This is a genomic window from Stenotrophomonas sp. YJH_SMC_14-1, from assembly GCF_059372275.1.
This window is the reverse complement of sequence record NZ_JCAFVK010000004.1, coordinates 223,218-278,743: the sequence shown is the minus strand read 5'-3', so window position 1 is coordinate 278,743 and position 55,526 is coordinate 223,218. Positions and strand designations below refer to the sequence as shown.

The 55,526-nt window shown below is 66.7% G+C and carries 51 protein-coding genes and 2 pseudogenes (2 of these 53 cut by a window edge); 26 read left to right on the top strand and 27 right to left on the bottom strand.

The features are described 5' to 3' along the window. Nucleotides 1–639, bottom strand: the 5' portion of a protein-coding gene (gene dkgB, locus AC5P9P_RS12950) for a 2,5-didehydrogluconate reductase DkgB (protein WP_495232839.1). It extends 165 nt beyond the left edge of the window; 639 of the gene's 804 nt are visible here — the first part of the coding sequence; it begins with the start codon at nt 637–639; its stop codon lies off the left edge, out of view. Nucleotides 640–757: 118 nt separating this feature from the next. On the opposite strand from dkgB, the gene AC5P9P_RS12945 reads away from it, so the two are divergent. Beyond that, nucleotides 758–1,660, top strand: coding sequence for a LysR family transcriptional regulator (locus tag AC5P9P_RS12945; RefSeq protein WP_005413602.1), 903 nt, complete (start codon nt 758–760; stop codon nt 1,658–1,660). Between the two features lie 153 nt (nt 1,661–1,813). On the opposite strand, the gene AC5P9P_RS12940 is transcribed toward AC5P9P_RS12945, so the two are convergent. Further along, nucleotides 1,814–2,287, bottom strand: a complete 474-nt coding sequence (locus tag AC5P9P_RS12940; RefSeq protein ID WP_049403354.1) for a MerC domain-containing protein — start codon at nt 2,285–2,287, stop codon at nt 1,814–1,816. A gap of 31 nt (nt 2,288–2,318) precedes the next feature. On the opposite strand from AC5P9P_RS12940, the gene AC5P9P_RS12935 reads away from it, so the two are divergent. The 8 genes from AC5P9P_RS12935 to AC5P9P_RS12900 all read left to right on the top strand — a co-directional run bounded on the left by AC5P9P_RS12935 (nt 2,319) and on the right by AC5P9P_RS12900 (nt 8,942). Continuing rightward, on the top strand, nt 2,319–2,852 hold the full coding sequence (locus AC5P9P_RS12935) for a ZrgA family zinc uptake protein (protein WP_495232838.1): 534 nt from the start codon (nt 2,319–2,321) through the stop codon (nt 2,850–2,852). Continuing rightward, nucleotides 2,849–3,544: an ATP-binding cassette domain-containing protein gene (locus AC5P9P_RS12930; RefSeq protein ID WP_111187958.1), complete on the top strand. Its 696-nt coding sequence runs from the start codon at nt 2,849–2,851 to the stop codon at nt 3,542–3,544. The genes AC5P9P_RS12935 and AC5P9P_RS12930 overlap by 4 nt, the downstream gene beginning before the upstream one ends. Continuing rightward, a complete protein-coding gene (locus tag AC5P9P_RS12925) occupies nt 3,537–4,790 on the top strand; it encodes an ABC transporter permease (protein ID WP_495232837.1) in 1,254 nt (417 codons plus the stop codon). The genes AC5P9P_RS12930 and AC5P9P_RS12925 overlap by 8 nt, the downstream gene beginning before the upstream one ends. 2 nt (nt 4,791–4,792) lie before the next feature. Continuing rightward, nucleotides 4,793–5,344: a DUF3299 domain-containing protein gene (locus AC5P9P_RS12920; RefSeq protein ID WP_033835026.1), complete on the top strand. Its 552-nt coding sequence runs from the start codon at nt 4,793–4,795 to the stop codon at nt 5,342–5,344. Then, nucleotides 5,334–5,954: a DUF3299 domain-containing protein gene (locus tag AC5P9P_RS12915; protein WP_049403350.1), complete on the top strand. Its 621-nt coding sequence runs from the start codon at nt 5,334–5,336 to the stop codon at nt 5,952–5,954. Before AC5P9P_RS12920 ends, AC5P9P_RS12915 begins: the two co-directional genes overlap by 11 nt. Further along, nucleotides 5,954–6,697 carry a hypothetical protein gene (locus AC5P9P_RS12910; protein WP_111187959.1) on the top strand — a complete coding sequence of 248 codons (744 nt, stop codon included), beginning with the start codon at nt 5,954–5,956 and terminating at the stop codon, nt 6,695–6,697. The genes AC5P9P_RS12915 and AC5P9P_RS12910 overlap by 1 nt, the downstream gene beginning before the upstream one ends. Nucleotides 6,698–6,847: 150 nt before the next feature. Next, nucleotides 6,848–8,380 carry an MFS transporter gene (locus AC5P9P_RS12905; protein ID WP_111187960.1) on the top strand — a complete coding sequence of 511 codons (1,533 nt, stop codon included), beginning with the start codon at nt 6,848–6,850 and terminating at the stop codon, nt 8,378–8,380. A 4-nt stretch (nt 8,381–8,384) separates the two neighbouring features. Next, entirely contained in the window at nt 8,385–8,942 is a 558-nt protein-coding gene (locus AC5P9P_RS12900; protein ID WP_005409827.1) for a TetR/AcrR family transcriptional regulator, read from the top strand. 367 nt (nt 8,943–9,309) lie between these two features. On the opposite strand, the gene AC5P9P_RS12895 is transcribed toward AC5P9P_RS12900, so the two are convergent. After that, a complete protein-coding gene (locus AC5P9P_RS12895) occupies nt 9,310–10,206 on the bottom strand; it encodes an AraC family transcriptional regulator (RefSeq protein WP_033835022.1) in 897 nt (298 codons plus the stop codon). 106 nt (nt 10,207–10,312) lie between these two features. Between AC5P9P_RS12895 and AC5P9P_RS12890 the strand changes: the two genes are divergently transcribed. Beyond that, a complete protein-coding gene (locus AC5P9P_RS12890) occupies nt 10,313–10,849 on the top strand; it encodes a carboxymuconolactone decarboxylase family protein (RefSeq protein WP_033835021.1) in 537 nt (178 codons plus the stop codon). Nucleotides 10,850–11,021: 172 nt separating this feature from the next. Here the strand turns inward: AC5P9P_RS12890 and fdhD are convergent, their stop codons facing one another. Further along, entirely contained in the window at nt 11,022–11,861 is an 840-nt protein-coding gene (gene fdhD, locus AC5P9P_RS12885) for a formate dehydrogenase accessory sulfurtransferase FdhD (protein ID WP_049403346.1), read from the bottom strand. Between the two features lie 244 nt (nt 11,862–12,105). Between fdhD and AC5P9P_RS12880 the strand changes: the two genes are divergently transcribed. Continuing rightward, nucleotides 12,106–14,388 carry an FdhF/YdeP family oxidoreductase gene (locus AC5P9P_RS12880; RefSeq protein WP_049403345.1) on the top strand — a complete coding sequence of 761 codons (2,283 nt, stop codon included), beginning with the start codon at nt 12,106–12,108 and terminating at the stop codon, nt 14,386–14,388. A gap of 18 nt (nt 14,389–14,406) precedes the next feature. On the opposite strand, the gene AC5P9P_RS12875 is transcribed toward AC5P9P_RS12880, so the two are convergent. Further along, nucleotides 14,407–15,408: a DUF4034 domain-containing protein gene (locus tag AC5P9P_RS12875; protein ID WP_239524968.1), complete on the bottom strand. Its 1,002-nt coding sequence runs from the start codon at nt 15,406–15,408 to the stop codon at nt 14,407–14,409. A gap of 655 nt (nt 15,409–16,063) precedes the next feature. Here AC5P9P_RS12875 and AC5P9P_RS12870 point away from each other — a divergent pair. Continuing rightward, complete coding sequence (locus AC5P9P_RS12870; protein ID WP_080356450.1) at nt 16,064–16,600, top strand: DUF411 domain-containing protein; 537 nt, start codon at nt 16,064–16,066, stop codon at nt 16,598–16,600. A 122-nt stretch (nt 16,601–16,722) separates the two neighbouring features. Here the strand turns inward: AC5P9P_RS12870 and blaL1 are convergent, their stop codons facing one another. The 4 genes from blaL1 to AC5P9P_RS12850 all read right to left on the bottom strand — a co-directional run bounded on the left by blaL1 (nt 16,723) and on the right by AC5P9P_RS12850 (nt 21,564). Further along, a complete protein-coding gene (gene blaL1, locus AC5P9P_RS12865) occupies nt 16,723–17,595 on the bottom strand; it encodes a L1 family subclass B3 metallo-beta-lactamase (RefSeq protein WP_049454169.1) in 873 nt (290 codons plus the stop codon). Nucleotides 17,596–17,690: 95 nt separating this feature from the next. Next, complete coding sequence (locus tag AC5P9P_RS12860; RefSeq protein ID WP_495232836.1) at nt 17,691–20,120, bottom strand: TonB-dependent receptor; 2,430 nt, start codon at nt 20,118–20,120, stop codon at nt 17,691–17,693. 71 nt (nt 20,121–20,191) lie between these two features. Beyond that, on the bottom strand, nt 20,192–21,043 hold the full coding sequence (locus AC5P9P_RS12855) for a FecR family protein (RefSeq protein ID WP_049454161.1): 852 nt from the start codon (nt 21,041–21,043) through the stop codon (nt 20,192–20,194). After that, a complete protein-coding gene (locus tag AC5P9P_RS12850; RefSeq protein ID WP_049403342.1) occupies nt 21,040–21,564 on the bottom strand; it encodes an RNA polymerase sigma factor in 525 nt (174 codons plus the stop codon). The genes AC5P9P_RS12855 and AC5P9P_RS12850 overlap by 4 nt, the downstream gene beginning before the upstream one ends. A gap of 202 nt (nt 21,565–21,766) precedes the next feature. Between AC5P9P_RS12850 and AC5P9P_RS12845 the strand changes: the two genes are divergently transcribed. Together AC5P9P_RS12845 and AC5P9P_RS12840 are read left to right on the top strand one after the other, a co-directional pair. Next, complete coding sequence (locus tag AC5P9P_RS12845) at nt 21,767–22,033, top strand: hypothetical protein (RefSeq protein WP_033835014.1); 267 nt, start codon at nt 21,767–21,769, stop codon at nt 22,031–22,033. Between the two features lie 9 nt (nt 22,034–22,042). Continuing rightward, nucleotides 22,043–23,215, top strand: coding sequence for a low temperature requirement protein A (locus tag AC5P9P_RS12840; RefSeq protein ID WP_495232835.1), 1,173 nt, complete (start codon nt 22,043–22,045; stop codon nt 23,213–23,215). Between the two features lie 101 nt (nt 23,216–23,316). Here the strand turns inward: AC5P9P_RS12840 and AC5P9P_RS12835 are convergent, their stop codons facing one another. From AC5P9P_RS12835 to AC5P9P_RS12805, 7 genes are all read right to left on the bottom strand, one after another. Next, nucleotides 23,317–23,832, bottom strand: a complete 516-nt coding sequence (locus tag AC5P9P_RS12835; protein WP_049454158.1) for a DUF1697 domain-containing protein — start codon at nt 23,830–23,832, stop codon at nt 23,317–23,319. Then, on the bottom strand, nt 23,829–24,470 hold the full coding sequence (locus AC5P9P_RS12830; protein ID WP_495232834.1) for a response regulator transcription factor: 642 nt from the start codon (nt 24,468–24,470) through the stop codon (nt 23,829–23,831). The genes AC5P9P_RS12835 and AC5P9P_RS12830 overlap by 4 nt, the downstream gene beginning before the upstream one ends. Beyond that, nucleotides 24,463–25,518: a sensor histidine kinase gene (locus tag AC5P9P_RS12825; protein WP_231522271.1), complete on the bottom strand. Its 1,056-nt coding sequence runs from the start codon at nt 25,516–25,518 to the stop codon at nt 24,463–24,465. Before AC5P9P_RS12825 ends, AC5P9P_RS12830 begins: the two co-directional genes overlap by 8 nt. 197 nt (nt 25,519–25,715) lie before the next feature. Beyond that, nucleotides 25,716–26,453: an MgtC/SapB family protein gene (locus AC5P9P_RS12820; protein WP_033835009.1), complete on the bottom strand. Its 738-nt coding sequence runs from the start codon at nt 26,451–26,453 to the stop codon at nt 25,716–25,718. A gap of 31 nt (nt 26,454–26,484) precedes the next feature. Then, complete coding sequence (gene mgtA / locus AC5P9P_RS12815) at nt 26,485–29,244, bottom strand: magnesium-translocating P-type ATPase (RefSeq protein WP_495232833.1); 2,760 nt, start codon at nt 29,242–29,244, stop codon at nt 26,485–26,487. A gap of 63 nt (nt 29,245–29,307) precedes the next feature. Further along, nucleotides 29,308–29,607, bottom strand: a complete 300-nt coding sequence (locus AC5P9P_RS12810) for a hypothetical protein (protein ID WP_033834298.1) — start codon at nt 29,605–29,607, stop codon at nt 29,308–29,310. A gap of 292 nt (nt 29,608–29,899) precedes the next feature. After that, complete coding sequence (locus tag AC5P9P_RS12805) at nt 29,900–30,199, bottom strand: EF-hand domain-containing protein (RefSeq protein WP_049433538.1); 300 nt, start codon at nt 30,197–30,199, stop codon at nt 29,900–29,902. A 266-nt stretch (nt 30,200–30,465) separates the two neighbouring features. Here AC5P9P_RS12805 and AC5P9P_RS12800 point away from each other — a divergent pair, with 266 nt between their 5' ends. The 4 genes from AC5P9P_RS12800 to AC5P9P_RS12785 all read left to right on the top strand — a co-directional run bounded on the left by AC5P9P_RS12800 (nt 30,466) and on the right by AC5P9P_RS12785 (nt 35,682). After that, nucleotides 30,466–31,200 (top strand): CS1 fimbrial subunit B flags: Precursor, encoded by a 735-nt coding sequence (locus AC5P9P_RS12800; protein WP_495232832.1) that lies wholly within the window; start codon nt 30,466–30,468, stop codon nt 31,198–31,200. Between the two features lie 110 nt (nt 31,201–31,310). After that, entirely contained in the window at nt 31,311–31,805 is a 495-nt protein-coding gene (locus tag AC5P9P_RS12795) for a CS1 type fimbrial major subunit (RefSeq protein WP_033834294.1), read from the top strand. 67 nt (nt 31,806–31,872) lie between these two features. After that, the gene (locus tag AC5P9P_RS12790; RefSeq protein WP_495232831.1) at nt 31,873–34,377 is read left to right on the top strand and encodes a TcfC E-set like domain-containing protein; all 2,505 of its coding nucleotides are present in this window, start codon (nt 31,873–31,875) and stop codon (nt 34,375–34,377) included. A gap of 39 nt (nt 34,378–34,416) precedes the next feature. Further along, nucleotides 34,417–35,682, top strand: a complete 1,266-nt coding sequence (locus AC5P9P_RS12785; RefSeq protein WP_146257099.1) for an H-NS histone family protein — start codon at nt 34,417–34,419, stop codon at nt 35,680–35,682. Nucleotides 35,683–35,804: 122 nt separating this feature from the next. Here the strand turns inward: AC5P9P_RS12785 and pip are convergent, their stop codons facing one another. Then, nucleotides 35,805–36,752, bottom strand: coding sequence for a prolyl aminopeptidase (gene pip / locus AC5P9P_RS12780; RefSeq protein ID WP_088470419.1), 948 nt, complete (start codon nt 36,750–36,752; stop codon nt 35,805–35,807). 114 nt (nt 36,753–36,866) lie between these two features. Here pip and AC5P9P_RS12775 point away from each other — a divergent pair, with 114 nt between their 5' ends. Next, nucleotides 36,867–37,532 (top strand): TraX family protein, encoded by a 666-nt coding sequence (locus tag AC5P9P_RS12775; protein ID WP_111108907.1) that lies wholly within the window; start codon nt 36,867–36,869, stop codon nt 37,530–37,532. 77 nt (nt 37,533–37,609) lie between these two features. Here AC5P9P_RS12775 and AC5P9P_RS12770 read toward each other — a convergent pair whose 3' ends face one another. Continuing rightward, entirely contained in the window at nt 37,610–39,802 is a 2,193-nt protein-coding gene (locus AC5P9P_RS12770) for a TonB-dependent receptor (protein WP_033834289.1), read from the bottom strand. Nucleotides 39,803–40,061: 259 nt separating this feature from the next. On the opposite strand from AC5P9P_RS12770, the gene AC5P9P_RS12765 reads away from it, so the two are divergent. Together AC5P9P_RS12765 and AC5P9P_RS12760 are read left to right on the top strand one after the other, a co-directional pair. Further along, nucleotides 40,062–40,646: a TetR/AcrR family transcriptional regulator gene (locus tag AC5P9P_RS12765; protein ID WP_049403771.1), complete on the top strand. Its 585-nt coding sequence runs from the start codon at nt 40,062–40,064 to the stop codon at nt 40,644–40,646. A 53-nt stretch (nt 40,647–40,699) separates the two neighbouring features. Then, on the top strand, nt 40,700–41,812 hold the full coding sequence (locus AC5P9P_RS12760) for a DNA glycosylase AlkZ-like family protein (protein WP_231522273.1): 1,113 nt from the start codon (nt 40,700–40,702) through the stop codon (nt 41,810–41,812). 96 nt (nt 41,813–41,908) lie between these two features. On the opposite strand, the gene AC5P9P_RS12755 is transcribed toward AC5P9P_RS12760, so the two are convergent. The 4 genes from AC5P9P_RS12755 to AC5P9P_RS12740 all read right to left on the bottom strand — a co-directional run bounded on the left by AC5P9P_RS12755 (nt 41,909) and on the right by AC5P9P_RS12740 (nt 45,346). Beyond that, nucleotides 41,909–42,835 (bottom strand): ABC transporter six-transmembrane domain-containing protein, encoded by a 927-nt coding sequence (locus tag AC5P9P_RS12755; RefSeq protein WP_049433532.1) that lies wholly within the window; start codon nt 42,833–42,835, stop codon nt 41,909–41,911. Nucleotides 42,836–43,036: 201 nt separating this feature from the next. After that, nucleotides 43,037–44,113: an ATP-binding protein gene (locus AC5P9P_RS12750; protein ID WP_495232830.1), complete on the bottom strand. Its 1,077-nt coding sequence runs from the start codon at nt 44,111–44,113 to the stop codon at nt 43,037–43,039. 4 nt (nt 44,114–44,117) lie between these two features. After that, nucleotides 44,118–44,834, bottom strand: coding sequence for a response regulator (locus tag AC5P9P_RS12745; RefSeq protein ID WP_032965890.1), 717 nt, complete (start codon nt 44,832–44,834; stop codon nt 44,118–44,120). Between the two features lie 47 nt (nt 44,835–44,881). After that, nucleotides 44,882–45,346, bottom strand: coding sequence for a hypothetical protein (locus AC5P9P_RS12740; RefSeq protein ID WP_049433531.1), 465 nt, complete (start codon nt 45,344–45,346; stop codon nt 44,882–44,884). Between the two features lie 329 nt (nt 45,347–45,675). On the opposite strand from AC5P9P_RS12740, the gene AC5P9P_RS12735 reads away from it, so the two are divergent. Then, nucleotides 45,676–46,857 carry an efflux RND transporter periplasmic adaptor subunit gene (locus tag AC5P9P_RS12735; protein WP_033834280.1) on the top strand — a complete coding sequence of 394 codons (1,182 nt, stop codon included), beginning with the start codon at nt 45,676–45,678 and terminating at the stop codon, nt 46,855–46,857. 2 nt (nt 46,858–46,859) lie between these two features. Further along, nucleotides 46,860–48,803, top strand: coding sequence for a MacB family efflux pump subunit (locus tag AC5P9P_RS12730; RefSeq protein ID WP_049433530.1), 1,944 nt, complete (start codon nt 46,860–46,862; stop codon nt 48,801–48,803). 117 nt (nt 48,804–48,920) lie between these two features. On the opposite strand, the gene AC5P9P_RS12725 is transcribed toward AC5P9P_RS12730, so the two are convergent. The 3 genes from AC5P9P_RS12725 to AC5P9P_RS12715 all read right to left on the bottom strand — a co-directional run bounded on the left by AC5P9P_RS12725 (nt 48,921) and on the right by AC5P9P_RS12715 (nt 50,869). Then, the gene (locus AC5P9P_RS12725; RefSeq protein ID WP_049403767.1) at nt 48,921–49,514 is read right to left on the bottom strand and encodes a mechanosensitive ion channel domain-containing protein; all 594 of its coding nucleotides are present in this window, start codon (nt 49,512–49,514) and stop codon (nt 48,921–48,923) included. A 5-nt stretch (nt 49,515–49,519) separates the two neighbouring features. Continuing rightward, the gene (locus AC5P9P_RS12720; RefSeq protein WP_049433529.1) at nt 49,520–50,386 is read right to left on the bottom strand and encodes a glucose 1-dehydrogenase; all 867 of its coding nucleotides are present in this window, start codon (nt 50,384–50,386) and stop codon (nt 49,520–49,522) included. Nucleotides 50,387–50,485: 99 nt separating this feature from the next. Further along, nucleotides 50,486–50,869, bottom strand: a complete 384-nt coding sequence (locus tag AC5P9P_RS12715) for a sensory rhodopsin transducer (RefSeq protein ID WP_049433528.1) — start codon at nt 50,867–50,869, stop codon at nt 50,486–50,488. 59 nt (nt 50,870–50,928) lie between these two features. Here AC5P9P_RS12715 and AC5P9P_RS12710 point away from each other — a divergent pair. Both AC5P9P_RS12710 and AC5P9P_RS12705 read left to right on the top strand, forming a co-directional pair. Beyond that, nucleotides 50,929–51,408 (top strand): annotated as a pseudogene (locus tag AC5P9P_RS12710) (LLM class flavin-dependent oxidoreductase); the annotation flags it as partial. A 100-nt stretch (nt 51,409–51,508) separates the two neighbouring features. Beyond that, nucleotides 51,509–51,916, top strand: coding sequence for a hypothetical protein (locus tag AC5P9P_RS12705; RefSeq protein WP_231522354.1), 408 nt, complete (start codon nt 51,509–51,511; stop codon nt 51,914–51,916). Here the strand turns inward: AC5P9P_RS12705 and AC5P9P_RS12700 are convergent. Then, nucleotides 51,886–53,472, bottom strand: coding sequence for an alpha-amylase family glycosyl hydrolase (locus tag AC5P9P_RS12700; RefSeq protein ID WP_049433527.1), 1,587 nt, complete (start codon nt 53,470–53,472; stop codon nt 51,886–51,888). The genes AC5P9P_RS12705 and AC5P9P_RS12700 overlap by 31 nt on opposite strands. Before the next feature lie 161 nt (nt 53,473–53,633). Here AC5P9P_RS12700 and xth point away from each other — a divergent pair, with 161 nt between their 5' ends. Beyond that, on the top strand, nt 53,634–54,425 hold the full coding sequence (xth, locus tag AC5P9P_RS12695; RefSeq protein ID WP_033834274.1) for an exodeoxyribonuclease III: 792 nt from the start codon (nt 53,634–53,636) through the stop codon (nt 54,423–54,425). On the opposite strand, the pseudogene AC5P9P_RS12690 reads toward xth, so the two are convergent. Beyond that, nucleotides 54,426–55,526: pseudogene (locus AC5P9P_RS12690) on the bottom strand (sensor domain-containing diguanylate cyclase) (it continues 618 nt past the right edge of the window). It lies immediately after the preceding gene.

Here is a 55,526-nt window from a genome sequence, read left to right as displayed (position 1 = left end):
CTGCAGCGCCCACGCCAGCGCGACCTGGGCCACGGTGGCCTGGTGCTTGTCGGCGATGGCGGCCAGCACCGGATCCTTCAGTACCTTGCCGTAGACCAGGGTCATGTAGGAGGTCACGGTGATGCCCTGGTCCTGCAGGAAGGCGGTCAGTGCCGGGTTCTGCAGGTAGGGGCTCAGTTCGATCTGGTTGGTGGCGATCTGGCCGGCACCGACCACCTCGATGGCCTGCCGGGTCAGCTCGATGTTGAAGTTGGACACACCGATCTGGCGGGTCAGGCCCAGCGTCCTGGCTTCGGCCAGCGCGGTCATGTACTCGCGCAGTTCAACGCCATTGCCCGGCGCCGGCCAGTGGATCAGCAGCAGGTCGACGTAGTCGGTGCGCAGCTTGGCCAGGCTGTCGCGCAGGCTCGGGATCAGCTTGTCGGCAGCGTAGTTGTCCACCCAGATCTTGGTGGTCAGGAACAGCTGGTCGCGCGGAACGCCGGATTCGGCGATGGCCTGGCCGACTTCGGCTTCGTTGCCATAGATCTGCGCGGTATCGACTGCACGGTAGCCAACGTCGAGGGCGTTGCGCACCGAGTCGATGACGGTCTGGCCGGTCAGGCGGAAGGTGCCGACGCCAAAGGAAGGAACGCTCATGATGGACTCCAGGGACTTCGTTGAGAGCCGGTGGGCTCGGGACAGGGCGAAGTGTGGGTGCTTTACATTTGTTGATTAAGCCGTGTATACGGGAAACGCTTTTGCGCCGAGGTAAAAAATGAAAACCACCCTGGATGAGCTGAAGGCCTTCGTGGCCGTGGTCGACAGCGGTTCGATCACGGCGGCGGCCGAGGCGCTGGAACTGACCATCTCGGCCACCAGCCGCACCCTGGCGCGGCTGGAGGACAAGCTGCAGACCACGCTGCTGCGACGGACCACGCGGCGGCTGGAACTGACCGAGGAAGGCGCGGCGTTCCTGGAGTACGCGCGTACGATCCTGGCCACGGTGGACGAGGCCGAGGAACAGATGGCCGCGCGGCGGCTGCAGCCGGTCGGACGCCTGCGCGTGGACGCCGCCACGCCGTTCATGCTGCACGTGATCGTGCCGCTGCTTGAGGGGTTCCGTGAGCGCTACCCGCAGGTGGAGCTGGAGCTGAATTCCAATGAAGGCATCACCGACCTGATCGAGAAGCGCACCGACGTAGCATTCCGAATTGGCGTGCTGCGCGACTCGACCCTGCATGCGCGGCCGATCGGCCACAGCCGCATCCGGGTGGTGGCCAGCCCCGAATACCTGCGCCGCCAGGGAACGCCCACGCGCGTGGAGCAGCTGCGTGAGCACGACCTGCTGGGTTTCACCCAGCCCAGTTCGTTGAACGAATGGCCGCTGCAGGATGCCGATGGCGGGCCTTTCGTGATCGAGCCGGCCATCGCTTCATCCAGTGGCGAGACACTGCGGCAGATGGCGGTAGCCGGGCTGGGCATCGCCTGCCTGTCTGATTTCCTGACCCGCCAGGACCGGCGTGATGGCCGCCTGGTGCAGCTGTTCGCCAGGCAGACGCAGGAAGTGCGGCAGCCGATCAACGCGGTGTACTACCGCAACACCGCGCTGGCCGCCCGCATCACCTGTTTCGTCGACCACGTGACGCAGACGCTCGGCCAGCGTCCGTTTGACGAATAAGGAGGGGTAGAGCCGGCCGCTGGCCGGCTTTCCCCACCTGCCGGATCACAGCAGCTGCCGGCCAGCGGCCGGCACTACCACTGGCTGCGTTGAACGCTTCGGTAGATCCACGCCATGCGTGGATGGCGTGTTTCAACCGACCCGCGGCCGGTGTCAGCGGGTGCGCAGCGCGCGCCGGTTGCCGATGTGCGCGCATGCCAGCAGCACGCCACCACTGGCTGTGGCCACGCCGTGCCAGAGCAGCGATTCCTTCAGCGGCAGGTACAGCGAGGCCGACAGCAGCAGGAGGGCGCCGATGCACGCCCACCACAGGGGCTGCCAGCGTCCATGCCGGTGCACCCCAGCGGTCGTACTGGCCAAGGCCAGCGACGAGGCCAGCAGCGCGAACAGCCATTCCCAGCGCGACATCGTCAACAGCAATGTCATCGCGCCATGGCCGGGATGCTGGAACGAGCGCAGCGCCATCATCGCGGCCGGCACGAAGGCCAGCAGCAGGGGCAGGGCGATGCAATGGGCGGCGCAGGCCAGGGACAGCCAGGCACCGGCGAGATCGAAGCGGGGGTGCCAGCGTGCCGAAGTTGGCGGCTGGGCCAGGGCCCTTGCGGGCGTCGTGGGGATGTGGTCCATAATGTTACATAGTAACAATTGGAGTCTCCCCATGAAGCGTTCTGCTGCTCTTTTCCTGTTGCTGGCTGCCGGTGCCGTGCAGGCCCATGACATCCGCCAGGACGCACCGCACGTGCACGGCCAGGCGACCGTCGATGTTGCGCTTGACCAGCACACGCTGGAATTCGCCCTTCATGCCCCCGGCATCGGCATCCTCGATTACGAGCGACCGCCGGCCAATGCAGCCGAGCAGGCCGCGCTGGCACGGGCTACGACAGTGCTGAAGGGCGGCAGCTGGGTCACCTTGCCCACCGCCGCGGGCTGCCGTCTGACCACCGGTAAAGCCGATGCAGAGGGCTTCGACGCGACGGCCGCCGCGCCGCCGCCGGGACAGCACCGGCACGCAGGTTTCAGCGCAACGCTGCAGTATCACTGTGCGAAACCTGCCGCGCTGCGCGCCATCGTCGTGCGCCTGCCCGTACTTTTCCCCGGCCTGCACGAAGTCATCGTCAACAGCGCAACCGCCAATGGCCAGAACCGCAGCGTGCTGACGCCCGACAACCTGCGCGTGGTGCTGGCACCGTGAGCGCGGCACCGGTGATCTCGCTGGAAGACGTGCAGTTCGGCTACGGCATGCAGCGGGTGCTGGACATCCCGCGGTTATGGGTCGAGCAGGGCAGCAGCGTGTTGCTGCGCGGAATCAGCGGTGGCGGCAAAAGTACCCTGCTGGGCCTGCTGGCGGGCGTGCTGCTGCCCGGCAAGGGCCGTGTCGAGGTGGCCGGCCAGGCGCTGCAGGACATGGGAGGCGCGGCGCGGGATCGTTTCCGCGCCGACCAGCTGGGCGTGATCTTCCAGCAGTTCAATCTGCTGCCGTTCCTCAGCGTGCGCGACAACATCGCGTTGGGCCTGCGCTTTTCGCGCCTGCGCAGCGCGCGCATCAGTGGGCCTTTGGATGCCGAGATCGCCCGCCTGCTGCAGGCCCTGCAGCTCAACCCTGAGCTTATGCAGCGGCCCGCGGGTAGGCTCAGTGTCGGCCAGCAACAACGCGTGGCGGCAGCACGCGCCCTGATCGGTCGTCCGGCATTGCTGCTGGCCGATGAGCCCACCTCGGCGCTTGACCGTGAAGCGGCAACCGCTTTCCTGAAGCTGATGTCCGCGCAGTGCCAGGCGGCCGGCACCACGGTGCTGGTGGTCAGCCATGACGACAGCCTGCAGCCCTTGTTCGACCGCACGATTTCACTGTCCGAGATCAACCAGGCAGGTGCCGGCCATGCTTGAGCTTGCCTGGGCCAGCCTGCGCAGCCGTGCGTTGAGTGTGGGACTGACCGTGCTGGTCATCACCCTCAGCGTGGTGCTGCTGCTGGGCGTCGAGCGTGTACGCACGCAGGCGCACGAGGGGTTCGCCAGCACCGTATCGGGCACCGACCTGATCGTCGGTGCGCGTTCGGGACCGGTGAACCTGCTGCTGTACTCGCTGTTCCATATCGGCGACCCGACCAACAACGTGTCCTGGCAGTCCTACCAGGAGCTGTCCGCCTTGCCGCAGGTGAAGTGGGCGGTGCCGCTCTCGTTGGGCGATTCGTGGCGCGGCTACCGCGTGGTCGGCACCAGCGATGGCTATTTCGAGCATTACCGCTACGGCGCCGGGCACGCGCTTGCGTTCGCGGACGGACGGCCGTTCGATGATCTGTATGACGTGGTGATCGGTGCCGAGGTGGCGCGCGCGCAGAAGGTCGGTCTGGGTGACCAGATCGTGCTGGCGCACGGCACCGGTGCGGTCACCCTGGCCACGCATTCCGACAAGCCGTTCCGTGTTGCCGGCATCCTGCAGCGCACCGGCACGCCGGTGGACTCGTCGCTACTGGTCTCGCTGCCGGCCATCGAGGCGATCCATGTCGACTGGCGATCGGGCGTGCAGCTGCGCAGCCAGCGCGTCAGCGCCGAGCAGGCGCGTCATCTGGATCTGACCCCGACCAGCATCACTGCCTTCATGCTCGGCCTGAACTCGCGCATTGCCACGTTTTCGGTGCAGCGCAGGATCAACGAGTATCCGGACGAGGCGATGCTGGCGATCCTGCCCGGCGTGACCCTGCAGCAGCTGTGGCAGTCGCTGGGCACCGCCGAGCGCGCACTGCAGCTGATCAGCGCGATGGTGGTGGCACTCGGCATGGTCTCGCTGGTGGCGCTGCTGGTCTCGACCCTGCAGGAGCGGCGGCGCGAGATGGCGATCCTGCGTGCCACCGGGGCACGGCCGGGTTACATCGCCGGCCTGCTGGTGGTGGAGGCGGTGGCGACCAGCGCGGCGGCCTGCGTGCTGGCGCTGGTGCTTCTGGTGGCCGCCAGCGTTGCCGGGCGCGGCTGGGCCCTGGCCACCTTCGGTCTGTCGATCACCCATGTCTGGCCGGACGGCCGTGAGCTGGCCTGGGTGGCAGGCGTGCTGGCGATCAGTGCGGTGGCTGGGCTGGTCCCGGCGTTGCTCGCTTACCGGCGCACCTTGGCCGATGGCCTTTCACCGGGAGGCTGAGCATGCGCTGGATGCTGTCGCTGCCGATGGTACTGGCCCTGGTTGCCTGCGAGCGGCCGGTGGATACCGGTGTGCAGGCCCTGCCACCCGCGCCGGTTGTCGACCGCGCTGACGCTGCGGATGCGGCAGAGCAGGAGCTGGACTGGCTGCAGATGATGCCCAAGGACGAGCTGGCCGCGCTGGAACGCGGCGAGGGCCCGGAGGTCGAGCACAACGGCAACCGGCGCATGCCGCAGTTCGGCACCTTCCGCACGGTGGACACGGTTCTGCAGCGGCCAGTGCGCCTGCCGGGCTACGTGGTACCGCTGGCCAACGCGCAGGACGGGCGGCTGACCGAATTCCTGTTCGTGCCGTACTACGGCGCCTGCATCCACGTGCCACCACCGCCGCCGAACCAGATCGTGCACGTGGTGCTGCCGCGCCCGATCGACATGCCTGACATGTACTCGCCGTTCTTCCTGGCCGGCACTCTGCGTGCCGAACGCTTGGACGACGATCTGGCCGGTTCGGCCTACACCATGCGTGACGCACAGTTGAGGCCCTATGAACCGTAGTCACCTGTTGCTGGCGTTGGGATGCCTGTGGTTGGCGGGCTGTACGGCGCCTGGCGGCGATGCGGTGGGGGTCACGCCGCAGGACAAACCGGCGCCCTCCGCCACGGCCGAAGCCCCCATCGACCGTTGGGACGCGTTGCGACCCGACGAAGTGACCTACCAGCGACCGCCGCCGCAGATCGGCCTGTCACGCAATGGCATGGACGGCGTGGGTGGCCTGATCGACGACACCGGCTCGGGCACGCCACCGGGGCTGGAGATCGACCATTCCAGCCCGGATCGCGCCAAACAGTTCGGCTCTTCGCGGGTGGTCGATGCTGTCAATGGTCGCGCGGTGGATCTGGATGGCTACGTGGTACCACTCGGCACCAACGATGCAGGATTGGTGGATGAACTGCTGTTCGTGCCGTTCTACGGCGCGTGCATCCACGTGCCGCCACCACCACCGAACCAGATCATCCACGTGACCCTGGCGACGCCGATCGCACTGGGCGATCTGTGGGATCCGTACCGGCTTGCCGGTCGTCTGCAGGTGAAGCGTTTCGATGCGGATATCGCCAGCGCGTCCTACGATGCCGCGGCGGCCACGCTGACGGCGATCCGCAACTGATGCGCAGGCGATGGATCATGGCTGCCGGGGTGCTGCTGGGCGCGGTGGTGCTGCTGTGGTGGCAGCGGCAGCGCGCACCCATCGCGCCGCCTGCGGTCGCGTTTCCGGCGCCGACGTCCAATGCCAGCCAGCGCATCGAACAGCGCCTGGGTGACGACCACGCATTCCGCAACGACGTGCTGTTCCTGCTCGCGGCAACATTGCGCGACCGCTGCCAGCCGGCGCAGGCGGGAGTGCTGGCGCGCATGGCCAATCGTGCATCGCTGCCGGTGCTGGCGGCAGTCAGCGCGGTGACCCAGCAGGATCCATCGCTGGACCGGCCGATCTACCAGTACATCCAGCATCGCGCCGACGCGACGCCGTGCGGGCAGACGCTGCAGATGCCGTTGGCCGGTGGACGCCGCATGGCCGTGGACATCGAACAGTACGCGCGCACGTTCCCGGACAGCTACTTCGACCCGCAACGCAGCAGCGAACCGCGGGATTTCGGCGGGCTGTCGTTGCAGCAGCGCGCCGGCAATGCCTGCAACAGCGTGGTGTACTCGGTGTTGCCTTTGGGCGGCACCGATTGGCGGTGCAGCAGCCTGCGCGCACAGGCCCGTGCGCGGGTGCGCGGGCTGTGCGAGGACGAACTGCGGCGCCAGCATGGCGGAACTAGCGGGGAACTGGACATGGCTGTGGGGAAGGGCATGCAGGCGGCGGTGGTATCGGCGGTTGCCGCGCTGCCGGAAGACTGTCGGTGATGATCCCTGACACCGGGCACGACCCGGCATGAGAGCACGACAACATGAACATTGCCTGGGCCCCAATCTGAATCGGCGGCGCTGTTTTCATAACTATACAGGACATCCTGTATAGTTATGGCCGTTTTCCGCTCCCCATCAGGTTTCCCCATGGCTTTGTCCCAGCCCCTGGCCGGTGCTCCGGCCCTGTCGCGTGCCCGTCGCTGGGCGCTGTTGTTTACCGTCGCCGCCGGCCTGCTGCTGGTCACGCTCGACAACTCCGTGCTCTACACCGCACTGCCTACGCTGACCGAGGAACTCTCGGCCAGTGCCGGCCAGGCGCTGTGGATCGTCAACGCCTATCCGCTGGTGATGGCCGGCCTGCTGCTGGGTGCGGGCACGCTGGGCGACCGCATCGGCCATCGCCGCATGTTCCTGATCGGCCTGGTGGTGTTCGGCGTCGCCTCGCTGGCCGCGGCGTTCGCCGACACCGCAGCTCAGCTGATTGCCGCACGAGCCCTCCTGGCAGTCGGTGCCGCAGCGATGATGCCGGCCACGTTGGCGCTGATCGGCCTGAGCTTCCACGAAGAGCGCGAACGCAACATCGCCATCGCGATCTGGGGTTCGGTGGCCATCGTCGGTGCGGCGCTCGGCCCGATCATTGGCGGTTGGTTGCTGCAGCACTTCTGGTGGGGCTCGGTGTTCCTGATCAACGTGCCGGTGGTGGTGGTCGCGTTCGTGGCCACGCTGCTGCTGGCGCCGGAAGGACAGCGTGACACCTCGCGGCCATGGGACCTTGTGTCCTCGGTGCTGGCATTGGCCGCACTGTCCGGCCTGGTGCTGGCGATCAAGTCGCTGATCGCTACGCCGCCGTCGTACGCGCTGGGCGCAGGCGCGCTGCTGTTGGCCGTCATCAGCGGTGCGGCGTTCGCGCGCCGCCAGCAACAGCTGCCGTACCCGCTGCTGGACTTTGCGATCTTCCGCAATCCTGCGTTCCTGGCCGGCACGCTGTCGGCGGTGTTCACCCTGTTCGCGATGGCCGGCCTGCAGCTGGTCACCACCCAGCGCTTCCAGCTGGTGGCAGGCTTCACGCCGCTGCAGGCGGGTCTGCTGGTCTCGGTGGCGGCAATGGGCAGCCTTCCGAGCGCGCTGCTGGGCGGCAGCATCCTGCACCGGGTGGGCCTGCGCCCGCTGATCTGTGGTGGCCTGGCCGCAGGTGCGCTGGGCGTCGGCATGGTGGCGTTCGGCTTCCCGCACGGCCTTGGCTGGGTGGTGGCTGGTATGGCCATCACCGGCTTCGGCATGGGCTCGGCCATCTCGGTGGCATCCACCGCCATCCTCAACAATGTGCCGGCACACCGCGCAGGCATGGCCTCGTCGGTCGAAGAGGTGTCCTACGAATTTGGTGGCCTGCTGGCGGTGGCGTTGCTGGGCAGCTTGAGCGCGGCGATGTACAGCGCGTTCCTGCCGGTCTCGGCCGATATGCCGGTGCTTGCCCGCGAGGGTTTCACCCAGGCGCTGCATGTCGCGCGCGAGAGCGGGCAGGGTGAGTGGTTCGCACTGGCTGCGGCCGCGTATGACCGTGGCTACCAGATCGTGCTGCTGGTGATCACGACGGTATTGGCAGTGGGCGCGGCGATCATCGCGCGCCTGCTGCGCGGCCGCGTCGGCGGCCGCGAGGGCGCGGCCGATCGCGTAAAATGAAACGATGAGAACCAGCAAGCGCGACCGCATCCTCGACGCCGCCGTCAACGTGATCAATCGTGATGGCGTGCGAGCGGTGACCTTCGAGTCGGTGGCGGCCGAGGCCAAGCTGACCCGCGGCGGCCTGCTGTACCACTTCCCGTCGCGCGAGGCACTGCTGCGCGGCATCGACGAGCACCTGGTGCAGGCCTGGGAAACGTCGATGGAAACGCTGCTGGGCAAGCGCGCGGATGAAGCGACGGCATTGGAGCGCTACCAGACCTTCGTGCGTGTCTCGGCGCAGAGTGCCACCCGTGCCGAACTGATGTTCATGCTGGAATCGGCGGACCCGGACGCCGATGAGCGTCCGTGGGGACCGGCGGTACGGCGCTGGGCACCATCCGCGCCGGAGGCTGGGAATGTCGATCCAACGACGCTCGACAATTTCGTGGCGCGCCTGGCCGCCGATGGCCTGTGGATCTACGAGGCAATGTACGAAGGCCAACTGGACGAAGGCGTGCGCGCCCGTGTTGCCGAGCGCATCGCCGGGTTGTTGGCGAAGTCGGATGGAACGTCCAGTTGAGCAGCCAGCCGGCGCGCAGACATCGCCCGTGGTAGAGCCGACCGCTGGTCGGCTGCCCTTCGGTCAGACAACGAAAACCCCGCGCTTCGCGCGACAGTCGACTGACAGTCGACTCTACCCTCGCGCGTCTGCCCAGCCTGGCCCCCAACCGCTTGCGGAACGCCTTCGACAGCGAGAATGACGGAATGTCCAGTTGAGCAGCCAGCCGGCGCGCAGACATCGCCCGTGGTAGAGCCGACCGCTGGTCGGCTGCCCTTCGGTCAGGCCACGGAAACGCCGCTTCGGTAGAGTCGACTGTCAGTCGACTGCCCTTCGGTCAGACAACGAAAATCCCGCGCTTCGCGCGCTAGTCGACTGACAGTCGACTCTACCCCTCGCGCGTCTGCCCAGCCTGCGCGGCGCCCGCGGCCAGCCACGCCCTCGGCGATGCTCCCAGCCGCTTGCGGAACGCCTTCGACAGCGAGGCGGTATCGGCAAACCCGACCTCGATCGCCACCTGCTTGACCGCCACGCCTGCCCGCAGCTGCGCGCAGGCCAAGCTCAGCCGCCAGTCCAGCAGATAAGCGGCCGGCGTCGCCTGCATCACCTCCTTGAACACGGCCGCGAACGCGCTGCGCGACATGCCGGCAGTCGCAGCCATGCGCGGCAGCGCCCATTCGTCCTGCGGCGCCTGGTGCATCGCCACCAGCGTACGGGCCAGCCGCGCATCGGACAGCCCGCGCATCAGCCCATGGCTGACGCCCGCCGCATCCGGGTGGTCGACCACCCAGCGCAGGATCTGGATCAGCGCCACCTCGAACAGGCGGTTGGTCAGCAGCCGGGAACCGCAGCGCTGGCGATCGGCCTCGGCGAACAGCAGGTGCAGGGTGTCATCCAGTTCGCCGATCGCCGCCAGCGGCACCACCATCACCGGTGGCAGCGACTGCACGATCGGATTGCGCGCGCCGCCATCGAAGTCCAGCGTGGCGCAGGTGAAATCCGGGCCATCCAGCGGTGCGTTGAAGAACACATGGTGCAGCGGCTGCGGATACAGCAGCAGGCTGGGTGTGTCGATCTTCAACCGGGGCAGCGCGATATCGCCCCCGGGATGACGGACCTCCATTTCACCCTGGCGCAGGATGTGCAGGAAGGCACGACCGGGCTGCGGCTCGAAGACGTGGCGCCCGCACAGCGGACCACTGTGGAACAGCGCGGCCTGCACCCGGAAGCGTTCCAGCAGAGAGGAGAGGCGGTCGGGTGTGGAAGCGTCGGCGGACACGCTCATGGATGAATGGACAACATGTGTGGTTTATTGCGCCTGATTCGTCCAGGGAGTCTACCTAGGATGAGCGGGTCGTCCAATCCCGGGCGCTTTCCCAAGGAGATCCACCATGTCCCGTGTCCCACTGATCGATGCCGCCAACACCACCGCCGACCGTCAGGCCCTGCTGGGCCAGGTCCACGCCGCCTTCGGCGCCACCCCGGCCATGTTCCGTGCCGTAGCCAACTCGCCGGCCGCCCTGCAGAGCATGTGGGGTGCGTTCGGCGCGCTGGGCGGCGGTCGACTGTCGCCGCTGCTGGGCGAGCAGATCGCCGTGGCCATCGCCAACCGCAATGCCTGCGAGTACTGCCTGGCCGCGCACACCGCGCTGGGCCGCAGGGCCGGCGCCAGCGGCGAGCAGATGGCCGCCGCGCAGATCGGCCAGTCCAGCGATCCGGCCACCTCGGCGGCACTGGACTTCGCGCTGAAGGTAGTCGAGCAACGAGCGCAGATTGCCGATGGCGATGTGCAGGCGTTGCGTGAGGCTGGCTTCGATGATGAGCAGATCGTTGAGATCCTCGCCCACGTCGCGCTCAACCTGTTCACCAACTATGTCAACGTAGCGTTCGACGTGCCGGTGGACTTCCCGAAGGTCGCGCTGCGCTGAGATCTGGCCTGGCCCGGGTGGCAGTGGTCGCCCGGGCCGGTCTGAATGGAGCCGACCGGGTAGAGTCGACTGTCAGTCGACTATCGCGCGCAGCGCGGGGTTTTCGGGGGGCTGAACGAAGAGCAGTCGACTGACAGTCGACTCTACCCAGTCGACGACTACCCAGTCGATGCTAAATGTCGTCTGCCTGCAGCCGCTCGGGATGGGTATACACATTGAACCCGCTCTCCCGTGCGAACCCGACCAGGCACAGGCCGGCGCTGCGGGCCAGGTCGATCGCCAGCGCGGTCGGCGCCGAAACCGCCGCCAGCACGCTGGCTCCCGCACGCGCTGCCTTGCTCACCATTTCGTAGCTGGCGCGGCTGGAAATCACCAGCAGGCCGCCTTCGATGGCGTGTTCGTTGTGGTGCAGGGCGCCGATCAGCTTGTCCAGTGCATTGTGGCGACCCACGTCCTCGCGTACCCAACCAATGCGCCCACTGGCGTCGGCCCAGGCCGCGGCGTGGATCGAACCGCTTGCCGCATTCATCGGCTGGTGCTGGGCCAATGTCGCCACCGCCCGCTGCAGGGCGGTGGCGGAATAGCTGCGGCGTTCGCGGATCTGCGGCAGCGGTCGCAGCACTTCCTCCAGCTGGCGCGTGCCGCACAGGCCGCAGCCACCACGGCCGGGCAGCAGGCGCCCATTGGCGGGGTCCAGGCCGGCACCAGGTGCCTCTTCGGCCACGGTCATCTGCAGTTCGATGCCTTCCAGCTGTGGGCGGATGTCGATCGACAGCAGCTGCGAGGGCGTAGCAATCAGTCCCTCGCTGAGCGAGAACCCAAGCGCAAAGTCCTCCAGGTCGCAGGGCGTGGCCATCATCACCGCGAAGGCGGCGCCGTTGTAACGCAGCGCCACCGGCACTTCCTCGGCCACCACGTCGACCAGGGGCTGTCGCCCCTCGCTGCGCCAGCGCTGCAACGGGCGCTGGGCCGTGCCGGCAGGCGGGGCGTGCGGTGGGGTCGAATCAGGCATGCAGCGCGTCCGGACAAGGGAGATACGCAGGTGGTGGACCACCCACGCCATCGAGAATAGCGCAGTGGCCATGCGCTGACGCAGGTGTAACCGTTGTCATGGCAGGCTGCGCTGAAAACAGCGCGCACCCACTGGCGAAGCCGTGCAGGCCGTGTTTGACTGTGGGGCTGGCTGTGCGTTCGAAAGCGTCGCCGGACCGCGTTGTGCCCATTGTTGCTGCGTTCCTCCCGTCAGGTTCCCGAACATGTCCGAGCAGAAGCCGCCGCGTTACAAGCCTTACAACCAGCCCGCCGGTGGTTGGGGTGCCGCCGGAGCCACCGCCAAGGTGCTGCTGCAGCAGAGTGTGATCGGCAAGGGGTCGAAGGCGTTGCTGGCGATGAACCAGCCCGGTGGCTTCAAGTGCCCCAGCTGCGCGTTCCCCGATGCCGACGAACGCAGGAAGCTTGAGTTCTGCGAGAACGGCGCGAAGGCACTGGCCTGGGAAGCCACCCAGTTCCGTGCCGGTCGTGAGCTGTTCGCCCGGCATACCGTTACCGAGCTGATGGCGCAGACCGACTACTGGCTGGAGATGCAGGGCCGGTTGACCGAGCCGATGCGCTACGACGCGGCCACCGATCACTACGTGCCGTGCAGCTGGGACGATGCCTTCGCACTGATCGGCCGCCATCTGCGGGCGCTGGACAGCCCGCACCAGGCCGAGTTCTATACCTCCGGACGCACGCCCAACGAAGCGGCGTTCCTGTATTCGATCTTCGTGCGCGAGTTCGGCACCAATAATTTTCCGGACTGCTCGAACATGTGCCACGAGCCGACCAGCCGCGGCCTGCCGCCGGCGATCGGGGTGGGCAAGGGCACCATCGTGCTGCAGGACTTCGAGCACGCCGAGGCGATCTTCGTGATCGGCCAGAACACCGGCACCAATTCACCGCGGATGATGAGCAACCTGGTCGAGGCGCGCAAACGTGGCATTCCGATCGTGGCAGTCAACCCGATGCCCGAGCGCGCGCTGATCCGCTTCGCCGAGCCGCAGGACATGGTGCAGATGGCCACGTTCGGTTCGACCGAGATCACCAGCGAGTTCGTGCACATCCGCATCGGCGGCGACCTGGCCCTGATCAAGGGCATGATGAAGGTGATGTTCGAGCGCGAGGCGCAGGGTGAGCGTGTGCTCGACCATGCATTCCTCGCCGAACACACGGTGGGCCTGGAGCCGCTGCGCGAAGACGTGATGGCGCAGGACTGGGACCAGATCGTGCAGGTGTCCGGCATTTCGCAGGCGCAGATCCGTCGCTGTGCGGAGATCTACATCCGCTCCAATGCCACCGTGATCTGCTACGGCATGGGGCTGACCCAGCACCAGTACGGCTCGCGCCTGCTGCAGCAGGTCGCCAACCTGCTGTTGCTGCGTGGCAACTTCGGCAAGCCCGGTGCTGGCATCGGGCCGATCCGGGGTCATTCCAATGTGCAGGGCGACCGCACCGTCGGCATCGACGAGAAGCCCAAGCCGGCCTATCTCGACCGCGTGCAGCAGGTGTTCGGTTTCGACCCGCCGCGCGAGCATGGCCACCATGTGGTCGAATCCATCGAGGCGATGCTGGAGGGCAGTGCCAAGGTGTTCATCGGCCTGGGTGGCAACTTCATCCATGCCGTGCCCGATACGCCGCGCGCGTACGAGGCAATGCGTGGCCTGGACCTGACCGTGGGCATCGCCACCAAGCTCAACCGTGGGCACCTGGTTCATGGCCGCGATGCGCTGATCCTGCCGGTGGTGGCGCGCTCGGAGCGCATCGTCACGCCGGCCGGCGAGCAGTTCGTCACCATCGAAGACGCGATGTCCAATGTGACCGCCTCGCGCGGCGTGCTCGAACCGGTCAGCGCCGATGTGTTGCCCGAGGTCGAGATTGTCTGCCGCATGGCGATGGCCGCGCTGCCGCACAGCAAGGTCGACTGGGCAGGCTGCATGCACGACTACGCACTCATCCGTGAGCTGATCGCTGCGGTGTACCCGGAGATCTACACCGGTTTCAACGAGCGCATCCAGCAGCCGCATGGTTTTCATCTGGACATCCCGCCGCGCCGCCGCGTCTGGCCCACGCCCAACGGCAAGGCCAACATCCTGGTGATGCCCGGCCTGGATGTGGACGATCCCGTGCACGACCCAGACATGCTGCGCTTGGCCACCGTGCGCTCGCATGACCAGTACAACACCACCATCTACAGCTACAACGACCGCTATCGCGGCGTGTACAACGATCGCATGGTGCTGTTCATGAACATCGAGGACCGGCTGGCGCGCGGGCTGGACAAGGAAGCGCGGGTCAGCCTGGAGACGATCAGCGCTGATGGCGTGCAGCGGCGCGTCGAGGGCCTGACCGTGCTGGACTACCCGATGCCGCGCGGCGCGCTGGCCGGCTACTACCCCGAACTGAACCCGCTGTTGCCGCTGGACTACTACGACCGCATCAGCGGCACGCCGGCGGCCAAGTCGATCCCGGTGCGGATGCGGGCGATGGCGGCGGTCGCCTAGGCGTGGATGAATCCAGTCCTATGGGCCTTCGGCATGTGGGTTGGGTTCATCCAGAGCAAAGGAACAACGGAAATAGTTGGCCGTATCCCGCCAAGCGCCAACGATCGGTTCCTGGATCTGCGCCAGCAGTTCACGGGCCTTGACGGGATCATTGGCCTGGCAGGCGAAGTACGCAAATGATTGCAGGTTCCATGGCGAGGGATAACGTGACAGCACGTCTTCGAAGCCGCGTTTCATGGTCGGCCAGTTCACTTTCGACTCGGTGAACAAACGGTCCTCGTACTCCCGCTGCGAGGCGACCCAGTAGATACGGGCGTACAGCATGTATTGGTCCTGCGGTGGGGCCGCAGCCATGACCCTGCGTGCATAGGCTTCCAGGCCAGCCGGATCGCCGCCCCACTTCGGAGCGAAATAGCGCACGGCAGCAAAGTAGAGCGGGAAGTAGCCCGGATAGCGCGCGATGCCTTCGTCATGCAATGCGAAGAAGCGGTCTGCATCCCAACTCTGTTCGATTGCCCGGTGTTCCATCGACTCGTACCAATACGGGTCCGTGCTGGCGATGTCCTTGTATTTCAGCAGGTACTCAACGGCCTGCTGCTGCAGCGCCTTGAACGGTGCCCAGTCCTCTTCCTTCACCGTATTTGCATAGCCGGGGCCGCGGATGCTCCAGCCTTGGCGGCTGAGCATCTCAGCCATGGCCAGGCGCGCCGACGGCGACCTGGGGTAGCGCGATATCCACGCCTGCACGAGCTTCTCGCGACCCTGCCAGTAGGCCGGGTCACGGTTGCTCATGCTGAAGGCATAGCCGATGCCTACGTAGTATGCCGAAAGCTTCCAGACACCACTGCTGAAGTAGCGATCCGTATCCCGGTAACGACTGGCGAGTTGCTCCAGTCTGGCGAAATCCTGCTTCTCCAGTAGCTGCTGTGCCTGCCGGGAGACTTCAGCGCGTTCGCTTGCTTCATCTTCGCTTGCTTCTTCGGCGTGGGTGATGGTTGCGCACGACAACAGCAGCACCACAAGCAGTGTTCGCATGAATCCATTCATGAGGGGAACTCCGTGTCGGGGACGGGGGGCAGGGGCGTGGCAAGGCAGGGTGGCACGATTGCCATCTCGCCATAGCAAGGGGCATCGCGCAAGTCGGCCGCGTGGTCGTCAAGCGGTCAGGGTCGTTGCCAACCCCACGTTCAGGGCGCCTGCATCGGCTATCATCGGCCGGTGAACCTGCCTGGCCTGCTGCTGCGATGGATGTTGCTTGTCGCCCTGGTGCTGAATGCACCGGCCCTGGCGCTCGCTGCGTCTTCGTACAGCGGCCCAGCCAATCAGGATCACTGCGCCGCACCGCACTCAGCCGCGATGGCTGCGGCCGGCTGCTGCGATGATGCGGCCCCGGCGGCCTGCCAGAGCGGTGAGTGCGAATGCCCGCCGGCCTGTCTTGGCATGCTGGCGACATTGAACGGAACACCGGCCTCGCCCTGGCGCGAGGCGCCTGTTCCGGCCAGTACCCAGCAACGCGCACCGCCGCCGAGACTCGACCCGTTGCGCCCCCCCATCGCGTGATTTCCTGCAGGCCTCACGCGCCTGCCGTAGCTGCTCGACTTCTTCTCGACTCTGCCCGCGCCTTCGATGCGCGGGCGGCGGGCTACGTTGCCCGCCTCTGCAAAGGAATCACTCAATGAACCGTACTCTCTCCCTCGGCCTGCTGCTGGGCACCGTGCTGGCCACGACCGCCTGCGCTCGTGCCGCCGAAGAATCCTCCGCGGCACCGGTCGCCAGCGAGGCACCGGCACCGGCCCAGGCCAGCCCGGCCAAGATCGATCCGGCCTTGCCGGTCGCCATCGTGCACAAGACCGCCAGCTGCGGTTGCTGCGGCATCTGGGTCGACCACCTCAAGGCCGCCGGCTTCCAGGTCGATGTGCGCGACACCGATGACATGAATCCAATCAAGGTCCGCTTGGGCGTGCCGGTCGGCAAGGCCTCCTGCCATACCGCCGAGATCGGCGGTTACGTGGTCGAGGGTCACATCCCGGCCGAGGACATCAAGCGCCTGCTGGCCGAACGCCCGTCCGCGCGCGGGCTGGTGCTGCCCGGCATGCCGGCCGGTTCGCCGGGCATGGAAATGCCGGACGGTTACGTGCAGCCGTACACCGTCGAGCTGGTGCGCACCGACGGCAGCACCGAGCCGTTTGCCCAGCACGGGCAAGGTGGCTGACAGCCCGTGGTGGTGCCGGTCGGTCTGACCGGCACCTTTCCTCGCGGCCGACTTGCTCTTTGCAGAGTCGAGCCGTGATCGACTGCTCTGCGGCTCCGTCGAGCAAGCTCGACGCTACAGAATCAGCGGGTCCCGGCCGTTTCCCTGGCCAACTGCGCGTCGAACTTCTTCTCGGCCGCATCCGCGTAGGCGTTGCAGGTCAGTGCCTCGGCGCTGGCCTTGCTGCCGGCGGCGTAGTTCCAGTTGCTGGCGCCCGGATGCGGGGTGAGCAGCAGATCGCAGGGCAGCGCCCGCACCGTTGCGAAGCTGCGCTTGTAGTCCTCGATCAGGCGCGGATAACGGGGATTGCCCTTCAGCTGGTAACCCGGTGCGCTGAGGCTGTCGGCGTAGGCGATGCGCACCGGCTTGCCATCGCGGGTGTCGGTCCAGGTCCAGGCGGTGCTGCCCGGGGTGTGCCCTGGCATGAAGTGCGCGGTGAACGCGATGCCGCCCACCGTGACCACTTCGCCATCCATGATGATGCGGTCGGCGCTGGCCGGCGGATAGGTGATGCCGTCGCCAAAGTGCAGGTCGTTGCTGCCGCCGCGCGCCAGCAGCACCGCCGTTTCTGCATTGGCCGCCACATGCGCGCCGGTGCGACGCTTGAGCTCGGCGACCGGGCCGGCGTGGTCGGCATGCGCATGGCTGAGCAGGATCAATCGCAGGTCCTGCGGGGCCACGCCGCGCAGCTTCATGTTGTCCAGCAGGTGACCGGCCATCTGTGGCATGCCGCCATCCAGCAGTACTGCGCCCTCGGCGGTCTGCACCAGCAGCGCGGTCAGGTCCTCGGTGCCGATCTGCCAGGTGTGGTCGGCAACCTGCAGCGGCGCTATCGGCTGCAGCCAGGACGCATCCACGGTATAGGCCCGCAGTTGTGGCAGCGGTGCCTCGGCGGCGCTGGCGTGGGCGGCCGGAAGAGCGACGGCCAGGGCGAAGGCGAGCAGGGTAAAACGCATGATCCACGTCCGCTTGAAGGAGGCCCAGAAACTAGCATGGGCCTCCTTCATCGCGTCTCGCATAGATTTCATGGCTCCCATAAGGACACCATGGATCAGTACCGGTACTGCCATCCCAGCGTCAGCACCCGGCCGCGGCCGGAGAAATAGCTCGGGTTCGACGGCGTGGTCTGCGAGTAGTAGCTGATGTACTGTTTGTCCGCCAGGTTCTGCACGCCCAGCGTGAAGGCATGCTTGTCCAGCGTATAGCGCGCGACCAGATCCACGGTGGTGTAACCCTTGAACTCGGCCACCTGCGCGCCACGCAGGTCGAAGTCGCGGTCGAAGGCGTGACTGGCCTGCAGGCGGGTGCTCAGCTGCGGCGTCCAGCTCTGTTCCCAGAACGCGGTCAGCCGGTTCGGTGCGATGTTGACGCCGGCCAGGTCGCTGTCGAGGCGACCGTCGATGTCGGCGTCGTAGCGGCCGTTGGCGCGTGCATAGCCCAGTCCGAGGTGGCTGTTGCCCAGCCGCAGGCGCAGGTTGCTTTCAAAGCCTTCCACGCGGGTGGCCTGGCGCTGCACCGCATAGGCATCGATACCCGGATCGTAGATCAGTACTGAACCCAGCTTGGATTCGGAGGTGTAGTAGGCAATGTCAGCGCTGAAGCGGCCATCGTCGTACTCCAGGCCGATCTCGCGGTTGTCCGACACCACCGGTGACAGGTCGATGAGGCTGTCCACGCGCTGGCCGTCGCGGTTGATCGCGCGCAGCACGCGGCCGACGTCGGCCACGGTGTAGCCCTCCGAATACGAGGCGTAGGCGTTGAGGCGATCGTTGATGTACCAGACCGCGCCGAAGTTGGGCAGGGTCTCGCTCATGGTCGGCTTGCCGCCGGCCACCTTGCGTGCGCCGTAGCGGGGCAGGGTGGTGTAGTCACCCACTTCCAGCTCGCCCTTTTCGTAACGCAGGCCGCCGGACAGCATCAGGTGATCGGTAGGCCACCAGTGCAGCTGCAGCAGCGGTGACAGGCTCTGGTAGGTGGTCTGCGGCACCCAGTTCATGCCACTGGCCAGCAGCACCTGGTGGGTGCGGTCGCGCAGACCGTCCAGGCCCAGGGTCACGTCCAGCGTGGTGTCGGCGATGCGGCTCCAGCTCTGGGTCAGCTTGAAGCCGCGCTTGTCCGATTCGTTCTGGGTCTGGTCCCAGGCGGCATTGGCGCCGGTGTTGCCCCACGGATCCCATTGGCTGGCACCGTAGCGGCCTTCGAAATCCACCGCGAAGGCCTGCGCCTGGAAATGGCCGCCGAGCAGGTCGGCGGCGCTGTAGTCCACCGTCAGCGAACGCGAGCGGTTCATCGGCGGATCGAGCGGCGTATCGCCGGGGATTGAAATGGTCGGGCGACCGCTCCGGTAGTCACCGTTGATGGCCAGGTAGTTGTCCAGCCCGCGCAGTTCGTAGCGGTTGGCCATGACCTGCAGGCGGTGGCCGTCGGCAATGTTCCAGCCCAGCTTGGCGAATACGTTCGATGAGGTCGAGTCCATCAGCTCGCCCTGCGCGTTGGTGCCGATCGATCGGCCCTCGCCGTCGTGATACAGGCCCTGCTTCTCATAGGCCAAGCCAGCGACCAGGTCGAACTGCTCGCCGCGCACGCCCACCAGGGCCGAGCCGCGCTGGCCATTGTCGTCGTGGCGGCTGGGCAGGGCAGCGCCGTAGCTGACGTTGGTGTCGAGCAGGAACGCGCCCGGCTCACTGGGCGCACCGCGGGTGATGATGTTGACGATGCCGCCGGTACCGCCGATGCCCTGCAGCGCGTTGGCGCCGTGGATGACCTCGATGCGTTCGATCATCGCCGGGTCGATGGTGTGCGAATCACGCGAGCCATCGCGCAGTGGCGTGGACTGCGGCACGCCGTCGACCATGTACAGGATGCCGCGGCCGCGCATGGTTTCGCCGTAGTTGGACATCTTCTCGCGCGCCGGGGCAAACGCCGGGATCTGCGACGACAGCACCCGCGACACATCCGAGCCCAATGCCAGCTGCTGGGCGATGTCCTCGCGGGTCAGCACCGTGATGGTATTGGGCATGGCGGTCTCGCCCTGCGGCATGCGCGCGGTCGAGGCCGAGACCGTGACGCGGGCCAGCGACGTCGTTGTGGCGGATGACGGCGCCGATGATGCGGCCCGGGCCGGGGTACGCGGCTTCGCCGGCGCTGGCGCGGCACTCACCACGAACACCCCTGGCGAACGTTCCTGCATCGCCAGGCCTTGGCCTGCCAGCAGCCGCTGCAGGGCCTCACGCGCGGTGTGGCGGCCATCAACAGCCGGGGCGCTGCGGCCGCTCACGCTGTCGGCGGCGAACAACAGCTGGATGCCACGCTGCCGCGCCAGCGCAGTGAGCGAGGCCTGCAACGGGCCGGCCGGCACGTGCAGCTCGACGGGCGCGGACGCAGCGGTCTGCGCCATGGCGGGCAGGGCCGCACACAGGCAGGCAGCGAGCAGGGTAGGGGCCAACCGGCGCAGGGCGGCAGGCGGAACAGGGCGGGTCATGCGGGGGTCCTTCGGAAGGGTTCAAGCACTTGCCGGATGGGACGGCGCGCAACCCACCCTCGGTGTGGCATTCAATCGCGGGCGCGCAGATGCAGGCTGCCATCGGAAGCGGTGTGCACCTGTACCGGCAGGATCTCGGGCAGCAGCGCGAGTACGGTTTCGGCGCGGTCGGCATCGAAGACGCCTGACACCTGCAGCGGCCCCAGTACCGGGTCGTCCAGCACGATGGGACGGTCGTGATATCGCTGAAGAATGCGCAGCACCTCGGCCAACGGCATGCGGTCGAACTGCAGCCGCCCACGGGTCCAGTCGGCTCGATCCGGGTCCACCGCTTCCGGCGGAGACAACGATCCTGGCTGGGCCAGCACACGCTGCCCCGGCTTCAGGCGCTGCTCGGCGCCCCCGCCGTCCACACGCACGCCCACCTCGCCGCGCCACAGGGTTATCTCGCTGAGGTTGCCCTGCCGGTCAACGTCGAACACCGTGCCGTAGTTGCGCACATGCACCGCCCCGGCCTCGACCTCGAACGGGCGCCAGGTCGAGTGCTGCACCTGGAAACGGGCCTGGCCCTGCACCAGCACCACCTGCCGCGAGCGAATGTGCCTGCGAACCTGCAGATGGGTACCGGCGTCGAGCAGCAGATGGCTGCCATCGGGCAGGCAGATGCCGCGGCGTTCGCCCACCGCGCTCCGATAGTCGTGCACCTGCCATGCCGGGTCGGCAATGAACACGCCCGTGGCCGTGATCAGCAGCAGCGGCAGGACGATCTTCGCCGCACGCCGACCGCGACGACGCTGCAGCGCATCCGCGCTGGGCATGGGGAAGCGTTCCTTCAGGGCATCGCGATGCTGGTCCAGCACCTGGTCGGTGGTTGCGGGTTGGACCGGCGGTTGCGGTGTGGACGGCGGCGGTTGTGGGCTCATCGCAGGCCAGCCGACTGTTGGCAATCGGCCATGGCCAGGCGCAGGTGGCGCTCCACCGCCTTCTGGCCGATACCCATGCGGCGGGCAACCTCAGCCTGTGGCAGTTCGTGGATCTTGTGCAGGATGAAGACCTGCTGGCGGCGGCAGGGCATGCGTTCGATGGTGGCGCCCAGTCGTTGCAGTGCCTGCTGTCCCTGCGCCTGCTGCTCAGGCCCGGGGCGCGGGCAGGCGTCATCGGGCAGCTCGGCACGCGCCTCCACCCAGTGCCGGCGCAGATCCTCGGCGCGGCAGCGATCCACCGCCGTATCGTGCGCGATCCGCCGCAGCAGCGCGATGGGGTGCCGTGCATCGTAGGCGGCCGGGCGTTCCAGCAGGCGCACGCAGACATCGTGCACCACCTCACGGGCCAACCCCGGCGAGCGGAAACGGCGGCGCAGGTACTCCACCAGTTCCTCGTAATGGCGCACCAGCGAGGACACCAGCGGCAACGCAGGACGGGGTAGGGAAGGCAGCTGGGACATCCGGACCGGAAGCAAGGGCAAGGGGCGTGCGCGGGGAGGACATCCCTGCGCGATGACGCAATACTAATGGGAACCGTTCGCGTTTGCCATGTGGGGCGCGGGTCGGGATTGTTCGTCGGAACTGGAAGGTGAAACCACGATCATCGTCTGTCGCGCAGAATCGGCCGCGGCTAGCCTGCCAGCAGGCTCAAGGAGATGGACCATGCACGTGCTTCTGGTGATGGTGGGTGGGGTGCTGTTGTTGGGGGTATTCCTGCTCTTCGGGCGGCTGTGGAGCGTAGGCCAGTCACAGCTGCCCACGGCCCTGCTCGCGTTCATTGCCACCTGGCTGCTGGTGACGCTGGCCAACATGTGGGTGGGCGTGAGCAAGGCCGGCTACGCCGTGCAGGAGGAACTGCCGATCCTGCTGCTGGTGTTCGTGGTGCCGGCCCTGCTGGCTGGACTGCTGTACTGGCGCTTGGCGCGCTGAAGGAAGGCCATGAGCACACGACTGAGACTGCCCGCCCTGCGCCAGCGCGATGGCCACCACGCCCGCGTGACCTACGAAGAGATGTTCTTTGATCTGGTCTACGTCTTTGCGGTTACCCAGCTCAGCCACCATCTGCTGCATCACCTGGACCTGGTCGGGATGATGCAGACGCTGGTGCTGTGGTTCGCGGTCTGGCTGGGCTGGCAGTACGCCTGCTGGGTCAGCAACTGGTTCGATCCCGAGGCGCCACGCATCCGCAGCCTGCTGTTCGTCACCATGTTGCTGGCGCTGTTGATGTCCTCGTCCATTCCCGAGGCCTTCGCTGAACGCGCCTGGGTCTTCGCGGGGGCGTACGCCACCATGCAGGTCGGGCGCACGGTGTTCGTGCTGCTGGAGGTCGGTCGCAGCCATCCGTTGGCGCCCAATTTCCGACGCATGCTGGCGTGGGTGAGCGTGTCGGCCTGCTTCTGGCTGGCAGGCGCCGCCGCCGAGGGCAATCTGCGCCTGGCGTTGTGGGCGGTGGCGGTGGCCTGCGAATACATCTCGCCGATGTTCGGTTTCGCGTTTCCGGGCCTGGGCCGGTCGCACACCCGCGAGTGGACCATCGAAGGCGGGCACCTGGCCGAGCGTTGCCAGTTGTTCGTCATCGTCGCACTCGGCGAGACGCTGCTGGCTACCGGTGGCGTGCTCAGCGAGGTCGAGCAGTGGAGTGCTGCGGTGGTGTCTGCGGTGCTCGCCACCTTCGCCGGCACCATCGCCATGTGGTGGCTGTATTTCGGCATCTCCAGCCGAGACGCCACCGCAGCGATCACCCATTCCGAGGACCCCGGGCGGATGGGCGCCAATTTCCACTACGTGCATGCGCTGCTGATCGCCGGCATCATTGCCACTGCGGTGGGCAACGACCTGGTGATGGATCACCCGGAAGCGGCGGTGACCCCGGTCTACGCCACGGTGCTGGTAGCGGGGCCGTTGATCTATCTGCTGGGCAGCGCCTTGTACAAGCGCATTGTGTACGGGCGCGCCCCGTATTCGCATCTGTTCGGTGCCGTGGCGCTGGTCGTGTTGGGCGTGGTCTTGCCGCACACCCATCTGCTGGCCGCCGGTTGGCTGACCAGTGCGGTGCTGCTGGCCGTGGGCTTGATGGATACGCGGTTGAAGCGTCGCCTGAAGCGGGCTTGATCCGTTGCGTCAGCAAAGCGCTCCAGCCGCGATCGAACGCAAGCGCTGAGCAGTCGATTGACACTCGACTTCAGCACCGCTGCACAAGAAATGCTGGCAGGCTAGGCCAGCGCGGCGGCCATCGCTGCAAGCTTGCCCACCGTGTTCATGTTGCGGGCAGTGCCTTGCTGGGCATAGGACATCCGCAGGCGCGAGTCGGCCATGCCAGCACCGTAATGAACGAAGATCTCGCGCGTGCCGAGTGCAAGCTGTTCATCACGCCGGCCGGTCACGCCGTCCAACGGATCGGCGGGGAGGCTGGCATCGAGGAACAATGCCACCACACGGTTACCGGCGGCCTGCGGAAACGGATTGCGCGCCACCACGTCGGCGATCTCGCTGGCCGATCGCACCAGCACGCCTACCGGCTTGCCGGCGTAGGCCTTCAACCGTCGGGCGAGGGCCTCCCGCACGGCGGCTTCATCAAGCCCGCTGCGGAACACCGCGTTGCCACTGGCGATGTAGGTGCGGGTGTCGGAAAAGCCGGCGTCCTTGCACATTGCCACCAGTTCGCGCATCGGCAGCTTGCCGGTGCCGCCGACGTTGACCGCGCGCAGCAATGCGACGTACGCGTTCATGGCGTCCCCGCCTGCAGGCGGTCGTACATGCGTACCAGGTCAACCAGGGTGCGTGCGCCCATCTTGCGCATCACCTGCGCACGGCGCACCTTCACCGTGATCTCGCTGACGCCGAGGTCACCGGCGATCTGCTTGTTGAGCCGGCCGCGCACCACGCCATCGACCACCTCGCGCTCGCCGGCGTTGAGGGTGTCCCAGCGCAGTTGCAGTGCGCCGAGTGCCTCGCCGTCGCGGCGGCGCTGGCGGTCGATCTCGATGCCCTTGTGGATGGCATCGAGCAGCTCCTGGTCACGGAAGGGCTTGGTCAGGAATTCGATGGCGCCATCCTTGATTGCGTTGACGCCCATCGCGATGTCGCCGTGGCCGGTGATGAACACCACCGGCAGCTGCAGGCCGTGGCTGCCCATCGTGCGATGGAATTCGAGGCCGCTCTGGCCGGGCATGCGCACGTCCAGCACCAGGCACGCTGGCGCGTCTTCCAGGTCGTGTTCGAGGAAGGCCTGGGTGGAGGCGAAGGTCCGCACCTGCAGGCCCATCGAGGCCAGCAGGTCTTCCAGTGCGGCGCGCACCGACGGATCGTCGTCGACCACGTAGACGATGGGCGCTGGGTCGATGGCTGGGGAAGCGGGCTTACGCATGTTGAACGTCCGAGGCGATGGGCAGGTCGAACACGAAGCAGGCACCGCCGCCTGCCGGCCGTTCGGCGCGGATCTGGCCGTCATTGGCTTCGATCATCGAACGGCTCAGGCTGAGGCCCAGCCCGAGCCCATGTGATTTGGTGGTCCAGAATGCATCGAATACTCGCTCGGGATGATCGGCGGGCAGGCCGACACCACGGTCGCGCACGCTGAGACTGACCCGCTGACCGTCACGCCGGGTCAGCAGCGACAGTCGCCGGTCCGCAGCAGGGACTGGCTCCATCGCGTCCACCGCATTGAGGATCAGGTTGCCGATCACCTGCTGTACCTGCACGCGGTCGGCGTGTACCGGCGGCAGGTCGGCGTCCAGCAGCAGCGCCACCGCCACGCCGTGCTGGTCCAGCTCGCTGCGCGACAGCGCCAGCATTTCCTCCACCGCCTGGTTCAGGTCGAAGGCGCGTCGTTCCGGTGCCGCGCCCTGGGTCAGGCCGCGGATGCGGGCGATCACGTCACCGGCGCGGTGCGCGTCGGCCAGGATGCGGGCCACGGTCTGCCGGGCCTTGTCCACGTTCGGAGGGTCCTGCGCCAGCCAGCGCTGGCAGGCTTCGGCGCTGCTGGCGATGGCGGCCAGTGGCTGGTTGACTTCATGGGCGATGGAGGTGGTGAGCTCGCCCACGGTGGAGGCGCGTGCCACCCGCAGCAGGCGGCCGTGCGCTTCCTGCACGGCGGCCTTGGCCGCTTCCATGTTCAGGGCGAGATAGGTGGTGATGCCGATCACCAGCATGCCGATGACCGAATTGACCAGGCCGATGCGGTAGGTGCCGAAGCGGGTGAGGAAGAAACTCAGCCCGGTGAGTGCGATACAGGCGACGGCCAGGGAGATCAGCCCGCGCGCGCTCAGTACGCGCGCTGCGGCGAGGATGACCGCCGCATAGAAGCAGGCGGCGGCGACCGCGTAATCGGTGACGGTATCGATCAGGAAGATCGCCGCCATCACGATGATCAGGGCCAGCAGCACCAGCGGGCGGCGGGGCGACAGCGATGGCATCGGGACAGTTCCCTGGCGTGGGCGGAAAGGATAGCAAAGCCGGCTTTGGTGGACGCCGACCTTGGTCGGCGTGCTCTCGTGCGGTGGGTGCCGACCGTTGGTCGGCACAAACCAGAGCGATGCCTGGTAGTGCCGGCCGCTGGCCGGCAACTGCACGGTGCTTCGGAGATCACGAGGTTGCCGGCCAGCGGCCGGCACTACTCCTCCAGGCTGGCGTTCCAGAAGCCCTGCAGCACACCGGGCGTGGTCGCCAGGGTGGCCAGCACGGCATCGAGCTCACCGGCATCCACCGTGGTGGCATACAGCACCGCTTCGATCTCCACATCGCGCTCACCGAACGGGCGCTGGTCCACCGCGCGCACCGGATACTGTGCCTGCTCAAGCAGCAGCAACAGCTGGTCCAGCACCTCGGCCTGCTGCTCGCGCTGGCAGACCACGTTGATCGCATAGGTCGCCTCGCTGAACGCTTCCGGCAGCGGCTGCCGCTGGATGCGGTTCACCAGCGGCCGCAGCAGGGTATTGGCGGCCAGCACGAACACCGCCGCGAGTACTGCTTCGGGCAGCAGCTTGATACCGGCACAGGCGCCCACCGCCGCCGATCCCCACAGGGTGGCGGCGGTGTTCAGGCCGGACACCTGCGCGCCGTCCTTCATGATCGCGCCGGCACCGAGGAAGCCGACGCCGGAGATCACATACGCAACCACATGCAGTGGTGAGGGTGGTCCGCCGTACAGATCATGGAAGCGCACGGCCAGATCGACGAACACCGCCGCTCCCACCGCCACCAGGGTGTTGGTGCGCAGGCCCGCGGTGCGTTGGCGCAGCTGCCGTTCCAGGCCGATGGCCGTGCCCAGCACGAACGCCACCGACAGGCTGATCAGCGAACTCAGGGTTGCGCCGGCGTTGAACGCCGGCAGGTTCGGATTGATGTCCATTGTAATTCTCCCTGGACAAGGCGGCGGGCGCTTACTGCCAGCCGTAACGAAGGATGTAGAACCGCTTCAGCGCAGTGGTCAGCACCGCATAGCCGAACAGGATCGCCACCAGGAACGGCCAGTAGCCGGCCGGCAGCGCCTGCAGCTTGAAATAGCCGGCCAGCGGGCTCATCGGCAGAGCCACGCCAATGGCCATGATCAGGCCGGTCATCAGCAGAAGCGGCGGCGCGGCGATGCTCTGCAGGAACGGCACCTTCGGCGTGCGGATCATGTGCACGATCAGGGTCTGGGTGAGCAGGCCGACCACGAACCAGCCGGACTGGAACAGGCCCTGGTCGGCCGGCGTGCGTGCATCGAACACGTACCACATCAGCGCGAAGCAACTCAGGTCGAAGATCGAGCTGATCGGCCCGAAAAACACCATGAAGCGGCCGATGTCCGCCGGATTCCATTTCAGTGGCTTGCGCACCAGCTCCTCGTCCACGTTGTCGAACGGAATGGCGATCTGCGAGATGTCGTACAGCAGGTTCTGCACCAGCAGCTGCAGCGGCAGCATCGGCAGGAACGGCAGGAAGGCCGAGGCCACCAGCACCGAGAACACGTTGCCGAAGTTGGAACTGGCGGTCATGCGGATGTACTTCAGCATGTTGTTGAACGTGCGCCGGCCCTGGATGACACCTTCCTCCAGCACCATCAGGTTCTTTTCCAGCAGGATGATGTCGGCCGCCTCCTTGGCGATGTCCACCGCGCTGTCCACGCTGATACCGATGTCGGCTGCGCGCAGCGCCGGTGCATCGTTGATGCCGTCACCGAGGAAGCCGACCACCTTGCCCTGCGCGCGCAGCTCGCGTACCAGGCGCTCCTTGTGCAGCGGCGTCAGCCGGGCGAATACGCGGTGGTGGTGCAGCGCCCGCGACAGCGCGCCGTCATCCATGCGCTCGATCTGCGGGCCGGTCAGGATGGAGTCGGCGTCCAGCCCCACCTGTGCGCAGACACGGGCGGTCACCAGTTCGTTGTCGCCGGTGAAGACCTTGACCTCCACGCCATGCGCGGCCAGCGCCTGCAGCGCCTGCGCTGCCGATTCCTTCGGCGGGTCCAGGAAGGCCACGTAGCCGACCAGGGTCAGGTCGCACTCGTCGGCCTGCGAATAGGTGGTCTGGCTGGCGGCGGTCTCCTTCATCGCCACCGCCACCACGCGCAGGCCCTGTTCGTTCAGTTCCTCGGTGGTCTGCCGCACGCGGGCCAGGCGGTGCTCGTCCAGTGGCATGTCCCGGCCGTTCTCGCGCACGGTGCTGCACACCGCCAGCATTTCTTCCACCGCGCCCTTGCAGATCAGCTCGTGGTGGTCCTCGCGCTCTGACACCACCACCGACATGCGGCGGCGCTCGAAGTCGAACGGAATCTCGTCCACCTTGTGGTAGTCCTGCGACAGCCGCAGCGAGCTCTGCAGCTCCACGTGTTCCAGCACCGCGCGGTCCAGGAGGTTGATCAGCCCGGTCTGGAAGTGGCTGTTGAGATAGGCGAACTTCAGTACGTCTTCCGAATCGTGGCCGAACACATCGGTGTGGCGCTCCAGCGCGATCCTGTCCTGGGTGAGGGTGCCGGTCTTGTCGGTGCACAGCACTTCCATCGCGCCGAAGTTCTGGATCGCGTCCAGGCGCTTGACGATCACCTTGCGCCGCGACAGCAGCACCGCGCCCTTGGCCAGGGTGGAGGTGACGATCATCGGCAGCATCTCCGGGGTGAGGCCCACCGCCACCGACAGCGCGAACAGGAACGCCTCGGTCCAGTCGCCCTTGGTCCAGCCGTTGATCAGCAGCACGAACGGCACCATCACCAGCGCAAAGCGGATCAGCAGCCAGCTGACACTGTTGACCCCCGCCTGGAAGGCGGTCGGTGCGCGGTCGGTGGCGGTGCTGCGCTGGGCCAACGTTCCGAAGTAGGTGCGGTTGCCGGTGGCCAGCACGATGGCCGTGGCCGTGCCGGACACCACATTGGTACCCATGAACAGCAGGTTGTGCTGTTCCAGCAGGCCGGCCAGTCCGTCGCCCGGGTGCGCGAACTTCTCCACCGGCAGCGACTCACCGGTCATTGCCGCCTGCGCCACGAACAGGTCCTTGGCGGTCAGCACGCGGCAATCGGCCGGAATCATGTCGCCGGCCGACAGCACGATATGGTCGCCGGGCACCAGCTCGCGGATCGGCAGGTCCAGCAGGCGCGCCGGGCGACGACTGTGCAGGTGGGCGCCGAAGTACTGGTCGGCCACATCGGCGGCTTCGGTACCCGGATTGCGGCGCAGTACGCGCGCGGTGTTGCCCACCAATGCCTTCAACCGTTCGGCAGCGCGGTTGGAGCGGCCCTCCTGCACGAAGCGGATCAGCGTGGACAGCAGCACCATCGCACCGATCACCACGGTGGCCTTGATGTCCTCGGTCAGCCAGGACACTGCCGCCAGTACCGTCAGCAGCAGGTTGAACGGATTGCGGTAGCACTGCCACAGGTGCCGCCACCACGGCAGCGGCTTTTCGTGATCCACCTCGTTGGGGCCAAGCGTGGCCTGCCGTTCCTCGGCCTCATGCGGGCTGAGACCATCGGCATGCGATTCCAGGGTGGCGAGCAGCTCGGTTTCGCCCTGCTGGGCGAGGGTGACCAGGCCGGTGGTGAGTGCGAACGGCGCCGCTTCGGCACTGCCTGGGCCGAAGCCGGCCTCGGGCATCGCGCGCCGGCGGAACAGGTTGCCTGCGCGACGGCTGCGCAGGAAGGCGTTGAACCAGGCGTTGAGCAGGCTCATGGGACTCTCCTCGAATGTCAGAGCCGGCCGGGGCCGGAACACGAACGGAATGGACGAAGCAGTTCAGGCGTGGCGCATCGCCAGCACCGCCGGTGACCACGGCTGCATGTGCAGGCGCTGGCTGCCGCCGATGCACAGTGGCTTCATCGCATCGCGCAGGGGATAGGGCAGGTGGCGCAGCACGTTGATGCGCTCGCTGATCGGCAGCAGCGACAGCGCGTCGGCCACCACGCGTGGTGAACCGAGCGACAGCGAACGGGCAAACATGACCGGGCTGTGTTGCAGCAGCTGGCTGCGCAGGGCGGCGACATCGCGCTCGCCGATCAGGCGGCGCAGGGTGATGTAGAGGATCTTGTAGGACACGGGGGCGATCTCCAGGCAGGCGGCGCCTGGCGATCCCCGTCACTCAGGCAGGCAGGGACCGGCGGGCAGGCGCCAGGAACAGGCAGCAAGCGGGTATCCGGGGCACGGTGCGCCCGGCAGGGTCGGGGTCCATCTGCGTCTCCATGAGGGGAAGAGTCCAGCCAGGGTTGCCCTGGCCAGTGGCGCTATTGTCCGCCCCTAAATGGGGCAGTCCTAGAGGCCCGTGGGTTAGCCCGGCTATACCATGGTATAGCCGTACACAGGTTGGCGCAGCCGAGGGTTGATCACTGCGTCAGTGCGAGGTGCTGGTCTGCTTGCACACGTCGTACTCGCCGCGGCTCAGCTTCTGGTCGCGGTCGGTATCGCAGGCGTGCAGGCGCCCGGCCCAGTCCGGCGCCACCGCATCCACCTCGGCCAGGGTGACGACGCCGTCTTTGTCCTTGTCCAGTGCCGCATAGGCCGGGATGGGCTTTACCTCGGTCACTTCATCGGTGGCAGTGGCCTTGCCGGCCTCCTGGCTTCTGGAGCACGCGCCCAGCAGCAGGCCGGCGGTCATGATGAGGGCGGCGGGAAGGTAGCGGAAACCTGTCATGGCTTGCTCCTGTGATGGAAATCGCCACGCTGGCGACCCTGACGCAATCATCAGCAGCGATCCGTAAGCGACGCGCGAAAAATGCAGGCCGGCATGCAGGCAAGTGCCTTGCGGTTCATCGCCATCGTGTCGGTCCGGTGTGCCCGGATGTGCAGACTCGGAATTGTTTCAAGCAGCTGGCGTATGTCGACTTTTGCAACTTGTTGCATATCGAACTTGTGATCCAGTCGTGAAAATTTGAGCTCGCCTCCTGCTGCGCGCTCACCATGCCTCGTCTTCTCTCACTGCTTCTTCTGGTCCTCCTTTCCGGCACCGCACGTGCATCGACACCCCAGATCAACGTCGGCGTGCTGTTCGATTACCTGCAACCTGCGCACAGCAACCTGCTCAAGCGCATCCGCAACACCGGTGATGCCACGGCCTATGTGCGCGTGGAGGTCACCGAGATGCACTTCGATGCGCAGGGAAAGGCCAGCGAGGCACCGGTGGATACCACAGCATTGGTCCGCAATGCACCGGACGCACAGGGTGTCATCGCCAGTCCCAGCCGCCTGATCATCGCCGGCAGCGGGCAGCAGGCCACACGCCTGGTGTATCGCGGTGCGCGTGACCGGGAACGCTACTACCGCTTGCGCTTCATTCCGGTGGCCCCGACGGCCGAGGAATTCTCGCTCAGCGAGGAACAGGCCCGTGAGGCGTCGGAGCTGACCTCGGCCATCCGCGTGTTCACTGGTTTCGGCACGATTTTCTTCGTCGCACCGGACAACCCGCATTACGACACGCTCATCGAGCCGCGACAGGTGCGCAATCGTGGCAATGCCACCGTGGTGCTGGACAACCTGCGCCAGTGCGAGCGCGACCGCCCAGACACCTGCACACCTGGAATCATCGCCCATGTGCGTCCCGGCAACAGCTATGCGCTGCAGGCCGCCGAACACCAGTTCCTGCGCTTCGAGCTTCTCGAAGGCGAGAGCCAGCGCAGCATCGACTCACGCCGCTGAACGCACTTCCACCGATGGATCTGTTCCGAACGGGCCTGCCAGGCGCCCGCTGGGACTGCATTGCCCTTGCCTGGCACCTTGATATCCACTCTTGAACCTGGAGTACATCGATGTCCCTGAAGACCACTGTGCTGGCAGCGGCGACCGCCCTGCTGATCACCCCGGCCGTTGCCCTGGCAGCGCCCGAAACCAAGTCGATCACCGTCAACGTCACCGCCGACGTGCCGAACGCGTCCGGCCTGCAGGTGTCCACACCGGACGGCTGGGAAGGCCTGCCGCAGAACCTGCCGTGGGACACCGCCCGCCAGGAGCTGATTGAGCTGACCGGCCGCGTCATCAACGTGAAGTCACCGGCGGCCATCAGTGCCTATCTCACCGCGCCGGCGCAGATGTCATCGGCGGCAGACGTGGTGGACCTGGTCGTCAAACTGGACAACAAGGTCGTGCCGGCCACCGCGGCAGCCAAGATCGAGGTGGCCACTGAATCGCAGGCGGCGGCCGGCAAGTCGCTGGCGTTTGCCATCGCCCCGACTGCGCCGGCCGGTGGCTACAAGCAGGGCCGCTACGGCGGCCAGTTCCACATGATCTTCGAGAGCGACATCTGACGATCAAACAGCTTCGTGCTCTCCCTTCCGCATCAGGGATGCGGAGGGAGGGCACGGGGATCCGCCCATGAGACTTCCCATCCGTCCCGCATCTCCAGCCCTCGCGCGCCTGGCTGCTGGCATCGGCGCCGTGGTGTTTGCCGCGTCGAGCCAGGCCGCCGGCCTAGCGCTCGGCGAGCTGCCCAGCCTGCTGGAGCAGCGCGAGCGCATGCCCGCGGAGTTCCGCGAGCACCTGTTTGGCAATCCGCTGACCGTGCGGGTGGAGCTGGACGGGGACTATCTGGGCGACGCCGAAGTTCTGTTGCACGAAGACAATCGCGTGCAGCTGATTGGATTCGGCGAAGCGCATGGGAGCACGTGGCCAGAGAGCGAACGTACGCGCTGGGCTGACGCGCTGGCCGAGCCGTTGCTGCTCGGGGTGTGCCCTCAGCAATGCCGTGGGCTCGCGGCGCTGCACTATAGCCTGTCCAACTCCCTTCTCAGCCTGTTGACCCCGGCGGGCGCGCACAAGGAAGGGCGCCACGTCGCGTTGCCGGAGGGAGGCAGCCATGGCCTGATCGTGCGCAACAGCCTGGCTGTGCATGGCGGCCAGGAGCAGCAGGCCACTGCACGCTACAGTGCCGAACTGCGGGGGAGCGTCGGGCGCTGGAGTACCGTCGGCAGCTATCAGTACTATGCCCAACCGGGCAGCCGCGAGCACTATCTCAGCGCCCTGTATGCGCAGCGCGAGCTGGGCGACCATTTCGTGCGCGCGGGGTATTTTCTGCCCACATTCGAGGGCATCATCCGCCAACCGCGTGCACCGGGTTCGCAGAACGATACCGCGCTGGGATTCATGCTCGGCTCGTCGGACGTGCTGCTGGCCGACACGCGCAGCCACAGCGTGTACCCGGTCTACGTCACCGCGAGCCGCGAAGGCGTGGTGGAGATCCTGCGCGATGGCAATCTGCTGTCCACGCAGGCGGTCAAGCCCGGTATCCAGGAAATCGACACCCGTCGCCTGCCGGGGGGCATCTACGACGTGGAACTGCGCGTCGTCGAAGATGGCCATGAGGCCTCCCGTGAGACTGCGTCGATCCACAAGCCCAGCCGTTGGAGCGACCCCAGCCGCCGTTGGCGCTACAGCGTGTTTGCCGGCCAACAGCGCGGCCTGCTCGATAGTGGTCGCGCAACGCAGGAGGGCAAGCTGGCCGCGGGTGCGGTGGTCAATTACCTGGTGCATCCCCGTGCGGTGGCCGGTGCCACGGTGCAGCAGATCGGCGCGCGGCGTGCGACTGGCCTGTCGATGGACTGGCAGGCAAACGACCGCTTCAGCACCTACACCAATTTCTATACCTCCAGTGATGCCGGGCGTGGCATGGACCTGCAGGGGCTGTACCGCTACCGCGCCGGTTCTGTGGTGGCCAACCATGCGCGCAGCTGGGCCGAGCAGCGCCAGCGCGTCCTGCCTGGTGACGGTTCTGCACCGCGCTGGGAAACGCGTGGCGGCTGGCAGGACACCACGGCGGTATCCATCACCCATCGTTTCAGCCACCGCGACAACGCCACCCTGCGTGTGGCCCGCAGCTCGGGCTTCACCAAGGGCACCGGCATTGACGTCTCCTATGGCCGTCGCGAGACCCTGTTCGGCAAGCATGATGTGAACTGGCGGGTCTCGGCCTACGACCGCCCCGGCAGCCGCTTCACCCACTATCGCAGGCAGCGCGGTATCGATCTGACCGTCAGTGTGTCGCTGGGCAGTGAACGCCGCAGCTACAGTGGCAGCCTGGGCAGTCGCACCGGTGAGGCTGGCCAGCGCGACACCTATGTCAGCGCGGCAGCGACGCAACGCGTCGACGGCAAGCTGCTGCAGAGCGTGAACGGCATGATCAGTGCCGAGCGCAGCGGCGTCGGTGCCACCGCGGGTGCCTATCTGCAGAGCTCGCTGCTGGAGGGCGACCTGCAGCTGTACCGTGGCGCAGGCTCGGGCCGTGTCAGTGGCAGCGCCAACCTGGACAGTACGCTGGTGATCGGCGGTGGCCATGCAGCGGTGCTGGGCCAGGGGCGCAGCGGCAGCGTGGATACCGGCATCATCGTTGACGTGCGTAGCGACTACCCCGGTGTTGGGTTGCGTGCCGATGACAGCCGGGGCGGCGGCGTGGAACTGAAGCCGGGCCGCAACTTCGTGCCGGTTACTGCTTACCGGGCAGGCCATGTGCAGTTCGACTTCCAGGGTCGGAACGCGCCCGCCGCCACGCTGCAGCCTGCCACCGTCAGCTACCACCTGAACAAGGGCGGGGTCATGCACACCACCGTGGATGTGCTGCGCACCTTCACCGTAATGGGTCAGGTACTCGATGCCGAGGGCAACGGCACGCGCGGTGTGCAGGTGATCAATCACGCCGGGCGCAGCGTCAGCCAGGAAGAAGGGTTCTTCACCCTTGAGCTCAGCGCGCGCGCGCCGGTGGTGGAGCTGCGCTACCCGAACCTGGTCAGCTGTGTGCTGACGATGGAGGAGGGTCGCTATCCGCGCGAGGGGGATGTATTGATGGTGGGAAGAGTGGGGTGTCCGTCGCAGAAGGCTGGGGGCTAAGTGGAGGCTGTCTATACAAAGAAGGACGAACGCATGCGAATGAATCGCAGCACCTGGCGCTACACGCTCATGTCCGCCATCTTCATTGGATTGTCCGCGGCAATACCATGCGCCTGGTCGCTGGAGCTGGATATCATGGCGGAGTTCCGCCCGAACGCACTTAATCCTTCGCACAACCGCTTCGTGAACACAACGCCGGAATCAGGCCTCTGTGTCATCTGGGCGAGCTACTACAACTGCAAGGCCCACGGTGTCTTCTCGCTGGCGCTGCCAATCGATGTCAGCTTTCTTGATGTGCCTGCAGATGGTGATGCCAGGCAATCGTTCCATCTGAAAATTCCATCAAGGAAGAGAACGCTGAAGGTCTCCAATGGCTCGCATGAATCCGAGGTTGCCATTCGCATTGGAATCCTGGCGGGTGATGCCGTCCTCCCCGCGGATGTAAGGCAGTTGGTCGGCGCGGATCCTTCCAGTGGTGCCTATGATGCACACTATGCGTTATGGGATGGCAGCTGGGGCCTGTTCTTGCCGCCCGCACCCTGCCGGGGTCGCGGCGGCCCCATCACGGGTACTGCGTTCAGCGCGCTGTTCGTATGGGAGTTCGCTGACGATGGCAGCTGTGTAAAGCGTGCGCGCCACGCCATCCCCGGGAAACTGAGCATTTCCCGCGGGCTCAGCTTCTCCTATGAGCTGGTTACGCCAGATCCACTGTTGATGCAGAATGGTATATACAGGGGACGCTTGGACCTGGATATAGGGCCTGGTGGAGACTTTGACTTCGGTGACAACGCGGTGGTGTCCGACAGGCTTCTTTCCCTGAACTTCACGCTGCATGTCGCCCATGATTTCCAGGTCAACTTTGCTGGTGAGCAGCCTGGCGTGCAGTTGGTGCCGGAGGGAGGCTGGTCGCAATGGAGTGGGCACGGTCGCGCCCCCCGATGGTTGCGCCAGGAGCTTCCGTTCCACCTCACCACATCGATGGATTTCAGCATGAAGCTGCGCTGTGAGTTCGAGGCTGGCGGGCGATGCGGTATCCGCAACGCCGGCGCTGATGTTGCGGTGCCGGTGGACCTGGATGTCACCATTCCGGGCATGAGCAACGTGCGCGATGGACGGCCTGCGCAGAACGCAGCGCTGCTGCCGGATGATGCGCGGGCGCCACGTTTCACGCCGGATGGCTATCTGGTGCAGCGGCGTTCGACGCTGCGCTTTACTGCTGGGCGTGACGCGGTGACGGAGATGCTGAAGTCACCCGGTTCGCATTGGCAGGGCAACATGACGGTGGTGTTTGATGCCAATCCGTGACGTGCGGAGAGCGAGCCTGAGACTGTACTTGGTGGGAAGCCGAAATCGCGGGGTGTGCGCGATAGACGATTCTACCGGCGATCGCTGGGATGCCGGCCAGCGGCCGGCACTACCCCAAGCCTTCAGAAGCGGTCGGCGAACGCGTCTGTGGCACGTACCAGCGCATCCACCGTCGCCGACTCGTTCGCGCTGTGGCCGGAGGTCACCATCTCCAGCCTGGCTTCCGGCCAGGCCTTGGCCAGATCCCATGCGCTGCGTGGTGGGCAGATGATGTCGTAGCGCCCCTGCACGATCACGCCGGGCAGGTGGCGGATGCGATCGATGCCACGCAGCAGCTGGTCCGGCTCCAGGAAGATGCCGTTGCGGAAGTAATGCGCTTCAATGCGCGCCTTGGCCAGCACGTCCAGCGGATCGTCGGTGGATTCGGCATCCACGTCGTGCTGCAGGGTGGCGGCGTTGTCTTCCCAGCCCAGCCAGGCCTGTGCGGCTTCGATGCGGGTCGCTTCATCCGGGCCATTCATGCGCGTCCAGTAGGCCGCGATCATGTCGCCACGCTCGGCTTCTGGAATGTAGGCCTCATAGCGGTCCCAGCGCTCCGGGAAAATCCAGCGTGCACCGCCGTTGGCCTCGGCAAACCAGCGGTTCTCGATTTCGCGGCCGAGGAACACGCCACGCACGATCAGGCCGGTGGCGCGCTCGGGATGTGCCTGCGCGTAGGCCAGCGACAGCGTCGACCCCCACGAGCCGCCGTAGACCAGCCAGCGTTCGATGCCCAGGTGCTCACGCACCTTCTCGATGTCGGCCACCAGGTCCTGCGTGGTGTTGTCGCGCAGCTCGCCGAACGGCGTGGAGCGGCCGCTGCCGCGCTGGTCGATCAACACGATGCGGTAGCGCGCCGGGTCGAAGAAGCGCCGATGGGTCGGCGAGATACCGGCGCCCGGGCCACCGTGCAGGTACACCACCGGAATGCCCTCCGGCGTGCCGCACTCTTCGATATGCAGCCTGTGCAGATCGCTCACCGGCAGGGTGAATTCGCGGTAGGGCTCGATGGCCGGGTACAGGGTGCGCATGGCGGGTGTCTCACAAGCAGGGGCGGCCAGCATAGCGCCGCCACCTGCGGCTTGCAGCGGTGGCCTCCTGCGCGGCGCTGGAAATGGGCTGGCCGTTGCGCATAAGCTTCCGCGATGCAAGCGACCACGACCGGGACGTCCACGTTCAACCTCACCCTCGGCAGCGGCGCGCGCGAGCTGCTGAAGTGGATCGCGCTGCTGGCCATGACCGGCGACCACGTGGCCAAGGTGGTCTTCGGCGGCTACGTGCCGGTGGTCAGCGAACTGGGGCGTATCGCCTTCCCGCTGTTCGCGCTGGTGATGGCCTGCAACCTGGCCCAGCCGGGCGCCGACCTGCGCAAATCGATTCGCCGGCTCGCGCTATGGGGGCTGATCGCGCAGCCGTTGCACGCACTTGCGTTCGGTTCCTGGCTGCCGCTCGACATCCTGCTCACCTTCACCCTGGCGGTGGTGGCCGTGCATGCGCTTGCGAACAATCGGCCTGTGCTGCTGTTGCTGGCTGCCGGCGTGCTGCCGATGTTCGTGGACTACCAGTGGGCCGGTGTTGGCGCCGTGCTGCTGGCCTGGCTCGCGTTCCAGCATCGGGCGTGGTGGCTGTTGCTGGTTGGGCTTGCAGCGGTGTGCGGGGTCAACCGCAACGGCTGGGCAGTGCTGGCTGTTCCGGTGGTCGTGCTGGCGACGCGGGTGCCGTGGCAACTGCCGCGCTGGCGCTGGGTGTTCTATGGGTACTACGTGGGGCATCTGGCGGTGCTGGCGGTGGTGGCGCGCGTGCTTTCGTGATCAGTGCGTGCGTGGTCGTGCCTTGTGTCGGTAGATCCACGCCAGGCGTGGATCCCGTTGACAGTTTGTCGTCCGGCTCAGAAATCCATCGTCGCAGAGAGCAACACCGTCCTCGGCGCACCCAGCGCCAGGCTTGAAAGCAACGGCATGCCCCAGTACGCCTTGTTGGTCACGTTGTTCACGCTGGCCCGCAGCGCAAGCGGTCGACCCGCCACGGTGGTGCTGTAGCGCGCGCCCACGTCGAACAACGTACGCCCCCGCACCGACAGGCTATTGTCGGCACTGATGTACTGCTTCGACATCGCCGTGGCATTGCCGGTCAAGGTGAGGCCCTGCAAGGTCGGCACATCCCATTCCACGCCCAGCTTGGCCTGCCGCTGCGCCACGGCGGTGGCGATGCGTCCTTCATTCACGCCGCCGGCCGTGCGGGTCAGCTTCGGCTGCACATAGGCCACGCCACCGAGCAGGCGAACGCCGTCCATCGGTGCGCCGAAGAAGCCCCATTCCACGCCGCGGTTACGTTGTTCGCCACCAAACGAGAAGATATTCGTGACCGGATCGGTGTAGCTGCTCGGTCGCTTGATCTCGTACACGCTGAAGGTGTGCGCGAAGCTGCCCAGGTCCAGCTTCAGGCCCAGCTCCTTCTGCTTGGTGCGGAACGGTGCGAACACATCGCCGGCGTTGGCGGCGGTCATCGGCGCGGTGGCGCCCTGGCTGAGGCCTTCGATGTAGTTGGTGTAGAGGGAGACCCTTTCGGTGGCCTTCACCAGCAGCGCCGCTGCCGGCGTGTTGGCGCTCTCGTCGTAGCGCGAGGTGCGTGCGCCGGTAGCGACGTTGAAGGTTTCACTGACCACCTGCTGGCGGCGCACGCCCAAGGTCAGCTGCACGCGGTCATCGGCGAAGGCGAGGGAGTCGGCGAAACCGAGGCTGTCCAGCCGCAGCTCGGTGTGTGAGATGTGCGGCGCTACGAACGGTGCCGCCGGGCCCCACACCGGGTTATACAGATTGGTGGTCCAGTCCCAGCCCGGCACGCTGCGGCGGCCGTAATCGTTCTGGGTGTGCTGGTAGTGGGTCACGTTGGCGGCCCACTGGTGGCTGACAACGCCGGTGCGGAAGCTGCCGCGCAGGCCGGCATCTGCGGACTGCTTCTTGATATCGAAGGCGAGCTGGCCGATCACCGTGGTGAAGTCGCCGGCTGGATTGAGGACCTGCGCGCTGATCGAACCGTTGTAGCGGTAGTCGGTCCTGCTGGAGCCATACGCGAGGTAGGTTGTCAGGCTATCGTTGATATCCAGTTCGCCGCGCAGCATCGCGCCCTTGTCCTGGCTGTCCACGTAGGCCCAGTCCGGGTTGATCAGCGTATCGCCACGCGGCGGCCGCGGAATGGCCACGCCCGGTGCCAGACCGACGCCGCGCGCCGGGCCGTCCACGCGGTCATCGGCGCTGTACAGATCGGCCGACAGCCGCGCACGTTCGCCGCGCCAGTCCAGTGCCAGCGAACCGAGCTGGGCCTTCTTGCGCTGCTTGCCGACCGCGCCATCGCCATCACGGTAGGCACCGTTGAAGCGGATGCCGAACTGCTTGTCGGCGCCCAGGCGACGGCCCATATCCACATGGGTGCCGAACTGCGCGTCGGAGGCAAAGTTGGCACTGACGCGCAGCAGCGCTTGATCGCCGGCACGCTTGGGGACCAGGTTGACGCTGCCACCAACCGAACCGCCCGGCGGCATGCCGTTGAGCAGCGCGGAGGGGCCTTTCAGCACCTCGATGCGTTCGAACACTTCCGGCGAAGTGCGGTAGTACGGCGCCATGCCGCTGAGGCCATTGAAGGTGGTGTCGCTGGTGTTGGAGGCAAAGCCACGGATCGCGTAGTTTTCGCTCCACGAACCGGTGACGCCGTTGCTGAACACCGTAGGGTCGGTGGCGGCGATGACGTCGGTCAGGTCCTTGGCCTGGCGATCACGGATGAAGGACTCGGTGTAGCTGACCGTACTGAACGGCGTGTCCATGAAGTCCTTGTCGCCGAGCAGGCCGACGCGGCTGCCGGCAGCCACTTGCCCGCCCGCATAGTCTGCAGTGACCCGGCGCTGTTCCTGCACCTGCACCGAGGGCAGGGTGGACGGTGCAGTGTCGGCCAGGGCGGCAAACGAGGCCAGCAGCCCTAACGCCAAGGCGGACACCCGATAACGCAGGGGCATGCCCGGCGGATGCATCAGGCCTGAGAATGCGGCAGCACGATGCTGTGCAGAAGTGAAGTTGTAAACGGTCATGCCAGAGTCCTGTGAATCGCAGGCGCGAGCGCGCCTGGCGCGCTGCCGACGGCAAGCACGGGGAGAGGGCGCAGCGCAGGGTTGTTGGCTGGGTGGGGACCTGGCGGGAGGTGAGCCATGGGCTCGATCACGGGCAGCGTGCTGGACGCCTTCCGAATTAGTTGAGTAAGTTAAACTAAATCAATCGAAGCGGACAAGAGGGTCCCTTTGCTGGCACCCTCAGCAGGGTATGGACGCGCACCGTAAGAGCAGGCACCGCATGAGCACGCACCCCGATCCAACGGCGCCGATCCGTGGCCGCCCGCCCACCATCACCCCGGAGCGCCTGGCCGACATCGGCATCCGTCTGGGCCTGCCCAATCTGACCATGGCCAACGTGGCCGCCGAACTGGCGGTGACCCAGGCGGCGCTGTACAAGCGCGTGGCCAACCTGGAGGCGTTGAAGCGCCTGGTGGCGGAGGCGGTGTTCCAGCGCTGGCAGATTCCGCGCGCGTCGGTCGACGCACCGGGTGGGCTGGAGGCCTACCTGATGGGGTTCGTGGAGTCGCTGTGCGAGGTGGTGAAGGCGCATCCCGGGCTGCCGCCGTACCTGCTTCGGCGCACGGTGGCGACCGCGCCGATGCTGGAGAAGATCGCCTCGCACCAGGCGCACGTGGCCGAGGTGTTCGGCCTGCCGGTGGACAAGGCGCGCTGGCTGCTGGCCACGATCGCGTTCTACTGCATCGCCGGCGCCGACACCGTCTACGCGATTGCGGATGACGAGGAGGGGCAGGTGATCACCGAGTTCAAGCAGGGCATGCGGGCGCTGGTGATCGGTTCTCTGGAGGTATCGCGGCTTCGGTAGATCCATGCGATGCGTGGATGCCGTTGCACGGTTCGCCAAGGCCCCACCTACGCATGACGTGGATCTACAATGAGGCCATGCCTGCCACGCCTACTCTCGATGATCTTCGCCGCTACGCGGTGGCGCGCACCCTGTTCAAGCCGACCACGCTGCTGGCCGCGATCCGGCGGTTGGGCTTCGTGCAGGCCGACCCGATCCGCGCACCCGCACGCGCGCAGGACCTGACTCTGCGCCACCGCGTGAAGGATTACCGCGCAGGGGATCTTGAGCGGCGCTACACGCGTCTGCCGGTGGAAGAGGATTGCCTGGTGAACTACGGGTTCCTGCCGCGCGAGCATCTGGCACTGATGCACCCGCGTGTCTCAAAACGCGAGTGGGACGCCGAGACCCATCGCCGTGCGGCCGACGTGTTGGCCTTCGTGCGCGAGCGCGGCAGCGTGCACCCACGCGAGGTCGACCAGGCGTTCGCGCATGGGCGGGTGATCAACTACTGGGGCGGCACCAGCAATGCCAGTACCCATCTGCTGGACGGCATGCACTACCGCGGCCTGCTGCGCGTGCAACGGCGCGATAGCGGTACGCGCATCTACGCGGTGGCCGATCATGCCGAGCCCGATTCCAGCGAACAGGCGCAGATCAAACGTGCTGCCGCCCTGATCGATCTGGTGGTGCGCAAGTACGCACCGCTGCCTTCGGCCAGCCTGACCTATCTGGTGCGCCTGCTGGGCTATGGCGCACCACATCTGGCCGAGCAGACCCGCAAGGCATTGGCGTTGGCCAAGCAGCAGTTGGCCAGCTGCACGCTGGACGGCACCACCTGGTACTGGCCGGCGGACGAGAATCCGCGTTCGCGCCGCCATGCACCGGACGAACAGGTGCGCCTGCTCGCGCCGTTCGACCCGGTGGTGTGGGATCGCCGCCGCTTCGAGCTGCTGTGGGATTGGGTCTACAAGTTCGAGGCCTACACGCCTGCACCGAAGCGTCAATACGGCTACTACGCGTTGCCGGTACTGTGGCACGACCAGGTGGTGGGCTGGGCCAACCTGAGCATGCGCGAAGGTGAGTTGGTGTCGAACGTGGGCTATGCCGGCAGGTCGCTGGCCCGCGACAAGGTATTTCGTGGCGCGCTGGACGACGAACTGCAGCGGATGGCGAGGTTCCTGTAGCGCTAAGCGGCGCATGGGTACCCATCGCGCCCGGTAGTCGCCAACCTTGGTTGGCGCGGGCTCCCGCCGGTGCCCACCAAGGTGGGCATCTACCGGTCAAGCGGCGTCCTTGTGGTCCGCATGGTCCATGCCGGGGCTGACTCGCCGGCCGATGTCCTTCAGCCGCGCGAGCTGATCCACCATTGACGGCGCATCGTCCAGGCTGCCGGCGAAGGTCCACAGATAGGTCATCACCGCATAGACGTGACCGGGGGTAACGCCATCGGTGGTGGCAAGGCGGCCGATGGTCAGTGCGAACAGGGCTGCTGCCGTCGCGCCGACGGCCAGCACGGCGCTGGCTTCGCGATCGGAGAGCAGGATGCGCAGGCGCGACAGCGCGGTGTAGTGACGGCGCAGCACCGAGGGACTGACCCGGTCCACCAGTCGGATTTCCTGTTCCAGGCGGTTGTTGAGGCGCCCATGCAACTGCTCGTTGCGATGCGCGAACGACGGCAGCAGCAGGAGAGCACCGAACAGCGCGAGGAGGGCGGCACCACCGACCAGCGGTTCAATTGCGAGCAGCATGATCGCAGCGCCAAACATGGATACCAGTGCGGTGGCGATGATCGGCACGTGCTTTTCGAAGAAGTCGACGAACTCGCGGGCCAGAACGACGCGGGCCGCCGAAGTGGAGGTGGCCTGGCCCAGGCGGCGCTGCGCCTGCACCACGCTCACTGCCAGATCGGCATAGATGCGGGTGAAGGTCCGGGTATCGACCGCGCGGCGGGCGGCACCGACCAACCAGAACAGCAGCACCACGCCGGCGTAGGAGATGGCATGGCCGATGTTGCCGCTGATGATCGCGTCTACCGCGAAGCCGGCGAACAGCGGATAGGCCAGCAGCAGTGCGTTCTCCAGTGCGACCAGCGAGAACGTGCCGGTGAGCTGCCAGGGGTAGGTGCGCAGGATGGCCTTAAGGGTGGCGGCCGCATTCTGCTGGCCGATGCTGCCGGCGGCGGCCGCTGGATCGTGGGGGTGTTTCATGGGATGCCTGGGTGGGTCGGAGACAGGGCAGGGGACGGATGCCTGCCATCTCCCACGTCGCGCCCAGTATCTGCAGTCCTTTGGAGCGGGCATGGAGGGACGATGGAGATTGCGTGGAGAAACCGGCGGCGTTCAGCCACGCACGTGGTGCCCACCAAGGTGGGCCGCTACCGGAGCAACCTCCTCCGCAATGCTGCGTCCTCAACGACGCGCGTGCACCGGCCAGCGGATCTCGAACGCACTGCCGCCGCGCTCGGTTGGGCGGCACTGCGCCGTTCCGTGATGGGCCACGGCAATCGCGCGCACCACCGCCAGGCCAAGCCCGGAGCCACCACTCTGCCGCGAGCGCGACACATCGGTGCGCTGGAAGGCTTCGAAAATGCTGTCGCGAAGGTCGTCCGGCACACCGGGGCCACCATCCTCAACGGTCACGGTGCAATGGCCTTCGGCCAGCGTGACACGGACCCGCAGTGGGCAGGGGATCGCATGGCGCCGCGCATTCTCCAGTAGCGCCAGCACCGCCTGGCGGATGCGTGCCGGATCGCAGTCGGCCAGCGAAGACCGTGCGTCCAAGGTCACCGAGAAACCACTCTCGGTCAGCGCATCGGACATCGCTTCGACCACCGCCGCTACCTGCACGCTGACATCGCTGCGCTGCAGGCGCAGATCCAGGTGACCGCTTTCGGCAAGGCTCACCACGCGCAGGTCTTCGATGATGCGGGTCAGGCCCTCCAGCTGGGTGAGCATGCTGTCGAACTGCTCCGGCCCGGGCTCGAACACGCCTTCGGCGATGCCCTGCAGGCGGCCGCGCAGGATGGTCATCGGCGTGCGCAGTTCGTGTGCGATCGCTGCATTCCAGAACACGCGGTTCTCGGACATCCGGCTGAGCCGCTCGGCCATGGAGTTGAAGTCGCTGACCAGTGTGGCGGCCTCGGTCATCGAGGTGTCGCCGCCGCGCGCACGCGCCTCAAGATCACCGCTGGCGACGCGACGCAGGCTTTCGGCCACCGAGTTCAGCCGGGTGATGATGCGCCGGGTCAGGCGCGAGGCGATCAACGTGGCCAGTGCCACCACCACGGTGGCGGTCAGGCCGATCCACAGCCACTCCAGCCCTGACGGCATGATGGTCTCCGGCTCGTCATACCAGCGTGGATAGAACACCTCCATGAGGTAATAGAACAGGTAGAAACCGCTGATCGACAGTACGGTCGAGCACAGCGATGCGACCGTGATGGACAGCGTGATCTGGCGCCCGATGCTCTTGCCTTTGCGGTTCATCGGTTCAGTCCAGGAAGCGGTAGCCGACACCGCGGATGGTGGCGGGAATGCCGATGATGCCGACGTCCTCCAGCTTGCGGCGCAGCTTGCTGACGTGGCTGTCCACGGTGCGCTCCTGCGCATCGCCTTCCGGCAGGCAGGTCTGGAGAAGATCCAGCCGGCTGTGCACCATGCGCGGTGCGCGCGCCATGTGCACCAGCAGACGGAACTCGGTGAGTGTGAAATTCAAAGCGTGCACATGGTCATCAGTGCGCACGGTGACCTCATGGCTGCGCAGGTCGATCTCGAACGGGCCCTGCCGGATCAGCCCGTTGGGTTCTTCTGCCATGGGCTTTGCGCTGCGGCGCAGCACCGCCTGGATGCGGGCGACGATCTCGGCCGGATTGAAGGGCTTGGCCACATAGTCGTCGGCGCCGACGCGCAGGCCGGTGAGCTTGTCCACGTCCTGGTCCAGTGCGGTGAGCATGATCACCGGTGTGTTGCCGCGCCGGCGCAGCTCACTCAGGACCTGCCAGCCATCCAACTTCGGCATCTGCACGTCCAGCAGCACCAGGTCCGGGCGCAGCTGGCGGTGGCTGGCGAGGGCGGCTTCGCCATCGGCGGCGCGGGCGCTGCGCAACCCGGAGCGGGCCAGGTAGGCGCCGAGAATGTCAGCGATTTCGCCTTCATCCTCGGCAATCAGCACCAGGGGCGCCTGGCGCGTGCGTGCATCGGTCTTCATTGAACGCTGCAGTTTCAAGTGCGAGATGGGGAGTGCCGGCGGCGGTGTCATCGTGGCCGTTCCAGGGTCTGTGCTTCTTCGTGGGCGGCCCAGGCGAGGGTGGCCAGCACCAGCGTGTGCTGAAGGGCGGGCGCCAGCGTTGCGGTCCCGCGCAGGTGCTGTGCGAGCAGGGCCGATACGGCCGCAGGCAGCTTGCTCCACCGTGATTGCATGCCCGTTGCGTCCACCCGGTCCTGCAAGCGGCGGGCCATGCGGACCAGGGCCCACAGGCGCAGGGCAAGCAACGCAGCCACCGGGACCGCCGCTATCCCTGCAGGCATGAGACTCAGGCCAGCGCTGGAGGCGGACCGGGCCGCGAAGCCGATCAGCACCAGCGACGCCAGGGTGCCTGTGCGCGCCGAATGGGCGGGGCCTTCGCTGCGGAAGCACACCAGCGCGGCGGCACCGGCGCCCGCCAGCAGGGGCGGCGCCGGGTTCGAGCTGGCAAGCATCCAGGCGCTGGTCGACGCCATTACCAGTGCAATCAGCCACGGCGAAGGCGCGCACCAGGCGAGGTAGGCGCGGCGGACATCGATGGGAGGCAGGTCTGGAAACGGGAGGGACACGGCGGGGACGCAGTCGGCGAGGCCGACAAGGCTAGGGGCCGTTGATGGAGACTTGGTCGAGATTGTGTCGAGATTTCATGGACGCGATCCGTGCCGTTCAGGAGCGGACGCCGTGCCTGAACGGATGTGCGGCCTCCATGCAATCTCCACAGTGGCTCCAAGAAACATCCACCACCACCTCCCAGACTGCAGGTTCTGCGGTCACATCCGGTGGCTGCGTGCATGCGAGCCTTCCGATGAACAACCGCAGGACCTGGATCATTGCCGCAATCGTTGCGCTTCTTGCAGGCGGCACCGGCTGGTGGCTGTTTGCCGAGGGTGATGATGCCGCGCTGATCACGGCCCCGGCAAGGGTGGCGGACCTGGAAAAGACCGTGCAGGCCGTTGGCCGGGTCAACCCCAAGGAACTGGTGGCGGTGGGCGCGCAGGTGTCGGGCCAGGTCAAGCGCCTGCATGTGGTGCTGGGCCAGCGTGTGCACGCTGGCGACCTGATTGCCGAAGTGGATTCGCAGCCGCAGCGCATCGCCCTGCGCAGCGCCGAAGCGGCTGCCAACACGCTGCGTGCCCAGCACGCGGCCAGCCAGGCGCGCTACGCCCAGGCCATCCGCGTGCATGAGCGCCAGGCGCAGCTGGTGGCGTCGCGGCTGGTTTCGCAGGAAGGTTTCGAGTCCGCGCGGGTGGCGCGCGAAGCGGCGCGCTCTGACGTCGCAGCGCTGCAGGCCCAGATCGAGCAGGCGCTGACCCAGGTGGAAACGGCGCGGATCAACCTGGGCTACACCCGCATCGTCTCACCTTCCGACGGCTACATCGTGGCCATCGTCACCAAGGCCGGGCAGACGCTGAACTCGATGCAGACCACGCCGACCATCGTAATGCTGGCACAGATGGACACGATGACGGTTCGCACCGAGATCGCGGAGGCCGACGTGGAGCTGATCGCGCCTGGCCAACCCCTGTGGTTCTCTACGCTGGGGCCGGGCGGACGCCGCTACGAATCGCATCTGCAGCAGCTTGAACCTGCGCCATCGTCGATTGCCGATGTGGCCACCGGCAACACCGGTGGATCGGCGCAGACGCCGAAGGCGGTGTACTACGCCGGGCTGTTTGACGTACCCAATCCGGGCCTGAAACTGAAGCCGTCGATGACGGTGAAGGTGACGATCCAGCTGGCGCGCGCCGCCAACGCGCTGCAGGTGCCGTTGACAGCAGTGTCCGAGAGCGATGACAAGGCGGGCAGCCGCGCGACCGTACAGGTGATCGACGCCAAGGGCCGTGCCCGCGAGCGCGCCGTGACGACCGGCCTGCGCACCGCTACTGCGGTGCAGATCCTGTCCGGCCTCAAGGCAGGCGAGAATGTGGTGGTCGGGCAGGCGCCCAGTGGCGCGGAAGCCGAGCCCACCAGCCTGCTGGGGATGTGAGCATGGCCGACGCGCTGCTGGAACTGCATGGCGTATCGCGCGCCTACCGCTCGGCCGCCGGCGAGGTGGTGGTGTTGAAGGACGTGTCGCTGCGCATCGCGGCGGGCGAGTTCATCGCCATCATCGGCCCGTCCGGTTCGGGAAAATCCACGCTGATGAACATCCTGGGCTGCCTGGACCGGCCAACCGAAGGCAGCTACCGCGTGCACGGCGCCGCAACCGAGCAGATGTCGCCCGATGAACTGGCGCACCTGCGTCGCGAGCATTTCGGTTTCATCTTCCAGCGCTACAACCTGATGGAGAACCTGAGCGCTACCGAGAACGTGGCCTTGCCCGCCGTCTATGCCGGGGTGGGGGCCGATGCGCGCACCACGCGTGCCCGCCTGCTGCTGCAAACGCTGGGCCTGGGCGAGCGCACCGCGAACCGGCCCAGCCAGCTGTCCGGCGGCCAGCAGCAGCGCGTTTCCATTGCGCGTTCGCTGATGAACGGCGGCGCCGTCGTGCTGGCCGACGAGCCGACCGGCGCGCTGGATCATGCCAGCGGCAGGCAGGTGATGGCCGAACTCAAGCGCCTGCATGCGCAGGGCCATACCGTGATCCTGGTGACCCATGATGCGGCGATTGCCGCGCACGCTTCACGCGTGATCGAGATCGCAGACGGCCGGGTCGTATCCGACCGTGGTACGGGTGATCCCGCGGTCGCACGCAAGGCCGTCGCGCCCGAGCGCAGCACGGAACCGGGCGCCGAACGCCGCGCGCGCCTGGATGCGACCAGGGAAGCTGCACGGATGGCGGTACGTTCGATGCTGGCCCATCGCCTGCGCACCTTGCTGACCATGCTGGGCATCATCATCGGCGTGGCTGCGGTGGTGACCGTGGTTGCGTTGGGCAAGGGCGCACAGGCGCAGGTCGAGTCACAGATCAACGAACTGGGTGCCAGTACGCTGGAGATCTTCCCGGGTGCGGATTTCGGCGACCCGCGCGCGGCCGAGATTGAAACGCTGGTCGTGGACGATGCCGATCACCTGGCCGCATTGAGTTACGTAGACAGCGTAAGCCCCAACCTGAGCAGTTCGGTGGCCGCTCTGCAGGGCAACCGGCGCGCCAACACACAGGTGCTTGGCGTGGGCGCTGATCTACCCCGCGTGCGCGGGCTGCGCCTGAAGGCGGGCCGGTTCTTCACCGATGTCGAGGTGGATGCCCATCGCGCGGTGGCCGTGCTCGACCAGAAGGCGGCCAAGGCATTGTTCAACGGCAATCCGATCGGCGGCACGGTGCTGCTGGGCGGCATGCCGGTGGACGTCATCGGGGTGGTGGGTGCCAGTGCATTCGCAGGCGGCGCGACGCCCACGGTCTACGTGCCTTACACCTCGGCGGCCTCGCGCCTGCTTGGCAGCCAGCGGCTGGAGAGCATCACCGTACGCGTGCGCGATGACGTGCCAACCCGTGCAGCTGAGTCCTCGCTGGGTGCGGAACTGCAGCGGCTGCATGGGCGCCGCGATTTCTTCATCTACAACTCGGACCAGATCCGCAAGGCGGTGATGAAGTCCAGCCAGACGATGGCGGCACTGGTTTCGGCGATTGCGGCGGTGGCGCTGGTGGTCGGTGGCGTGGGCGTGATGAACATCATGCTGGTGTCGGTGAAGGAGCGCGTGCGCGAGATCGGTGTGCGGTTGGCGGTGGGGGCTCGGCAGGGCGACATCCTGCGCCAGTTCCTGATCGAGGCCGTATTGATCTGCCTGTTCGGCGGCGTGCTGGGCGTGTTGTCCGCGTTGGGTGTGGGAGCCTTGTCCAGTCTGCTGTCACTGGGCGTGCCGTTCCTGTTCACGCCTGGGCCGGTGCTCGCCGCGCTGGCATGTTCGTCTGCAATCGGGCTGGGTTTCGGCTACTTCCCGGCCCGCAATGCCGCACAGCTGGACCCGATCCAGGCATTGGCGGCGGAGTAGGCTCGCCTGCTATGGCACGTGTAAAGCCGAGCCCACGCTCGGCTGCACTCCGTTCAGACCGCGATGCGCCCTGCGCCGCGCGCAGCGAGCCGAGCATGGGCTCGGCGCTACAGCGACTCAGCGCGCCTTGCCTTTGATCGGCACGCTTGCTGGAAGCTGCGCATAGCCGCTGTCGCCCCAGTGCCGGGTGATGCGCTGGAAGAACAACGAGTTGGGCACGCGCAGCAGGCAACCGCGCGCGCCTTCGCCACGATCACTCAGCGTGGTGTAGATCAGGTTGATGTCCACCACCTGACCACACAGGCCCGGCTTGTCCACGCTTTCCAGCACTTCGATGGTGTCATTGATGCGGAACGGGCGCGTGGCGACGATCAGGAACGAACAGAACAGGTTGGACAACACGCTCCACGCCGCAAAGAACGCCACCGCACCGACCGCCATGAACCCGGTCAGCGCGGTCCACAGCACCGAGCGCGAAACGCCCAGCCGCTCCAGTATCAGCAGCGCAGCCGCCAGATACAGCAGCAAGGCACCGCCGCGGCGCAGGCCCACATGAAGCTCTGGAGCCAGCCTGCCGCGCTGCCGGGCCTGCACCAGCAGCCACGCCAGCGCACGCACCATCACCCATGCGACGCCGAGGATGGCCAGCACCTCGGCCACCGGCACAACCACGTTCAGCCAGTCCTCGATCCATGCAGGCAATCCGGTCATGGAGGCTACAGCGTCGCCGCGCCGCCAGAAATGGTCAGCAGTGCACCAGAGGTATAACTGGCGCTGTCCGAAGCCAGCATCACATAGGCCGATGCCAGTTCGGCTGGCTGGCCGGGGCGGCCGAACGGCGTCTGCGAGCCGAACTGCTCGACCTCGTCGGCGGCCATGCCTGCCGGGATGAACGGCGTCCAGATCGGGCCGGGCAGCACCGCGTTGACGCGTATCTGGTGCTCGGCCAGCAGGCCCGCCAACCCCAGCGTCAGGTTGGCGACGGCGCCCTTGGTCGCGGAGTACGGAAGGATGTTCGGGGTCGGCCGCTTGGAATTGACCGATGCGGTGTTGATGATCGCGCCGCCACCGCGCAGGTGCGGGACGCACAACCGGGTCAGATTGAACACGGCATGGACATTGGTATCGAACGTCCGCCTCCAGTCATCCAGGGTGATGTCGTCGAAGTGCTCGTAGTAGCGCTGGTACGCCGCGTTGTTGACCAGGATGTCGAGGCCGTCCAGTTCGCTGGCCACGCGGTCCACGAGCGAGCGCGCCTGTGCCGGGTCGCTGATGTCACACGGCACCAGCACGGCCTTGCGCCCGGCCTGTTCGATCTGCTGCTGCACATGGCGGGCATCGTCCTGCTCACCATCGAGGAACGCGATGGCAACGTCGGCGCCTTCGCGCGCAAAGGCGATGGCCACGGCTGCGCCGATGCCGCTGTCACCGCCGGTGATCAGTGCCTTTTTGCCCTGCAGCAAGCCATGGCCGCGGTAGCTGTCTTCGCCGTGGTCCGGACGCGGTTGCATCTGCGCGGTCTTGCCGGGGAAGGATTGCTGTTGGGCGGGGAAGGGCGGGCGTGGGTAGTCGGGCAGGGCCATCGTCACTCTCCGGAGGAAACCGGGGCCAGTCTCCCTCCATGCGGGTAAACGGCCGGAGGGCGCGGTGTCGTTGCAGCGTGGACGCCTGCGCGGAAGACTTCACAACGGATGGGCGACCGTGGTCATGATGCTGTTGGCCGGTTGCCGTGAATCCAGCCGCGTGTGCTCCACGATGATCGGCTGGTCGGATTCAACGAGGGTGGCAAAGCCGGTGCCGCGCGGCACCGGCGCCGGATCCTGCAGGTCGTTGAAGCGCAGGTGACAGGTGCGTCGCGCCGGCACGGTGACCCGGTAGGGGCCCACCGGATCACGGTCTTCGAAGTAGAGGGTCAGCGTGACATGCGCGGGCTCGTCGCCGGCATTGAGTACGCAGCAGGTTTCGTGACTCTGCATCTCCGGTGACGGGCCGTTGCTCCAGGCTGGAATGTACCCCTCTGCGATAGCCCAGCGTCGATGCCCGATGCAGGAAGCGTTCGTTTCCATGACGCGGTTTTAGCTGGAGGGATGTTGCCATCGTGTCCAGTCCCCGCACGGAATCCGTGATGACCATCGGCTACCACGCATCGCATGAGCAGTTCCCGCCCGCCACCTTGCTGGGCCTGGCGCTGCGCGCCGAACAGGCGGGATTCGAGGCCGTGATGTGCTCGGACCATTTCCACCCATGGACGACTGCGCAAGGGCAGTCCGGCCACAGCTGGGTGTGGGCCGGCGCGCTGGCGGTGCAGAGCGCGCTGACCCTGGGCATGGTGACCTGCCCGATGCTGCGCCAGCACCCGGCATTGGTGGCGCAGGCAGCGGCGACTCTGGAGCAGTTGGCGCCGGGCCGGATCTGGCTGGCGCTGGGTACCGGCGAGGCCCTGAACGAGCGCATCACCGGCCAGCCGCGGCCAGCCAAGCGGGAGCGGCAGAAGGCACTGCGCGATGCGGCCGAGGTGATGCGGCGGCTGTGGGGTGGCGAGCAGGTCGACCACGACGGTGGCTTCCAGGTGCGCAAGGCACGCCTGTACAGCCGACCGGCGCTTCCCCTGCCGCTGCTGGGGGCGGCCGTCACCGAGGAAACCGCACGCTGGATGGGGGGGCTGGGCCGATGGCCTGATCACCATCAGCCAACCGCTGGCGCAGTTGCGGCGTGTGGTTGCGGCGTTCGAGGAAGGCGGTGGCAGGGGCAAGCCGATGTACCTGCAGGCCAAGCTCTCCTACGCGCGCGCCGAACAGGCGGCGCTGGAAGGTGCGATGGAGCAGTGGAGTGCCAACGTGCTGTCGCCGGAACTGGCCGAAGGCCTGGACCAGCCCGAACAGTTCGAAGCACAGGCCCGATCGGTCAGCGCCGAGGCGGTGCGCCAGCACGTGCATGTCTCGGCAGACCTGGGCCAGCATCGGGCCTGGCTGCAGGAGCTGCAGGGAATGGGGTTCGATCGCATCTACCTGCACAACGTGAACCGCGAGCAGGAACGCTTCATCGATGACTTCGCCGAACACGTACTGCCCGCGCTGCGCACTCAGGCACCTTCGGCAGCCAGCCACGTATAGCCGTGGCCCTGCAGGTAACAGCGGCGACCCTGCAGCTTGGCGCCGTGGCCCACCAGCGTGTTCAGCGGACCGCGCAGGGGTACGTCCACCTCGACCGGCTCGTCGCCGAAGTTGATCAGTGCCAGTGCCTGATGGGGTGCCTCACCGTAGCGGAGCATCAGCAGCGCAGGTGAGGGCGGGTCGAGCGTGTGAGGACCCTGCTGCAGCACGGGATGTGCATTGCGCTGCTGCAGCAGCTCGCGCACCCGCAGCAGCAGTGAACCTGGCGTCGCGCGTTGCGCCTCGACGTTCACCGTGCGGTAACCGTAGGGGCCGTCTGCCGGTGGCACGCGCCAGGCATGCCGCGGTTGGTCGGTGAACCCAGCCCCTGGGCCGTTATGCCAGTGCATCGGCATGCGCACGGCATTGCGTTCGGGCAGTTCCAGGCAATCACCGAGGCCGATCTCTTCGCCATAGCGGATCACCGGCACCTGGCCCAGCGACAGCAGCGCCGCCCAAGCCATGGCCTGCCATGCGATGTCGCCCTCCAGCATCGGTGCCAGCCGACGGCGGATGCCACGGCCATAGATGCGCATGCCACGCTCAGGGGCGAAGCGTTCCATCACCGCTTCGCGCTCATCCGGCTCCAACTGCTCAAGGTCCAGTTCATCATTGTTGCGCAGCCAGGCAATGCGTGTGTCCGGCGGCGCGTGCGGGCCGTACTCGGCCATGACCCGCGCCACTTCGCTGGCATCGCCGCGTGCCAGTGCGAGGAAGAAATGGTTGTTGAGGTGGAAATCCAGCAGGTGCGAAAGCCGCCGCCCGTGGCACAGGAAGTCACCGTAGTGGGACGCGCGGACATCCGCTTCGCCGATCAGTGGCAGCCCTGGTTGCTGCGCGTCTGCCGTGGCGCGCATCGCCTCCAGCAGCCACAGCCCACCGTCGCGCGGGTCGGCGTGGCGGGCGCGCTCGACCATGTACGGAGCGGCGTCCACGCGGAAGCCGGCCACGCCGCGCTGCAGCCAGAACGTCATTACCCGCAGCAGTTCCTCGCGTACCGGCGCATGGGCCAGGTCGAGGTCTGGCTCGTGGCGGTAGAACATGTGCCGGTTGAACGCGCCGGCCGTGGCATCCCATGTCCAGACAGCGGCCTCGATCGGCGGGAACATCGGCTGCAGGCCGTCGTCAGGCATGTGGTCGCTCCACAGGTACCAGCGGCGCCAGGCCGGGTCGCCCTGCTGTCCGGCGACGAACCACGGGTGCGCGCTGGCGGTGTGCTGCATCACCAGTTCGACGATGATGCCGATGCCGCGCGCGTCGGCCGCATCGACCAGGCGCTGGAAGGCGGTCTCGTCGCCCAGGCGTGGATCGATGCGGTAGTGATCGGTGACATCGTAGCCGCCATCACGGCGGGCGTTGCAGTAGAACGGCAGCAGCCACACATGGCTGATGTCGAGCCACTGCAGGTAGTCCAGCTTTTCGGTGATGCCATCCAGGGTGCCCCAGCCGCGGCCTTGGCTGTCGCGGAACAGATACGGGTCGACCTGGTAGATCGCGCGCAGCGGACGCACCGCCATGGGGCTTCTCCGGCACTGTTCACGGGTGACCAGCCTGCTGTGCGCCGTGGCAGCGGTTCGTGAACCGAATGGCACCGCATCATGACGTGGCATCCACGGCCCGTGCATGCCCGGGCGCGCAGAGTGAATGCTCGTCCCGCTGCGCCGAGGAACCTTTATCCATGCCCCGCCGCAAAACGCTTCGTATTGCGACGTTCAACGTCAACGGCATCGGCACGCGCCTGCCGCAGCTGCTGGACTGGCTGCGCAGGGAATCGCCGGACGTGGTTGCCCTGCAGGAACTGAAGGCGACCGACGCCGCGTTTCCCGCTGCGGCATTGGAAGAGGCCGGCTACGGTGCACTCTGGCAGGGTGAGGCGCGCTGGAACGGTGTGGCGCTGCTCGCCCGGGGCACCATGCCGGTCGAGAGCCGCCGCCGATTGCCGGGCGAACCCAAGGATACGCAGAGTCGCTACCTGGAGGCAGCGGTGCACGGCGTCATCGTGGGTGCCCTCTACCTGCCCAACGGCAACCCGCAGCCCGGGCCGAAATTCGACTACAAGCTGCGCTGGATGGAACGCCTGATTCGGCATGCACGCAGCCTGGTCGAGCTGCCGCACCCGGCGCTGCTGCTGGGTGATTTCAACGTGATTCCCACAGACGCCGATGTCTATGATCCCAAGGCCTGGCGGCGCGATGCACTGTTCCAGCCAGAGGTGCGCGAAGCCTTTGAACGACTGCTGGCGCAGGGCTGGACCGATGCGCTGCGGAAGGTGCACGGCGACGCCACGATCTACACCTTCTGGGACTATTTCCGCCAGCATGCCGAGCGCGACCGTGGGCTGCGCATCGATCATCTGCTGTTGAATCCCGTACTGGCCGAGCGACTGAAGGATGCGGGCGTCGACCGTTGGGTGCGGCTGCAGGAAAAAGCCAGCGACCACGCGCCGGCTTGGGTGACGGTACGGGCGTGATCAACGCGCGGCAGGGTCTTCGCGTCGCTCCCGACGCACGCGCGCGCGGGTTCGGTACAGGCGGCTGTCCGCCTTCTGGATGGTGTCGGCCACGGGCTCACCGGCCGTGTTGATGGCCGCACCCATCGAGAACGCGCTGGGCGAAAGCGCGGCGTGGTCCTGGTACCAGTGCTCGAGTTCGCTCAGGCGGCCATTCGCTGGCGCGACCAGCACTACCATGAACTCGTCGCCACCCAGCCGTACCACGGTCTCGTCCTTGCCCAGCGGCGAGCGCAGGAAGGTGGCGAACTCGACCAGCACGGCGTCGCCACGGCGGTGGCCCTGGGTGTCGTTGATGTGCTTGAAATGGTCCAGATCGAACATCACGCAGGCCCAGCGCTCGTCAATCAGTTCATCCAGCCGGTGCAGGTAACGCCGGTTATAGCACTGCGTGAGCGGATCCTTGAAGGACATGTCGCGCAGTTGCTGCTACTGCATCCTCAGCGCGGTGACGTCCTGTGCATGCCCCAGCACGTAGGGCGGGCTGGCTTCGTTGTCGAGCACGTTGTGGTACGCCCAGTAGTGGCGCGTACCATCGGCGGCAATCAGCTCGATCACGCCAGCGTCGGTGTGGTTTGCCTGGATCCGGGCGAGGTAGGCCCTGAAACCTTCGCGTTTTTCCGGCGGCATCAAGTCACACAGGCTGCGCCCGATCATCTGGCTTTCCTCGAAGCCCAGCGACTGCACCGCCGCCGGATTCACCGAGGTCAATGTGCCGTCCAGCGTGTGGGTGCAGATCAGGCCCAGGCTGTAGTGGAACAGCCGACGGTAGCGGGTTTCGCTCGCTTCCAGCGCGTCCAGCGCGGCTCGTTCGTCCGTGATGTCCTGGATCGCCCCGACCAGGCGCGGATGGCCGTCGACCTGTTGCCGGCTGCCGACCACCCGGGTCCAGATCGCGCGCCCGTCGGCCGTGGTCATCGGCAGCTGTACTTCCCAGGATGTCCCCTCGTCGATGCAGCGCTGTACCGCTGCCTGGATGATGTTGCGGCTGTCCTCGCGATAGAACGAGAGTGCGGTCTCCAACGTGGGCGTGAAGTTGCTGCGTACGCCATGCAACTGCTT

Bases quoted from the DNA above. Each gene is read 5' to 3' on its own strand.
- AC5P9P_RS12945 (WP_005413602.1), top strand. From the start codon at position 758: ATGAAAACCACCCTGGATGAGCTGAAGGCCTTCGTGGCCGTGGTCGAC.
- AC5P9P_RS12940 (WP_049403354.1), bottom strand. From the start codon at position 2,287: ATGGACCACATCCCCACGACGCCCGCAAGGGCCCTGGCCCAGCCGCCA.
- AC5P9P_RS12935 (WP_495232838.1), top strand. From the start codon at position 2,319: ATGAAGCGTTCTGCTGCTCTTTTCCTGTTGCTGGCTGCCGGTGCCGTG.
- AC5P9P_RS12925 (WP_495232837.1), top strand. From the start codon at position 3,537: ATGCTTGAGCTTGCCTGGGCCAGCCTGCGCAGCCGTGCGTTGAGTGTG.
- AC5P9P_RS12920 (WP_033835026.1), top strand. From the start codon at position 4,793: ATGCGCTGGATGCTGTCGCTGCCGATGGTACTGGCCCTGGTTGCCTGC.
- AC5P9P_RS12915 (WP_049403350.1), top strand. From the start codon at position 5,334: ATGAACCGTAGTCACCTGTTGCTGGCGTTGGGATGCCTGTGGTTGGCG.
- AC5P9P_RS12910 (WP_111187959.1), top strand. From the start codon at position 5,954: ATGCGCAGGCGATGGATCATGGCTGCCGGGGTGCTGCTGGGCGCGGTG.
- AC5P9P_RS12905 (WP_111187960.1), top strand. From the start codon at position 6,848: ATGGCTTTGTCCCAGCCCCTGGCCGGTGCTCCGGCCCTGTCGCGTGCC.
- AC5P9P_RS12900 (WP_005409827.1), top strand. From the start codon at position 8,385: ATGAGAACCAGCAAGCGCGACCGCATCCTCGACGCCGCCGTCAACGTG.
- AC5P9P_RS12895 (WP_033835022.1), bottom strand. From the start codon at position 10,206: ATGAGCGTGTCCGCCGACGCTTCCACACCCGACCGCCTCTCCTCTCTG.
- AC5P9P_RS12890 (WP_033835021.1), top strand. From the start codon at position 10,313: ATGTCCCGTGTCCCACTGATCGATGCCGCCAACACCACCGCCGACCGT.
- fdhD (WP_049403346.1), bottom strand. From the start codon at position 11,861: ATGCCTGATTCGACCCCACCGCACGCCCCGCCTGCCGGCACGGCCCAG.
- AC5P9P_RS12880 (WP_049403345.1), top strand. From the start codon at position 12,106: ATGTCCGAGCAGAAGCCGCCGCGTTACAAGCCTTACAACCAGCCCGCC.
- AC5P9P_RS12870 (WP_080356450.1), top strand. From the start codon at position 16,064: ATGAACCGTACTCTCTCCCTCGGCCTGCTGCTGGGCACCGTGCTGGCC.
- blaL1 (WP_049454169.1), bottom strand. From the start codon at position 17,595: ATGCGTTTTACCCTGCTCGCCTTCGCCCTGGCCGTCGCTCTTCCGGCC.
- AC5P9P_RS12860 (WP_495232836.1), bottom strand. From the start codon at position 20,120: ATGACCCGCCCTGTTCCGCCTGCCGCCCTGCGCCGGTTGGCCCCTACC.
- AC5P9P_RS12855 (WP_049454161.1), bottom strand. From the start codon at position 21,043: ATGAGCCCACAACCGCCGCCGTCCACACCGCAACCGCCGGTCCAACCC.
- AC5P9P_RS12850 (WP_049403342.1), bottom strand. From the start codon at position 21,564: ATGTCCCAGCTGCCTTCCCTACCCCGTCCTGCGTTGCCGCTGGTGTCC.
- AC5P9P_RS12845 (WP_033835014.1), top strand. From the start codon at position 21,767: ATGCACGTGCTTCTGGTGATGGTGGGTGGGGTGCTGTTGTTGGGGGTA.
- AC5P9P_RS12840 (WP_495232835.1), top strand. From the start codon at position 22,043: ATGAGCACACGACTGAGACTGCCCGCCCTGCGCCAGCGCGATGGCCAC.
- AC5P9P_RS12835 (WP_049454158.1), bottom strand. From the start codon at position 23,832: ATGAACGCGTACGTCGCATTGCTGCGCGCGGTCAACGTCGGCGGCACC.
- AC5P9P_RS12830 (WP_495232834.1), bottom strand. From the start codon at position 24,470: ATGCGTAAGCCCGCTTCCCCAGCCATCGACCCAGCGCCCATCGTCTAC.
- AC5P9P_RS12825 (WP_231522271.1), bottom strand. From the start codon at position 25,518: ATGCCATCGCTGTCGCCCCGCCGCCCGCTGGTGCTGCTGGCCCTGATC.
- AC5P9P_RS12820 (WP_033835009.1), bottom strand. From the start codon at position 26,453: ATGGACATCAATCCGAACCTGCCGGCGTTCAACGCCGGCGCAACCCTG.
- mgtA (WP_495232833.1), bottom strand. From the start codon at position 29,244: ATGAGCCTGCTCAACGCCTGGTTCAACGCCTTCCTGCGCAGCCGTCGC.
- AC5P9P_RS12805 (WP_049433538.1), bottom strand. From the start codon at position 30,199: ATGACAGGTTTCCGCTACCTTCCCGCCGCCCTCATCATGACCGCCGGC.
- AC5P9P_RS12800 (WP_495232832.1), top strand. From the start codon at position 30,466: ATGCCTCGTCTTCTCTCACTGCTTCTTCTGGTCCTCCTTTCCGGCACC.
- AC5P9P_RS12795 (WP_033834294.1), top strand. From the start codon at position 31,311: ATGTCCCTGAAGACCACTGTGCTGGCAGCGGCGACCGCCCTGCTGATC.
- AC5P9P_RS12790 (WP_495232831.1), top strand. From the start codon at position 31,873: ATGAGACTTCCCATCCGTCCCGCATCTCCAGCCCTCGCGCGCCTGGCT.
- AC5P9P_RS12785 (WP_146257099.1), top strand. From the start codon at position 34,417: ATGAATCGCAGCACCTGGCGCTACACGCTCATGTCCGCCATCTTCATT.
- pip (WP_088470419.1), bottom strand. From the start codon at position 36,752: ATGCGCACCCTGTACCCGGCCATCGAGCCCTACCGCGAATTCACCCTG.
- AC5P9P_RS12775 (WP_111108907.1), top strand. From the start codon at position 36,867: ATGCAAGCGACCACGACCGGGACGTCCACGTTCAACCTCACCCTCGGC.
- AC5P9P_RS12770 (WP_033834289.1), bottom strand. From the start codon at position 39,802: ATGACCGTTTACAACTTCACTTCTGCACAGCATCGTGCTGCCGCATTC.
- AC5P9P_RS12765 (WP_049403771.1), top strand. From the start codon at position 40,062: ATGAGCACGCACCCCGATCCAACGGCGCCGATCCGTGGCCGCCCGCCC.
- AC5P9P_RS12760 (WP_231522273.1), top strand. From the start codon at position 40,700: ATGACGTGGATCTACAATGAGGCCATGCCTGCCACGCCTACTCTCGAT.
- AC5P9P_RS12755 (WP_049433532.1), bottom strand. From the start codon at position 42,835: ATGAAACACCCCCACGATCCAGCGGCCGCCGCCGGCAGCATCGGCCAG.
- AC5P9P_RS12750 (WP_495232830.1), bottom strand. From the start codon at position 44,113: ATGAACCGCAAAGGCAAGAGCATCGGGCGCCAGATCACGCTGTCCATC.
- AC5P9P_RS12745 (WP_032965890.1), bottom strand. From the start codon at position 44,834: ATGAAGACCGATGCACGCACGCGCCAGGCGCCCCTGGTGCTGATTGCC.
- AC5P9P_RS12740 (WP_049433531.1), bottom strand. From the start codon at position 45,346: ATGGCGTCGACCAGCGCCTGGATGCTTGCCAGCTCGAACCCGGCGCCG.
- AC5P9P_RS12735 (WP_033834280.1), top strand. From the start codon at position 45,676: ATGAACAACCGCAGGACCTGGATCATTGCCGCAATCGTTGCGCTTCTT.
- AC5P9P_RS12730 (WP_049433530.1), top strand. From the start codon at position 46,860: ATGGCCGACGCGCTGCTGGAACTGCATGGCGTATCGCGCGCCTACCGC.
- AC5P9P_RS12725 (WP_049403767.1), bottom strand. From the start codon at position 49,514: ATGACCGGATTGCCTGCATGGATCGAGGACTGGCTGAACGTGGTTGTG.
- AC5P9P_RS12720 (WP_049433529.1), bottom strand. From the start codon at position 50,386: ATGGCCCTGCCCGACTACCCACGCCCGCCCTTCCCCGCCCAACAGCAA.
- AC5P9P_RS12715 (WP_049433528.1), bottom strand. From the start codon at position 50,869: ATGGAAACGAACGCTTCCTGCATCGGGCATCGACGCTGGGCTATCGCA.
- AC5P9P_RS12700 (WP_049433527.1), bottom strand. From the start codon at position 53,472: ATGGCGGTGCGTCCGCTGCGCGCGATCTACCAGGTCGACCCGTATCTG.
- xth (WP_033834274.1), top strand. From the start codon at position 53,634: ATGCCCCGCCGCAAAACGCTTCGTATTGCGACGTTCAACGTCAACGGC.